Annotated in this window: 52 protein-coding genes, 1 other RNA gene and 8 pseudogenes (2 of these 61 running past the window's edge); 37 read left to right on the forward strand and 24 right to left on the reverse strand. The window is 66.5% G+C overall.

All coding sequences use genetic code 11. From position 1 onward, the window contains the following. On the forward strand, positions 1-904 hold the 3' portion of the coding sequence (locus LRS12_RS14680; protein WP_257845173.1) for a hypothetical protein. 521 nt of this gene lie to the left of the window's left edge; 904 of the gene's 1425 nt are visible here — the last part of the coding sequence; its start codon lies off the left edge, out of view; it ends in the stop codon at positions 902-904. Between the two features lie 267 nt (positions 905-1171). On the opposite strand, the pseudogene LRS12_RS20090 reads toward LRS12_RS14680, so the two are convergent. The 3 genes and pseudogenes from LRS12_RS20090 to LRS12_RS14695 all read right to left on the reverse strand — a co-directional run. Continuing rightward, positions 1172-1372 (reverse strand): annotated as a pseudogene (locus tag LRS12_RS20090) (GFA family protein); the annotation flags it as partial. Between the two features lies 1 nt (position 1373). Beyond that, positions 1374-1934 (reverse strand): lipocalin family protein, encoded by a 561-nt coding sequence (locus LRS12_RS14690; protein ID WP_257845174.1) that lies wholly within the window; start codon positions 1932-1934, stop codon positions 1374-1376. Positions 1935-2115: 181 nt separating this feature from the next. Further along, a pseudogene (locus LRS12_RS14695) lies at positions 2116-2773 on the reverse strand (alpha/beta hydrolase). A 135-nt stretch (positions 2774-2908) separates the two neighbouring features. Here LRS12_RS14695 and LRS12_RS14700 point away from each other — a divergent pair. The 8 genes and pseudogenes from LRS12_RS14700 (at position 2909) to LRS12_RS14735 (ending at position 8692) form a co-directional block, all read left to right on the forward strand. Further along, positions 2909-3932, forward strand: a pseudogene (locus tag LRS12_RS14700) (cysteine desulfurase family protein). Beyond that, positions 3929-5024: pseudogene (locus LRS12_RS14705) on the forward strand (cysteine desulfurase family protein). The pseudogenes LRS12_RS14700 and LRS12_RS14705 overlap by 4 nt, the downstream one beginning before the upstream one ends. Then, a complete protein-coding gene (locus LRS12_RS14710; RefSeq protein WP_257845175.1) occupies positions 5021-5356 on the forward strand; it encodes a 2Fe-2S iron-sulfur cluster-binding protein in 336 nt (111 codons plus the stop codon). The pseudogene LRS12_RS14705 and the gene LRS12_RS14710 overlap by 4 nt, the downstream one beginning before the upstream one ends. 2 nt (positions 5357-5358) lie before the next feature. Then, positions 5359-6210: a class A beta-lactamase gene (gene bla, locus LRS12_RS14715; protein ID WP_257845176.1), complete on the forward strand. Its 852-nt coding sequence runs from the start codon at positions 5359-5361 to the stop codon at positions 6208-6210. Positions 6211-6244: 34 nt separating this feature from the next. Beyond that, positions 6245-6343, forward strand: an RNA gene (ffs, locus tag LRS12_RS14720) — signal recognition particle sRNA small type. Positions 6344-6385: 42 nt separating this feature from the next. Further along, positions 6386-8008: a DNA polymerase III subunit gamma/tau gene (locus LRS12_RS14725; protein WP_257845177.1), complete on the forward strand. Its 1623-nt coding sequence runs from the start codon at positions 6386-6388 to the stop codon at positions 8006-8008. Then, positions 8005-8328: a YbaB/EbfC family nucleoid-associated protein gene (locus tag LRS12_RS14730; protein WP_257845178.1), complete on the forward strand. Its 324-nt coding sequence runs from the start codon at positions 8005-8007 to the stop codon at positions 8326-8328. The genes LRS12_RS14725 and LRS12_RS14730 overlap by 4 nt, the downstream gene beginning before the upstream one ends. A 79-nt stretch (positions 8329-8407) precedes the next feature. Then, entirely contained in the window at positions 8408-8692 is a 285-nt protein-coding gene (locus tag LRS12_RS14735; RefSeq protein ID WP_257845179.1) for a hypothetical protein, read from the forward strand. A 93-nt stretch (positions 8693-8785) separates the two neighbouring features. On the opposite strand, the gene mtgA is transcribed toward LRS12_RS14735, so the two are convergent. From mtgA to LRS12_RS14750, 3 genes and pseudogenes are all read right to left on the reverse strand, one after another. Beyond that, positions 8786-9595: a monofunctional biosynthetic peptidoglycan transglycosylase gene (gene mtgA / locus LRS12_RS14740; protein WP_257845180.1), complete on the reverse strand. Its 810-nt coding sequence runs from the start codon at positions 9593-9595 to the stop codon at positions 8786-8788. 17 nt (positions 9596-9612) lie between these two features. After that, positions 9613-10518 carry an RNA polymerase sigma factor RpoH gene (gene rpoH / locus LRS12_RS14745; RefSeq protein ID WP_257845181.1) on the reverse strand — a complete coding sequence of 302 codons (906 nt, stop codon included), beginning with the start codon at positions 10516-10518 and terminating at the stop codon, positions 9613-9615. An 82-nt stretch (positions 10519-10600) separates the two neighbouring features. Beyond that, positions 10601-11547, reverse strand: a pseudogene (locus tag LRS12_RS14750) (RluA family pseudouridine synthase). A 12-nt stretch (positions 11548-11559) separates the two neighbouring features. On the opposite strand from LRS12_RS14750, the gene LRS12_RS14755 reads away from it, so the two are divergent. After that, positions 11560-11940 (forward strand): M67 family metallopeptidase, encoded by a 381-nt coding sequence (locus LRS12_RS14755; RefSeq protein ID WP_257845182.1) that lies wholly within the window; start codon positions 11560-11562, stop codon positions 11938-11940. 23 nt (positions 11941-11963) lie between these two features. Here LRS12_RS14755 and LRS12_RS14760 read toward each other — a convergent pair whose 3' ends face one another. Beyond that, a complete protein-coding gene (locus tag LRS12_RS14760; protein ID WP_257845183.1) occupies positions 11964-13238 on the reverse strand; it encodes a serine hydrolase in 1275 nt (424 codons plus the stop codon). Positions 13239-13359: 121 nt separating this feature from the next. Between LRS12_RS14760 and LRS12_RS14765 the strand changes: the two genes are divergently transcribed. Genes LRS12_RS14765 through LRS12_RS14775 form a run of 3 tightly spaced genes read left to right on the forward strand, consistent with a single transcriptional unit; the run spans position 13360 to position 15549 of the window. Then, the gene (locus LRS12_RS14765; protein ID WP_257845184.1) at positions 13360-14004 is read left to right on the forward strand and encodes a histidine phosphotransferase family protein; all 645 of its coding nucleotides are present in this window, start codon (positions 13360-13362) and stop codon (positions 14002-14004) included. Continuing rightward, positions 14004-14948, forward strand: a complete 945-nt coding sequence (locus LRS12_RS14770) for a rhodanese-related sulfurtransferase (RefSeq protein ID WP_257845185.1) — start codon at positions 14004-14006, stop codon at positions 14946-14948. The genes LRS12_RS14765 and LRS12_RS14770 overlap by 1 nt, the downstream gene beginning before the upstream one ends. Continuing rightward, positions 14941-15549, forward strand: coding sequence for a glutathione S-transferase (locus LRS12_RS14775; RefSeq protein ID WP_257845523.1), 609 nt, complete (start codon positions 14941-14943; stop codon positions 15547-15549). The genes LRS12_RS14770 and LRS12_RS14775 overlap by 8 nt, the downstream gene beginning before the upstream one ends. Here the strand turns inward: LRS12_RS14775 and LRS12_RS14780 are convergent, their stop codons facing one another. The 3 genes from LRS12_RS14780 to LRS12_RS14790 form a co-directional block, all read right to left on the reverse strand. Further along, positions 15550-15927 (reverse strand): hypothetical protein, encoded by a 378-nt coding sequence (locus LRS12_RS14780; protein ID WP_257845186.1) that lies wholly within the window; start codon positions 15925-15927, stop codon positions 15550-15552. A gap of 212 nt (positions 15928-16139) precedes the next feature. Beyond that, positions 16140-17363, reverse strand: coding sequence for an RtcB family protein (locus LRS12_RS14785; RefSeq protein WP_257845187.1), 1224 nt, complete (start codon positions 17361-17363; stop codon positions 16140-16142). Between the two features lie 267 nt (positions 17364-17630). Beyond that, on the reverse strand, positions 17631-18488 hold the full coding sequence (locus LRS12_RS14790; protein WP_257845188.1) for a hypothetical protein: 858 nt from the start codon (positions 18486-18488) through the stop codon (positions 17631-17633). 258 nt (positions 18489-18746) lie between these two features. Here LRS12_RS14790 and LRS12_RS14795 point away from each other — a divergent pair, with 258 nt between their 5' ends. From LRS12_RS14795 to LRS12_RS14830, 9 genes and pseudogenes are all read left to right on the forward strand, one after another. Beyond that, positions 18747-21056 carry a chemotaxis protein CheA gene (locus tag LRS12_RS14795; protein WP_257845189.1) on the forward strand — a complete coding sequence of 770 codons (2310 nt, stop codon included), beginning with the start codon at positions 18747-18749 and terminating at the stop codon, positions 21054-21056. Next, positions 21053-21484 (forward strand): chemotaxis protein CheW, encoded by a 432-nt coding sequence (locus LRS12_RS14800; protein ID WP_257845190.1) that lies wholly within the window; start codon positions 21053-21055, stop codon positions 21482-21484. The genes LRS12_RS14795 and LRS12_RS14800 overlap by 4 nt, the downstream gene beginning before the upstream one ends. 74 nt (positions 21485-21558) lie before the next feature. Next, positions 21559-21927 (forward strand): response regulator, encoded by a 369-nt coding sequence (locus LRS12_RS14805; RefSeq protein WP_257845191.1) that lies wholly within the window; start codon positions 21559-21561, stop codon positions 21925-21927. A gap of 133 nt (positions 21928-22060) precedes the next feature. Next, positions 22061-22897: pseudogene (locus LRS12_RS14810) on the forward strand (chemotaxis protein CheB); the annotation flags it as partial. A 100-nt stretch (positions 22898-22997) separates the two neighbouring features. Next, entirely contained in the window at positions 22998-23858 is an 861-nt protein-coding gene (locus tag LRS12_RS14815; RefSeq protein WP_257845192.1) for a protein-glutamate O-methyltransferase CheR, read from the forward strand. A 54-nt stretch (positions 23859-23912) separates the two neighbouring features. Continuing rightward, positions 23913-24620: an N-acetylmuramoyl-L-alanine amidase gene (locus tag LRS12_RS14820; RefSeq protein ID WP_257845193.1), complete on the forward strand. Its 708-nt coding sequence runs from the start codon at positions 23913-23915 to the stop codon at positions 24618-24620. Between the two features lie 47 nt (positions 24621-24667). Beyond that, a pseudogene (locus tag LRS12_RS20095) lies at positions 24668-25177 on the forward strand (NAD(P)H-hydrate epimerase); the annotation flags it as partial. Positions 25178-25403: 226 nt separating this feature from the next. Next, complete coding sequence (locus tag LRS12_RS20100; protein WP_308223026.1) at positions 25404-26021, forward strand: NAD(P)H-hydrate dehydratase; 618 nt, start codon at positions 25404-25406, stop codon at positions 26019-26021. Next, entirely contained in the window at positions 26018-27214 is a 1197-nt protein-coding gene (locus LRS12_RS14830) for a class I SAM-dependent RNA methyltransferase (protein WP_257845194.1), read from the forward strand. The genes LRS12_RS20100 and LRS12_RS14830 overlap by 4 nt, the downstream gene beginning before the upstream one ends. Here the strand turns inward: LRS12_RS14830 and truA are convergent. Together truA and fmt are read right to left on the reverse strand one after the other, a co-directional pair. Continuing rightward, a complete protein-coding gene (gene truA / locus LRS12_RS14835; RefSeq protein ID WP_257845524.1) occupies positions 27211-27951 on the reverse strand; it encodes a tRNA pseudouridine(38-40) synthase TruA in 741 nt (246 codons plus the stop codon). The genes LRS12_RS14830 and truA overlap by 4 nt on opposite strands. After that, positions 27949-28856: pseudogene (gene fmt, locus LRS12_RS14840) on the reverse strand (methionyl-tRNA formyltransferase); the annotation flags it as partial. The gene truA and the pseudogene fmt, both read right to left, overlap by 3 nt. A gap of 147 nt (positions 28857-29003) precedes the next feature. Between fmt and recR the strand changes: the two are divergent. Beyond that, positions 29004-29600, forward strand: coding sequence for a recombination mediator RecR (gene recR, locus LRS12_RS14845; RefSeq protein WP_257845195.1), 597 nt, complete (start codon positions 29004-29006; stop codon positions 29598-29600). 69 nt (positions 29601-29669) lie between these two features. Then, a complete protein-coding gene (gene def, locus LRS12_RS14850; protein WP_257845196.1) occupies positions 29670-30248 on the forward strand; it encodes a peptide deformylase in 579 nt (192 codons plus the stop codon). 8 nt (positions 30249-30256) lie between these two features. On the opposite strand, the gene LRS12_RS14855 is transcribed toward def, so the two are convergent. Together LRS12_RS14855 and LRS12_RS14860 are read right to left on the reverse strand one after the other, a co-directional pair. Beyond that, positions 30257-31240 carry a nitronate monooxygenase family protein gene (locus LRS12_RS14855; RefSeq protein WP_257845197.1) on the reverse strand — a complete coding sequence of 328 codons (984 nt, stop codon included), beginning with the start codon at positions 31238-31240 and terminating at the stop codon, positions 30257-30259. An 80-nt stretch (positions 31241-31320) separates the two neighbouring features. After that, positions 31321-31845 (reverse strand): gamma carbonic anhydrase family protein, encoded by a 525-nt coding sequence (locus LRS12_RS14860; RefSeq protein WP_257845198.1) that lies wholly within the window; start codon positions 31843-31845, stop codon positions 31321-31323. A 110-nt stretch (positions 31846-31955) separates the two neighbouring features. Here LRS12_RS14860 and LRS12_RS14865 point away from each other — a divergent pair, with 110 nt between their 5' ends. Continuing rightward, complete coding sequence (locus tag LRS12_RS14865) at positions 31956-32225, forward strand: GlsB/YeaQ/YmgE family stress response membrane protein (protein WP_257845525.1); 270 nt, start codon at positions 31956-31958, stop codon at positions 32223-32225. A gap of 64 nt (positions 32226-32289) precedes the next feature. Here the strand turns inward: LRS12_RS14865 and LRS12_RS14870 are convergent, their stop codons facing one another. After that, positions 32290-32505: a hypothetical protein gene (locus LRS12_RS14870; protein ID WP_257845199.1), complete on the reverse strand. Its 216-nt coding sequence runs from the start codon at positions 32503-32505 to the stop codon at positions 32290-32292. Between the two features lie 184 nt (positions 32506-32689). Next, positions 32690-33271, reverse strand: a complete 582-nt coding sequence (locus tag LRS12_RS14875; RefSeq protein ID WP_257845200.1) for an outer membrane protein — start codon at positions 33269-33271, stop codon at positions 32690-32692. A 236-nt stretch (positions 33272-33507) separates the two neighbouring features. Here LRS12_RS14875 and LRS12_RS14880 point away from each other — a divergent pair, with 236 nt between their 5' ends. The 3 genes from LRS12_RS14880 to LRS12_RS14890 are packed head-to-tail and all read left to right on the forward strand — an operon-like array spanning position 33508 to position 35898. Next, a complete protein-coding gene (locus LRS12_RS14880; RefSeq protein WP_257845201.1) occupies positions 33508-34224 on the forward strand; it encodes a CoA transferase subunit A in 717 nt (238 codons plus the stop codon). Further along, a complete protein-coding gene (locus tag LRS12_RS14885; RefSeq protein ID WP_257845202.1) occupies positions 34221-35243 on the forward strand; it encodes an HAD family acid phosphatase in 1023 nt (340 codons plus the stop codon). Before LRS12_RS14880 ends, LRS12_RS14885 begins: the two co-directional genes overlap by 4 nt. Before the next feature lie 4 nt (positions 35244-35247). Further along, positions 35248-35898, forward strand: coding sequence for a CoA transferase subunit B (locus LRS12_RS14890; RefSeq protein WP_257845203.1), 651 nt, complete (start codon positions 35248-35250; stop codon positions 35896-35898). A gap of 174 nt (positions 35899-36072) precedes the next feature. Here the strand turns inward: LRS12_RS14890 and LRS12_RS14895 are convergent, their stop codons facing one another. Beyond that, positions 36073-36615, reverse strand: coding sequence for a hypothetical protein (locus tag LRS12_RS14895; RefSeq protein WP_257845204.1), 543 nt, complete (start codon positions 36613-36615; stop codon positions 36073-36075). A gap of 92 nt (positions 36616-36707) precedes the next feature. Between LRS12_RS14895 and LRS12_RS14900 the strand changes: the two genes are divergently transcribed. From LRS12_RS14900 to LRS12_RS14930, 7 genes are all read left to right on the forward strand, one after another. Then, positions 36708-37763, forward strand: coding sequence for a transcriptional regulator (locus tag LRS12_RS14900; protein ID WP_257845205.1), 1056 nt, complete (start codon positions 36708-36710; stop codon positions 37761-37763). Then, positions 37763-38728 (forward strand): NAD(P)-dependent oxidoreductase, encoded by a 966-nt coding sequence (locus LRS12_RS14905; RefSeq protein WP_257845207.1) that lies wholly within the window; start codon positions 37763-37765, stop codon positions 38726-38728. The genes LRS12_RS14900 and LRS12_RS14905 overlap by 1 nt, the downstream gene beginning before the upstream one ends. Positions 38729-38799: 71 nt before the next feature. Then, the gene (leuC, locus tag LRS12_RS14910) at positions 38800-40248 is read left to right on the forward strand and encodes a 3-isopropylmalate dehydratase large subunit (RefSeq protein WP_257845208.1); all 1449 of its coding nucleotides are present in this window, start codon (positions 38800-38802) and stop codon (positions 40246-40248) included. Positions 40249-40251: 3 nt separating this feature from the next. Further along, positions 40252-40380: a hypothetical protein gene (locus LRS12_RS14915; protein WP_257845209.1), complete on the forward strand. Its 129-nt coding sequence runs from the start codon at positions 40252-40254 to the stop codon at positions 40378-40380. 101 nt (positions 40381-40481) lie between these two features. Continuing rightward, the gene (gene leuD, locus LRS12_RS14920) at positions 40482-41111 is read left to right on the forward strand and encodes a 3-isopropylmalate dehydratase small subunit (protein ID WP_257845210.1); all 630 of its coding nucleotides are present in this window, start codon (positions 40482-40484) and stop codon (positions 41109-41111) included. After that, entirely contained in the window at positions 41074-42075 is a 1002-nt protein-coding gene (locus LRS12_RS14925) for an NADPH:quinone oxidoreductase family protein (protein ID WP_257845211.1), read from the forward strand. The genes leuD and LRS12_RS14925 overlap by 38 nt, the downstream gene beginning before the upstream one ends. Positions 42076-42109: 34 nt before the next feature. Further along, complete coding sequence (locus LRS12_RS14930; RefSeq protein ID WP_257845212.1) at positions 42110-43258, forward strand: aspartyl/asparaginyl beta-hydroxylase domain-containing protein; 1149 nt, start codon at positions 42110-42112, stop codon at positions 43256-43258. Positions 43259-43273: 15 nt separating this feature from the next. Here LRS12_RS14930 and LRS12_RS14935 read toward each other — a convergent pair whose 3' ends face one another. The 5 genes from LRS12_RS14935 to LRS12_RS14955 form a co-directional block, all read right to left on the reverse strand. Next, a complete protein-coding gene (locus LRS12_RS14935; RefSeq protein WP_257845213.1) occupies positions 43274-44122 on the reverse strand; it encodes a MoxR family ATPase in 849 nt (282 codons plus the stop codon). 68 nt (positions 44123-44190) lie between these two features. Further along, entirely contained in the window at positions 44191-44856 is a 666-nt protein-coding gene (locus tag LRS12_RS14940) for a hypothetical protein (RefSeq protein ID WP_257845214.1), read from the reverse strand. 190 nt (positions 44857-45046) lie between these two features. Continuing rightward, on the reverse strand, positions 45047-45886 hold the full coding sequence (locus LRS12_RS14945; RefSeq protein ID WP_257845215.1) for a penicillin-binding protein activator LpoB: 840 nt from the start codon (positions 45884-45886) through the stop codon (positions 45047-45049). 216 nt (positions 45887-46102) lie between these two features. Beyond that, entirely contained in the window at positions 46103-47068 is a 966-nt protein-coding gene (locus LRS12_RS14950; RefSeq protein WP_257845216.1) for a YncE family protein, read from the reverse strand. Between the two features lie 33 nt (positions 47069-47101). Further along, a complete protein-coding gene (locus tag LRS12_RS14955; protein WP_257845217.1) occupies positions 47102-47569 on the reverse strand; it encodes a histidine phosphatase family protein in 468 nt (155 codons plus the stop codon). Between the two features lie 65 nt (positions 47570-47634). Here LRS12_RS14955 and lepA point away from each other — a divergent pair, with 65 nt between their 5' ends. Beyond that, positions 47635-49443 carry a translation elongation factor 4 gene (lepA, locus tag LRS12_RS14960; RefSeq protein ID WP_257845219.1) on the forward strand — a complete coding sequence of 603 codons (1809 nt, stop codon included), beginning with the start codon at positions 47635-47637 and terminating at the stop codon, positions 49441-49443. A gap of 162 nt (positions 49444-49605) precedes the next feature. Here lepA and LRS12_RS14965 read toward each other — a convergent pair whose 3' ends face one another. Next, positions 49606-51102: a glucoamylase family protein gene (locus LRS12_RS14965; RefSeq protein WP_257845220.1), complete on the reverse strand. Its 1497-nt coding sequence runs from the start codon at positions 51100-51102 to the stop codon at positions 49606-49608. Positions 51103-51171: 69 nt separating this feature from the next. After that, positions 51172-54207: a TonB-dependent receptor domain-containing protein gene (locus tag LRS12_RS14970; protein WP_257845221.1), complete on the reverse strand. Its 3036-nt coding sequence runs from the start codon at positions 54205-54207 to the stop codon at positions 51172-51174. A 412-nt stretch (positions 54208-54619) separates the two neighbouring features. On the opposite strand from LRS12_RS14970, the gene LRS12_RS14975 reads away from it, so the two are divergent. Then, positions 54620-55645: the 5' portion of an EAL domain-containing protein gene (locus LRS12_RS14975; protein ID WP_257845222.1), read on the forward strand. 849 nt of this gene lie beyond the right edge of the window; 1026 of the gene's 1875 nt are visible here — the first part of the coding sequence; it begins with the start codon at positions 54620-54622; its stop codon lies off the right edge, out of view.

A 55645-nucleotide genomic window follows, 5' to 3' on the forward strand; every position in this document is an offset into this window, starting at 1 on the left:
CGCGCGCGGCGATGAGGCAGGTGCCGCCGCGCTGGTTGCCGAGATCGAGACCGCGCGCACGCTGCTCGAACTGAGCATGAACGCGCGCCTCACTCCGCTCATGCCGGCGGGATTCGACCCGCGCAAGGCAGTCGAGCGCGAGCTGGCGGATGTTCGCACCGCGATGGGGCGTCATCCGCGCCATCTTGGCCCCTATATCCAGGCGGCCCGGCTGCTGCGGGCGCTCGGAAAGCCCCGGGAAGCGCTGGACATGCTCGAATCGGCGCGGTCGGGCGGGCGGGCGCTCGCCGATCATGTCGATGCGAAGGATAAGCTGGCCTGGTGGTGGGACGCCCGGGGGCGGACGCATCTTGCGCTGGGCGAAGCCGACGCCGCGCTCGTCGCGTATCGCGAGGGCGGTCGGGTGGAGGAAGACGGCAGTCCCAATGTCAGCCAGATCATCAACCTGGCCGGGGTGCAGATGCGGATGGGGCGGCATGCCGACGCGCTCAAGACGCTGCCCGCCGAGGGCGCAGACTTTCCGGTCAGTCCGTTCGGCGCCATGCAGATGCGGCTGGTCCGCGTCTGCGCCAATGTCGGACTGGGCAACGCAGCGGCGGTCGCCATCGACCGCGCGGAGATCGAGGCCAAGAGCAAGGACGCCCCGGAGGCATTGCGCCGCCTGTACCTGTGTCTCGGCGATATGGACGCTGCGGCCCGCGCGGTGATCGCCGAACTCGACAACCCCGAGCAGCGGATCGAAACGCTGATCGACTTCAGCGATTTTGACCCCTCGCCCACGCCCACGCCGGAAACGGCATATTCCAAGGGGATCGAGGCGCTGAAGCTGCGCGAAGATGTTCAGGCTGCGCTCAAAAAGGCGGGCGGGACCCGTCGGATCGCGCTTCAGAGCGGCGACCTGTAGCGGGCTGATCCCCGTCGGGGGCCTGACGGCTGCTCGCCGCGATGGCGGCGGCCCATGCCGGGTCCTGTGCTTCGGTCGCGCCTTCATCGTGCAGGGCGGGGAGGTCGGCGAACCAGGGCATGCGCGATTCGCTGCCCATCTGCGTGCGCGGCGGGAAGGCGGTGGGGTCGTCGAGCGAGCCGATGGTGAGGTTGGTGCGCCCGCTGTCGCCGCGATAGAAAAGGGGGTGCCGCAGTCGGCGCAGAAGCCGCGATCGACATGCTCGGAACTGCGGAAGGTCGCCGGGGTGCCGCGGGTCCAGCTCAGCGCGTCGTTGGGCGCGGCGACGAGCGCGGCGAACAGGCCGCCGGTCGCCTTCTGGCACATGCGGCAATGGCAGAGGTGGGAATTGTCGAGCATCGCGGTGGCGCGGTAGCGGATTGCGCCGCACTGGCATCCGCCGGTGACCGTGACGTCGATGCGGTCCATCCTAGTCGTGCTGCGTGATGCGCAGCGCCCAGCGATCGTAGCCGAGCTCCTCGACCCGCGTCAGCAGCGCCTGGAGCAGAGCGGGGTCGGGGCGGGGGTCGCGGGCGAGCAGCCAGAGATAGCGGCCCGATGGCTCGCCGACGATCGACCAGTCGTAATCGTCGCCATGGTCGAGCACCCAATAGTCGCCGGTGTAGAGCGGGCCGAAGAACGAGACCTTGAGCTTGGCGTTGGTGTCCTCGTCCGCGACGATCGCGGTCCCTTCGCTGACGTCGCGTTCGACTTCGCCGGTGCGGATGCCGCTGTTGACGATGCTGACCTTGCCGTCCCTTTCCAGCGCATAGTCGGCGGTGACCGAGTCCATGCCCTTCTGGAAGCGATTCTCGTGCCGCGCGAGTTCGTACCAAATGCCGGCGTAGCGGGTGAGGTCGACCGGCTTGGCCGGCTGCGGCACGTTGGGGTTGATCACCGGCGGGCGGGTCGCGCGGGAGTAGAGGAACAGGCCGCCGATGGTGGCAGCGGCGACGCCGGCGGCGATCTTGATCGCGGTGGATTGCTTCATGGCGCGATCATGCTTCGGGGCGTGCGGAAAGCATAGCCAAAATCCTCCCCGGAACGGGGAGGTGGCAGCGCGCAGCGCTGACGGAGGGGGCCCTGCTCGAAGCAATTCGCTTGCCTCGGGCCCCCTCCACCACCGCCTTCGGCGGCGGTCCCCCCTCCCCGCTCCGGGGAGGATCTGAATGTCACCGGATCGGCGAATTGGGGTCGAGGCGCATGTCGAGATAATTGTCCACGCTGCGCATCAGCTGGTCCATTTCGTGTTCGAAGAAATGGTTGGCGTGCGGAATCGTGTCGTGGTGGATCGTGATGTGCTTTTGCGTGCGCAGCTTGTCGACCAGCTTCTGCACCGCGCCCGGCGTCACGACCTCATCGCCCTCACCCTGGATGATGATGCCCGAGCTGGGGCAGGGGGCGAGGAAGGTGAAGTCGTACATGTTCGCCGGCGGCGCGACCGAGATGAAGCCGCGGATTTCGGGGCGGCGCATCAGCAGCTGCATGCCGATCCATGCGCCGAAGCTGACGCCCGCGATCCAGGTGGTCGAGGCTTCGGGGTGGAAGCTCTGCACCCAGTCGAGCGCCGATGCCGCGTCGCTCAGCTCGCCGATGCCGTTGTCGAACGTGCCCTGGCTCTTGCCGACGCCGCGGAAGTTGAAGCGCAACGTCGCGAAGCCGCGGCGCTGGAAGGTCTTGTACAGTTCCTGCACGATGCGGTTGTTCATCGTGCCGCCGGCATTGGGATGCGGATGCAGGATCATCGCGACCGGTGCGCGGGGGGCGGGGGGCGGGGGCGAAACGCCCTTCGAGGCGGCCTTCGGGACCGGGGATGATGACTTCGGGCAAAATGCACCTGCTCTGTGATGGGCGCGCGGTAGCGCGGAAACGGGTGCAGGCTATATAGTCCGCACGCCCCGACAAGCAATTGGAACGATTCCCCTGACTGACCGCATCTATCTCGACCATGCCGCGACCACCCCGATGCTGCCGGAGGCGATTGCCGCGGTGGAGGAAGGGATGCGTCGCTGGGCCAATCCATCCTCGCCGCATGCCGAAGGGCGCGCGGCGCGTGCGGCGCTGGAGGATGCGCGGGCGCGGATCGCGGCGGCCTATGGCTGGGCGCATGAGGTGGTGCTGACCAGCGGAGCGAGCGAATCGCTGTATCTGGCGCTGCGCCGGTCGATGGCGGAGCGGCGGTTGATCACTGCGGTCGAGCATGATGCGGTGCTGCGCCATTCGGAGGGCGCGAAGGTGCTGCCGGTCCTGAGCGACGGGACGCTGAACCTCGATGCGCTGCGCGACGCGATCGGGCCGGGGGGTGCTGCTGTGCGTGCAGCGGACCAATAGCGAGACCGGGGTGATTCAGCCGATCGAGGCGATCGGGCAGATCGTGAAGGCGGCGGGCGGCATCCTGTTGGTCGATGCGGCGCAGATGCCGGCGCGGGCGTCGGCGGCGGTGCTGCGCCATGCCGATCTGGTCGCGGTCTCGGCGCACAAGCGCGGCGGACCGCCGGGGATCGGCGCGTTGTTCGTGCGCGACTTTGCCAAGCTGTTGCCGATGGGCGGGCAGGAAAAGGGCTATCGCGCGGGGACCGAGAATCTGCCCGGAGCGCTGGGTTTTGCCGCGGCGGTGGAGGTGCCGGAGGAGATGGACCGGCTCTACACGCTGCGCGCGCGGCTGGAGGCGGCGTTGCCGGGCGTCGAGGTGGTGGGCGCGGCGAATTCGCGCAGCCCGCTGATCGGCGCGTATCGCATGCCGGGCGTGTCGTCGGCGGCGCAGCTGATCCGGTTCGACATGGCGGGGATTTCGGTGTCGGCGGGGAGTGCCTGCGCCTCGGGAAGCCTGCGCCCGAGCCATGTGATGAGCGCGATGGGCTGGGATGAGCCGGCGCTGCGTGAGGTGGTGCGGGTGAGTTTCGGGCGCGGCACGACCGAGGCGGAGGTCGATGCCTTCGCCGCAGCTTGGTGCGACATCGCCGACGAAGCGCGGGCGCGGGCGGCATGATCTATCTCGATTATCAGGCGACCACGCCGCTGGCGCCCGAGGCGCGCGACGCGATGCTGCCCTGGCTGGGCGACGATTTCGCCAATCCGCACTCGGCGCATGCCGCGGGGCGCAAGGCCAAGGCGGCGGTCGAGGTGGCGCGCGCGGCGGTCGCGGGGCTGATGCCGGATGGCGGCACGGTGAGCTTCACCAGTGGCGCGACCGAGGCGCTGAACTGGGCGATCAAGGGCAGCAGCGGCGGGATCGTGACGATCGCCACCGAACATGCCGCCGTGCTCGACACGGTGGCGGCGGAGGGCGCGGCGCGGGCGCGAGGTGACGGTGTTGCCGGTCGGGCCAGAGGGGCTGATCGACCTCAACGCCGCGCGCGCGGCGATCGGGCCGGGTACGGGACTCGTCGCGGCGATGCTGGTCAATAACGAGATCGGGGTGATCCAGCCGGTCGAGGAGATTGCCGAACTGGCCAAGGCGGCGGGCGCGTTGATGCTGGTCGATGCGGTGCAGGGCTTCGGGCGGGTCGCGATCCCAGATGGCGTCGATCTGGTCGCGGTGTCGGCGCACAAGATCCACGGGCCGAAGGGCGTGGGGGCCTTGTGGGTGCGCGACGGCGTCGAAATTGAGCCGCTGCTGCATGGCGGCGGGCAGGAGCCGGGCGGTCGGTCGGGGACGTTGTCGCCTGCACTTTGCGCGGGGTTCGGGGCGGCGGCGGCGCTGGCCAAGCAGCGGTTCGGCGCGGATCGCGCGCATGTCGCGCAGCTGTTTCGGGCGGGGTTTCAGGCATTGGGCAGTGCGGGGTGGACGCTCAACGGGTCGAAGGATGAGCGCTATCCGGGCAATCTCAACCTGCGCTATCCGGGGCTGGACGTCGCGCGGTTGATGTCGGAGCTGCGCGACATCGCGTTTTCGGCGGGATCGGCCTGCGCCAGCGGATCGGGACGGCCGAGCCATGTGTTGAAGGCGCTGGGCCTGAGCGATGCCGAGGCGCGGTCGAGCATCCGGCTTGGGTTCGGCCGGTACACGAGTGAGGAGCAATTGTTGGACGCCATCCAGCGCATCGATGCCGCAGCGCGCGCCCAAAGGATCGCGGCATGATCCGGGTGCGGTTCCTGACCCCCGAGGGCGATCTGGCGGTCGAGGCAGAGGCCGCAGCGGGCGACCGGCTGCTCGAGATCGGCCAGGCGCGGGGCATGCCGCTGGAGGGGACGTGCGAGGGACAGATGGCCTGCTCCACCTGTCACGTCATCGTCGCGGCGGAGGATTTCGTCCGGTTGCCGCGCGCGAGCGAGGAGGAGGAGGATATGCTCGACCTTGCCGTGGGTGCAAGCCGGACCAGCCGATTGTCGTGCCAGATCGTGCTGACCCACGAGCTGGACGGGCTTACAGTCAGCCTGCCTTCAGAACATCGCGATATGCAGGGACGATGATGATGACGACTCGCCGTACCGTGATTGCGGGCGCCGCCGCGCTCGCCGCCGCTCCCGCCTTTGCGCAGAAGATCGGGCCGTTCGACCGCATCCGTGCCGAGACCGGCGGGCGGCTGGGGCTGGCTGTCTATGACAGCGGTACCGGGCGACGCTATTCGGACGGGGCCGAGGCGCGGTTCGCGATGTGCTCGACCTTCAAGGTGCCGCTGGTTGCTGCGGTGCTGGCGCGGGTGGATCGCGGCGAACTCGACTTGTCGCGTGAGATCCGTTTCGGCGAGGCCGACCTGCTCGACTATGCGCCAGTGGTGCGCGCGAACCTGGCCAAGGGGGCGCTGTCGATCGAGGTGCTGTGCGAAGCTGCGGTGGTGATGAGCGACAACAGCGCCGCGAACCTGTTGTTCGGGCAGATTTCAGGACCGCGCGGGCTGACCAAGTTCGTCCGTGACGCGGGCGATCAGCTCACCCGGTCGGACCGCGACGAGCCGTCGCTCAACAATGTCCGTAATGGCGAGGTGCGCGATACGACGACGCCCGAGGCAATGCTGTGGCTGATGAACCGGCTGCTGCTCGGCGATGTCCTGTCGCCCGCGTCGCGCGCGAAGCTGATCGGCTGGATGGAAGCATCGCCGACCGGCAAGGACCGGCTGCGCGCCGGGCTGCCCAAGAGCTGGCGGGTCGGGGACAAGACCGGGACGAGTGGCGAGGGTTATTTCAACGACATCGCGATCGCGACCCCGCCGGGGCGCAAGCCGATTCTGATCGCCTGCTACCTCGATGCGCCCGGGCTGGATTCGGCCAAGGCGAATGCGGCGCACGCGAAGGTCGGGGAGTTGATCGGGGCGCTGTTCGCCTGAGATTGCAATCCGCGTCAGCTTCCCCCATATGCGCCGCGGGAGTCGGGCGGACGATGCCGTCGCCAACCCGGTCAGATCCGGAAGGAAGCAGCCGTAACGATTTTCGTGTCGGGTCGTCCCGGCTCCCACCTTCCCCACATGACGTGACCGCCCGGAGCCGCTAGGGTCTTCCGCAATGTCCGATTCACTTCTTGGCCTCGACGAACCGCCCCAGCCGCGGGACAGCGTGTATCGCGTGCTCGCGCGCAAATACCGGCCGCAGACCTTTGCCGAGCTGATCGGCCAGGATGCGATGGTGCAGACGCTGGGGAATGCGATCAAACGCGACCGGCTGGCGCATGCATTCCTGCTGACCGGGGTGCGCGGGGTGGGCAAGACGTCGACCGCGCGGTTGATCGCCAAGGCGCTGAACTGCATCGGCCCGGACGGGCAGGGCGGGCCGACAATCGACCCGTGCGGGGTGTGCGAGCCATGCCGCGCCATCGCCGAGGGGCGGCATATCGACGTGATCGAGATGGACGCCGCCAGCCATACCGGCGTCGACGATGTGCGCGAGATCATCGACGCATCGCGCTATTCGTCGGTGTCGGCGCGGTACAAGATCTACATCATCGACGAAGTGCACATGCTGTCGAAGAACGCGTTCAACGCGTTGCTCAAGACGCTGGAAGAGCCGCCGGGGCATGTGAAGTTCCTGTTCGCGACGACCGAGGTGCAGAAGGTGCCGGTGACGGTGCTGTCGCGCTGCCAGCGGTTCGACCTGCGGCGGATTCCCGCCGAGAAGCTTGCCGCGCATTTCGGCGAGGTGGTCGAGAAGGAAGGCGCGCAGGCCGAGCCCGAGGCGCTGGCGATGATCGCGCGCGCGGCGGAAGGGTCGGCGCGCGACGGGCTGTCGATCCTGGATCAGGCGATTGCGCATGCCGGCATGGAGGGCGGGGCGGTCACGGCGGATGCGGTGCGCGACATGCTGGGCCTGTCGGATCGCAATGCGATCCGCGAGCTGTTTACCCAAGTGATCGCGGGCGACGCGGCGGGCGCGCTGGCGGCGCTGCGCGGACAATATGATCTGGGCGTCGATCCGCAGGCGGTGCTGAAATCGCTGTTGGAGACCGTGCATCGCGTGACACTGGCGAAGCTCGGCAATGACGTGATTCCGGGGCAGGCGGCGGAGGAGCGGGCGGCGCTCGCCGAATGGGCGGGGAAGCTCGGCTTTCCGGCGCTGCACCGGCTGTGGCAGCTGCTGCTCAAGGGGCATGACGAGGTGATCCGCGCCGCGCTGCCGATCGAGGCGTGCGAAATGGCGCTGTTGCGCGTGATCCATGCATCGACCCTGCCCGATCCGGGCGAGCTGGCGCGCAAGATCGCCGAGGGTGCGCCGATGGGCGGGCCTGGCCCCGCCGCAACCCCGAGCGCGCCGGCCGAGGCGCCCGCTCCGCGTACCATGGCCGAGCTGGTCGAGCGGCTGGCGGCGGCGCATGAGGTGCATCTTGCGGCGCGGGTGCGGAACCTTGTCCGCCCGATCCGGTTGGAGGAGCCGGTGATCGAGGTCAGCAGCCAGGGACTCCCCGCCGATCTCGTCCATGATTTCGAGAGCGCGTTGCGGCGCGTGCTCGGCAAGCGCTGGTCGCTGCGCGTCACCGATGCGCCTGGCCAGCCGACATTGAATGAAGAACGCGCGGCGCTCGAGGCGGCGGAGCGCGATGCCGTGCTGGCATCGCCCGTGGTCGCCGCCGCGCTCGAAGCATTTCCGGACGCCGAGCTGATCGGCTGGACCCGCGACAACAGGAGGTTTGGGTGAAAAGTATCGAAGACATCATGGCGATGGCGCAGAACGTCCAGAACGAGCTGACCAAGGCGCAGGCGAACCTCGACGGGATCGAGGTCGAGGGTGCATCGGGCGGCGGACTGGTCAAGGTCAAGGCGAGCGCCAAGGGCCGGATCATCGGCGTCGATATCGACAGATCGCTGCTCGCGCCGTCGGAAAAGCAGATGCTGGAAGACCTGGTCGCGGCCGCGCTCAACGATGCGCGAGCCAAGGCGGATGCGGCGGCGTCAGCGGAAATGTCGAAGCTTTCCAGCGGCATCCCGCTGCCGCCGGGGTTCAAGCTGCCGTTCTGAACATCCTGAACATTTCACAACGGGAACAATGATTTGGTCCACTGCGTTGGGCCGCCAATGTTCCTTTGGGAGATGAGACATGGCTGAAGAACGGATTGTCGAGCGCACCGATGGCGTGACTGCGGAACGCGTGACCGAGCGTGGCGGTGGCACGACGGTGATCGAGCGGCGCGGCGGTGGCGGCGGGTTGATCCTCGGCATCATCGCGCTGGTGATCGTCGTGGTCGGTGCCTTCTACTTCCTCAGCAACAATTCGGAGACCCGCAAGGACGCGGCGATCACCGAGGCGGCGCAGGCGGTCGGCGACACGGCGGAAAAGGCCGGCGACGCGATCGACAAGGCAGTTCCGACCGAAAAGAAATAAGACTCGTTCGCCCCCGATGTGTAGGGGTGTCCGTAGGGAGGGTGTGCCGGTGGACTGACGTTTGCCACTTCGGCGATCCGTCATGCCCTCTCCCTACCGCAAACAGGCGTCCAGCCCGTCGCGCTGGACAACGCCGATGCGGGCGGTGATCGAATTGCCGTAGCGGCGGGTGAAGCCCTTTGGCGCGACACCCGCGCGTTTCTTGGGCAGCGGCAGGACGGCGGCGATGCGTGCGGCTTCGGCGCGGGTCAAATTGCCCGCACCCTTCTTGAAATAGCGCCGCGCGCCGGCCTCGGCGCCATAGGTGCCGATCCCGGTCTCCGCGACGTTGAGATAGACTTCCATGATCCGGCGCTTGCCCCAGATCGTTTCGATCAGAACCGTGAACCACGCCTCCAGCGCCTTGCGGAAATAGCCGCCGCCCTGCCACAGAAACACGTTCTTCGCGGTCTGCTGGCTGATCGTCGATCCGCCGCGCAGCACTTTCCCGCCCTTGGCATTGCGCAGCATCGCGGCGGCCATCGAATCATAGTCGAAACCGGAATGGGTACAGAAGCTGCTGTCCTCCGCCGCGATCGCGGCGCGCGCCATGTCGGCGTCGATGCGCGACAGGGGCACCCATTTCTTGGTCACGCCATGGCCGGAAAAGACATCGCCCATCATCGTCAGGGTGAAGGGCGGGGGCACGAAGCGGTAGAGCGTGACCATCGCCACCGACGCGACGACGAAGGCGAGCGCGCCCTTGAACAGCCAGCCGATGATGCGGCGGGCGATCGGCTTGCGGGGTTTTGCGGGCTTCACGGGCTGAATGCCGATTCCGTCGAGATGATCGAGGTCGGGGAGCGGACGCGCGCCGAGCGGTTCCGGGCGCGGTGCGCCCGTTGCGTCGTTGCGATCGTCCATCCGCCCCCCGCCCGAGCTTACATCGCGGGAAGCAAGCGGCGGTCGCCCGCCAGGCGCATCATCGCCTTTTGCAGCTTTTCGAACGCGCGCACCTCGATCTGGCGGACGCGCTCGCGGCTGACGCCATAGACCTGGCTCAGCTCTTCGAGCGTCTTGGGATCGTCGGTCAGGCGGCGTTCGGTCAGGATGTGCTGCTCACGCTCATTGAGCTCGTCCATCGCCTCGACCAGCATCGAGTGGCGGACATCGGCCTCCTGCGCTTCGGCCACGACCTCGTCCTGCAGGGCGCTGTCGTCCTGCAGCCAGTCCTGCCACTGGCTCTCGCCATCCTCGCGCATCGGCACGTTGAGCGACGTGTCGCCGCCCATCGCCATGCGGCGGTTCATCGACGTGACCTCTTCCTCGGTCACGCCCAGATCGTGCGCGATCTTGGCGAGATGCTCGGGCTTGAGATCGCCGTCCTCGAACGCGTCGAGCTTCGCCTTCATCCGGCGCAGGTTGAAGAACAGCTTCTTCTGCGCGGCGGTGGTGCCCATCTTCACGAGCGACCAACTGCGCAGGATGAATTCCTGGATCGAGGCGCGGATCCACCACATCGCATAGGTGGCGAGGCGGAAGCCGCGATCGGGCTCGAACTTCTTCACGCCCTGCATCAGGCCGATATTGCCTTCGGAAATCAGTTCGCTGACCGGCAGGCCATAGCCGCGATAGCCCATCGCGATCTTCGCCACGAGGCGCAGATGCGAGGTGACCAGCTGCGCGGCCGCTTCGGGGTCGCCATGCTCCTGAAAGCGCTTCGCGAGCATATATTCCTGCTCGGGCGCGAGGATCGGGAACTTCTTGATCTCCGCGAGGTAGCGGTTGAGGCTCGCCTCACCACCGAGAGCGGGGATCGTCGCCGGGACGTTGCTTCCGCTGGCCATGGTCACTTTACTCCCTTTCTTGTGGCTTCCCCCTGTAGCGGCAGGGATGCCGGTCGACCCTCCATCCGGACGGGTCAGATACTTATACGATAAGGTTATCCATCAGTTCCTGCATGTCCGCAGGCATTTCGCTATCGAACGCCAAAGCGTGGCTATTGATAGGATGGATGAACCCCAACCGGGCCGCGTGCAAGGCCTGGCGCCGGAAACCCATGGTTTCCAATACCCCCGGTGTTCTTTTTTCGTTCTACCATAAACCGGGTCGCCAATCAACGGATGACCGATCGACGCCATGTGCACGCGCACCTGATGCGTTCGGCCGGTTTCGAGCCGGCATTCGACCAGAGCGGCCTCGTACAGCGGCTTCACCAGCGTCCAGTGAGTGACCGCGCGCTTGCCGCCCGGCTGGATGGCGATCTTCTTGCGGTTTTGCGGCGAACGCGCAAGCGGCGCGTCGACGGTTCCGCCTGACGCTTTCGGTCGGCCCGCGACGATCGCCTGGTAGCGGCGGTCGATCGAATGGTCCTTGAACTGGCGGGCGAGGCCGACATGTGCACGATCGGTCTTGGCCGCGACCATCAGGCCCGACGTGTCCTTGTCGATCCGATGCACGATGCCCGGCCGCGCGACCCCGCCGATCCCCGACAGACTGCCCTGGCAGTGATGCAGCAGCGCGTTGACGAGCGTGCCGTCGAAATTGCCCGCCGCCGGGTGGACGACGAGGCCGGCCTGCTTGTCGATCACGATCAGATGTTCGTCCTCATAGACCACGTTGAGGTCGATCGCCTGCGCCTCGTTATGCGCGGGTTCGGGTTCGGGGACGACGAGCGTGAACAGCGCCCCGCCGGGCGCCTTTTTCTTGGGATCGCGGATCAGGCCGTCGGGGCCGGTGACGTTGCCGGTGGAGATCAGCGCCTTGATCCGCTCACGCGAAAGCGTGGGGAGCGCATCCGCCAAAGCCCGGTCGAGCCGCCAGCCATCTGCCGCATCCGCGATCCGCGCTTCGAGTGTGGAAACCCCCCGGTTCATTGCGCTACGCAGATGGGCATGGGTTTGCGGATTTCAAGCTGTGTTATTGCACTAATTCAGCGCGCAGCGGCGGAGGCCGCGCCGCTGGAGGCGTGCGGGCTGTTGTTCGGGTCCGACGGGGTCGAGCGGGCGAGTGTCGCGGCCAATGTGGCGGACGACCCGGCGCGGCGGTTCGAGATCGACCCGGCGGCGCTGATCGCGGCGTTGAAGGCTGAGCGGGCGGGCGGGGAGCGCGTGATCGGATACTGGCATTCGCACCCCTCGGGCGATGCGACGCCGTCCGCTACGGACGCGGCGATGGCGGCGGCGGATGGGAAGATCTGGGTGATCGTCGCCGGCGAAGCGCTGACCGCGTGGCGCGCGGGGGGCGAGTGGGCTGCATGGGCGGTTTGAACGGGTTGAACTCACGTGAGTCTTCAATCCCCCTTCGGCCCGAGATAGTCCGCGCCGTACACCGCCTTGCGAATATCGGTGTGCAGCGTCGTGTCGAACGGGAAAGTCTGGACGAAGAACACCACCGCCATGTTGTTGGCGGGATCGACCCAGAACAATGTCGTCGCCGCGCCGTCCCAGAAGAATTCGCCGACCGCGCCGCGGTTGCGATCCGGCGTGGCGGGGCGGGCGGTGCGGACGGCGAAGTTGACGCCGAAGCCGCCGTCGATCTTGCCCATCAGCCATTCGCGTTCCTTGATCGCCGGGTCGAGCATGTCGGTCGCCATCAGCCGGATCGTCGCGGGCTTCAGGATACGCGCGCCGTCGAGCTCGCCGCCGTTCAGCAGCATCCGGGCAAAGCGCATATAATCGTCGATCGGGGCGACGATGCCCGCGCCGCCCATCGTCAGCGGGACACCGGGGAAGTTGCGCTCGCGCATCTGGGTGTCGGGCTGGCGGACGAGCCCGCCGCCCTGCTTGATATAGGTCGCGGCAAAGCGCGGGAGGCGGTCCATCGGCTGGTGCCAGGCGGCTTCGCGCATCTTGAGCGGGTCGAAGACATGCTTCTGGACATAGTCGGTGAACTTCATGCCGCTGAGGCGCTCGACCAGCAGCGCCTGAACATCGACCCCGGCGCTGTAGTGCCATTCGGTGCCGGGTTCGGACAGCAGCGGCACCTTCGCCAGACGGCGGCCGAATTCGGCCAGCGTATTCTGTGCATTGAGCGGGTCGGCGGCGACGAACGCCTTGTGCGCCTCGGTCGGGCCGGGACCATAGGCAAAGCCGGCGGTATGGCGCAGCACGTCGCGAATCGTGATCGGGCGGCTCGCGGCGCGCCACAGCGGCTTGCCATCGGGGCCGGTGCCGTCCTGCACCTGCATGTTCGCGAAGTCAGGGAGGTAGCGGGCGAGCGGATCGTCGAGCCGGAACTTGCCCTGTTCCCATAGCTGCATGAGGGCAACGCCGGTGACCGGCTTGGTCATCGAATAGATCTGGACCAAAGTATCGCGCGCGAACGGGCGGCTCGCCTCCCGGTCGGCCACCCCGCGCGTGGCGAAATGCACCTCGCGCCCGTCCTTCCACACCAGCACCGACCCGCCTACCGCGCGGCCGTCCGCGACCATCTGCGTGAGCATCGCGTCGATGCGCTTGGTGTCGAGCTTGACCGCATCGGCCGGCGCGGCGCGGGTCTGGGCGAGCGCGGGGGCCGCCGGGATCGCAAGGGTCAGTGCCGTCAACGCTGTCAGCATATGCCGCATTCAGTCTCTCCCACGTCTGTTTGCGGCGGACGCTAGCCGCGATTGGTCCAGTTGCGAAGAGGGTGTGCTTGCAGCGGCGGCGCGGGTGCGCCAAAGGGGGCGAGGAGCAATGGGAGCATCCATGAACATCTCGCCGACCGACTTTGCCAGCCTGCTCTGCTCGCGCCTGTGCCATGACCTGCTGAGCCCGGTGGGCGCGCTCAACAACGGGCTGGAATTGCTGGCGGACGAGCATGACCCGGAGATGCGCGCGCGCTGCCTGGAGCTGCTCGCGGAGAGCGCGAAGGCGAGCGCGAACAAGCTGAAGTTCTTCCGTCTGGCGTTCGGCGCGGCAGGCGGGTTCGGCGACACCGTCGACACGCGTGAGGCGCAGGCGGCGATCGACGGGCTGTTCGGCGACAACCACCGCGTGTCGATCGGCTGGATGGTCGAGGATCCGGTGCTGCCCAAGCAAGTAATCAAGGTGCTGCTCAATCTCGCGCTGATCGGCGGCGATGCGCTGGTGCGCGGCGGGCAGTTGGATATCGGTGCCGAGGCGCGCGACGACATGGTCGAGATCGTGGTGCGGGCCGAGGGGCCGCGCATCGTGCTGGACGGCGAGCTGCGCGGCGCGCTGAGTGGCGATACCGGCGATTCGCCGGTGACCCCGCGCGCGGCGGCGGCGTATCTCGTGCATCAGCTGGTGACGCAGGGCGGGGGCGAGCTGCAGGTATCGCCGCCCGACGCCGATGTGCTGCTGTTTGGGGCAGCGTTCAAGGTCAGCTGATGAGCGAAGTCCGCGTCGCGGCGCTGTATCAATTCACCCGGTTCGACGATCCGGCGGCCATTCGTGGTCCGCTGCTGGAGCTGTGCGTCGCGCAGGGGGTGAAGGGCACGTTGCTGCTGGCGCGCGAGGGAATCAACGGGACGATCGCGGGCAGCGATGCGGCGATCGACGCGGTGCTGGCGCATATCCGGGCGCTGCCCGGTTGCGCGGATATCGACGTCAAATTCTCGCACGCTGCCGTGATGCCGTTCCACCGGATGAAGGTGCGGCTGAAGCGCGAGATCGTGACGATGGGGCAGCCGGACATCGATCCGCTGGCCGGCGTCGGCCATTATGTCGCGCCGACCGAGTGGAACGACCTGATCGCCGATCCCGACACGGTGCTGATCGACACGCGCAACGATTATGAGGTCGCGATCGGCACCTTTCGCGGGGCGATCGACCCGCAGACGCGCAGCTTCAGCGAGTTTCCCGACTGGTTCCGCGCCAAGCGCGCGGAGATCGAGGCGGAGGGGCGCACGCCCAAGATCGCAATGTTCTGCACCGGCGGTATCCGCTGCGAGAAATCGACCGCGTTCGCGCTGAGCGAGGGGGTCGAGCAGGTGTTTCACCTCAAGGGCGGCATCCTCGCCTATCTCGAACAGGTGCCGCAGGACGCCAGCTTGTGGGACGGCGAGTGCTTCGTGTTCGACGAACGGGTAGCGGTGAAGCACGGGCTTGAGCTCGGCGACCATGTCCTGTGCCGGGCGTGCCGCATGCCGGTGAGCCCGGACGCGCGGGCGTCCGCGGACTATGTCGAGGGCGTAAGCTGCCCGGCCTGTGTCGGCACCCGCACGCCGGAACAGCGCGCCAGCTATGCCGAGCGGCATCGTCAGGCGCTGCTGGCGCAGGGGCGGGGCGAGGCGCATATCGGCGCGGTCTTCCCGGAGCGTGACGCTGACTGACCCGATCCTCTACAGCTTCCGCCGCTGCCCCTATGCGATCCGGGCGCGGCTGGCGCTGGCGGTGAGCGGGATCGCGGTCGAGCATCGCGAGGTGCGCTTGCGCGACAAGCCGGCGGAAATGCTGGCGGCATCGCCCAAGGGGACGGTGCCGGTGCTGGTGCTGCCCGACGGCCGCGTGATCGACGAGAGCCTAGACATCATGCACTGGGCACTGGCGCGGAACGATCCCGAGAACTGGCTGACGGGCGATGATGTTGAGCTGATCGCGGCGAATGATGGGCCGTTCAAGCATCACCTCGACCGGTACAAATATCCTGAACGGTTCGCGGCAGATGACGTGGATCACCGCGCGGCGGGGCTGGCGATTTTAGGGGATCTGGAAGCGCGGCTGGTCGAGCGGGCGTATCTGGGCGGGGAGCGGTTCGGACTGGCCGACGCGGCGATCCTCCCGTTCGTGCGGCAATTCGCCGCGGTGGACCGGGTGTGGCTCGTGGCGCAGGAGCTGCCGCGCGTGCAGGCATGGCTGGCGGCGTTTGTCGGGTCGGGGCTGTTAGAGGGAGTGATGGTGGTGCGGGAGGTTTGGGACAATGCAAAACGCTGACTAGGCCCCACCAATGTAGACAGCGTTCGACGGTGGCGGTGGCCGGAACTCCCAGCCCAACGCCGCTACGGTCGCTTTTGCGGTGTCGCGAATTTGCTCCCAAATGGGGTGCGCGATTAATGCGTCTTCGGTCCAGAAGTCGGCGTTGCTCTCGCCACTGTTCGCCAAAAGAAGATCGCCAAGTGCCTGAAGTGTCACACGGCCTTCAGCGGGCAGTTCGGCTTCGTACCCGGCAATGCCGTACAAGGCATCTTCGAGGTCGAGAGCTAGCTCGTCTGCCTTGCATACGAAATCGGGAAACAGCGCAAGTTGCACCTGCGCGGGATGCGCAAGTGCCAGAACAGCGCGCTCTAGTCTTTCCCATCGCCAGCTTTCCATGAGGCCAATCTAAGCCATCAGTTCCGGCCGGACAATTGGGTGGCGCATCCCGTCTAGCCCTCTCCCGCTTGCGGGAGAGGGTTGGGTGAGGGTCTTCTTTCTTCCTTTCCGGCTTTGGGTGACAAAGAAGAACAGGAAGAAGACCCTCCCAACCCCTCCCGCAAGCGGGAGGGGCTAAGAAGAAGGAAGGCGAGGGGCAGGGCTGGTGAAACTCACCCCTTCACATTCACCACCTGCCGCAGTCGGTGGCGGATGCGCACCAGATCCTGTTGCGCGTCCATCACCGCGCCGATGTCCTTGTAGGCGGCCGGGCTTTCGTCCAGCACGCCTTCGTCCACCCGCGCCTCGATGCCCTGCATCGCGGCCTTGTGGTCCTCCAGGCTGATCAGCTTCTTGGCCTGTCCGCGCGACATCACCCGACCGGCGCCGTGCGAGCAGGAGCAGAAGGACTCGGCGTTGCCCAGCCCCTCGACGATGAAGCTGCCCGTGCCCATCGATCCGGGGATGATCCCCAGCTCGCCCTCGCGCGCGCTCACCGCGCCCTTGCGGGTCACCCACACCTGCTCGCCGAAATGGACTTCCCGGGTCGCGTAATTGTGGTGGCAGTTGATCGCGGCCTTGTCGGTCTTGAAGCCGGGGGCGTGCTTGCGCAGCGCCTCCAGCACCCGGACCATCATCAGCTCGCGGTTGGCCATCGCGTAATCCTGCGCGAAGTGCATCGCTTCGATATAGTCATCGAACAGCTGCGACCCCTCGGTCAGGAAGGCGAGATCCTTGTCGGCGAGATGGAAGTCGAGCGTCTCCTTCACGATCGCCTCTTTGGCGGCGTTGATGAAGTAGGTCCCGATCCGGTTCCCCGTGCCGCGCGATCCCGAGTGGAGCATCACCCACACGCGTTGCTCTTCATCGAGGCATATCTCGATAAAGTGGTTCCCCCCGCCCATCGACGCGAGCTGGTCGCTGGTCTTGCCGTCCACCTTGGGATGCCTGGCGACGATCTTGCGCCAGCGGTCCTCGAACCGGTCGTACCAGGCGCGCGAAACGCTGTTCGGCGTGCTCGCCCAGCCACCCTTGGCGTGGTTGGCCGACTGGTTCGACTCCATCCCCTTGGGCACGGCCCGCTCGATCTCGGCACGCAGCGCGGCGAGATTGTCGGGCAGCTGGCTGGCGGTGAGCGAGGTGCGCACCGCCATCATCCCGCAGCCGATGTCCACGCCCACCGCAGCGGGCACGATCGCCCGCTGGGTCGCGATCACCGAACCGACCGTCGCGCCCATGCCCCAATGGACATCGGGCATCCCCGCCACATGGCGGAAGATGAACGGCAGCGAGGCGACGTTGCGCAGCTGCTGCATCGCGCCGGCCTCGAACGGACCGGCGCTGTCCCACAGCTTGAGCGGCGCGTGATGCGTCTGGTGAACGGAAAACTGGGTCATCGGTAGGTTCCTTCTAGGGGAAGGGACGCCGATTCAGGGGACCAATTGAGCGATGGTGCCGATGAAGCTGCGCCCCGGCGGGCACAGCTTGCCCGCGGGTCAGGTCGTCAGGTTGACGACGCCTCGGTTAAGGATTGCGGGCTTGCTCATGGTGCGAGGCTTTAACCGATTTGGGTGCGATCCGAAAGGGTCGAAATCTGACGCCAGGGGCGGGGGCGTCCAAGGACATGGTCGAGCGCGGTACAACCAAGGCCGCAGCGATGCCGCTCAACGCGGGAAAAGAGCGTGGCGGTGCGGCCAGCAACCAGCTCCAGTGCCTCGATATAGGCGGGGCTGGTCAGGAACTTGTCCGACCCGCGTACCCCGGTGCCGCGCCGCTCGAACAGCTCTGCATGCGCCGTATCGCTGACGATGCGATAGACGGTAGAGCGCGACACGCCGAGCATGCGGGCAAGGTCGGGCAGGGGGGATGAAGGCCCGTTCGCAATCGGCGGGCATCGTGTCGGCGCGCGCAAAGGGGGCGCTGCCCTCGGGCCGGCTGTTCAGATGAACCACGCTGGTCGTGCAGACGAAGTGGATCAGCAGCAGTTCGGCAAAGCGCAGGTCGAAATGTTTCGACGTCCCGGCCATGATGAGGAACAGGTCGAGCGCGGCGAGGATGCAACTATTGTCGCAGGTGCCCGCCCCGAGCGATCCGGGGTCGGTCGCGCCCAGCGCCTCCATCGTCGCGGCGGCGCGGCGCAGGCGGCGGCCCAGTTCCACGCACCAGATCGCGAGTTCGGCGCGCATCGGCACGGACAGCGATACGCCCCCGCTTGCGCCAATCTCCATCCAGTCGAGTTCGGCCATTTTCTGCACGTTGCGCCGGACGGTTTCGAACGGGAGGTCGAGGGAATTGGCGATCGCGTTGATCGACGGCCCGCGCGTCACCGGCAGACCGCGCATCTCGCGGTCGATCAGGTCGCGGGTGACGGAGATCAGTACCGGAACGCAGACCATGCGTGCCCGGGACAGCTCGGGAGGCAGCCTGGCCCCAAGGTCGAGCGTCGCGGCAAAGACTTCCTCCCCGACGACACGGGTGACGAGTCTGCAATTGAGACGCATTGCGTCAAGTCTGGTTGGCATCCGGTCCCCCGAAGAACCAATAGGCCGGGCCGGGCGGGACGCGAAACCTGTTGATTGCATTTTGGGTAGGGCAATTGAACGTGCGTCGATATTCCGGGATTCTACGCATTAACTTTGCACGGGATTCGAAAATTTCGTTTCGTTTCCGTTTTATACTTGGCGTGGCGTTTGCGCATTTTTGAGGGGTGGCACGGGGTGCATCCTAACCACCTGTTAACCGTCCCGATGCCATCACCGCAGGAACGTGTGGGGGCGCCCGTGGACGATCTGTTACAAGAATTCATTGCCGAGACGCGGGAAACGCTGGAGGCGCTGTCAGGTGAGATCGTCGCCTGGGAGGCACAGCCGCACGACCGCGAACGTCTCGACGCAATTTTTCGGTTCGTCCACACGGTCAAGGGAAGCTGCGGATTCCTGGATCTTCCGCGGCTCGCGCGGCTGAGTCATGCGGCTGAAGACGTGCTGGCGGATGTCCGCGCGGGCGAACGCGCTCCTGACCGGGCATTGGTCAATGCAGTGCTGGGCGTGGTCGACCGGATCGGCGAGATCGTCGAGGCGATCGACGCCGGCGCGGCACTGGACGATACCGGCGAAGATCTGCTGATCGCAGCGCTGGCCGGCGGGACTGCCGAAGTCGCGCAGCCCAGCGCTCCGGTGGCACAGCGCGCGCAGAGCCGCAGCGTGCGGCTGAACGTCGATCTGCTCGATCGGATGATGAGCGGCATGTCCGACATGGTGCTCGCGCGCAACGAGCTGTCGCGCCGCCTGCGCAGTGCCGAGGTCGATCCCCAGGTCGAGGCGGCGCTGGAGCGGATGTCGGCGACCGTCGCCGATCTGCGCGACACGGTGACGCGGACGCGGATGCAGAAGATCGACGCGCTGTTCTCCGCATTGCCCCGGATGGTGCGGGACACCGCGGCGGGGCTGGGCAAGTCGGTGCTGCTCCATGTCGAGGGCGCCGAAGTCGAGCTGGACCGCGAGATGATCGAGGTGCTGCGCGATCCGCTGGTCCATATCATCCGCAATTCGATCGACCATGGCATCGAACATCCGGTCGAGCGTCGTGCTGCCGGCAAGCGCGAGAATGGACGGCTGACCGTGTCCGCGCGGCAGTCGGGCAACCAGATCGTCGTCGAAGTGTCCGACGACGGGCGCGGCATCGATGTCGAGCGGTTGATCCGCAAGCTGGCCGATAACGGCCGCGACGAACGCGAGCTGCGGTCGCTGGGCGAACGCGCCAAGCTGGCGCTGATCTTTGAGCCGGGTCTATCGACCAAGGACGAAGTGACCGAGATTTCCGGGCGCGGCGTCGGCATGGACGTGGTCCGCGCCGCGATCGAGCAGATTGGCGGGCGGGTCGAACTGCACAACGATCCGGGCCGGGGTCTGCGCATCCTGATCCATGTCCCGCTGACCCTGTCGATCATCCCCACCATCGTGGTCGGTGCGGGTGGCCAGTCCTTTGCGATCCCGCGCCAGGCGATCGAAGAGATCGTCAGCGAGCGCAGCGACGCGATCCGCGTCGATCGCATCGGCAGCGCATGGGTGGTGACGCTGCGCGACCGTCGGCTGCCGATGATCGTGCTCGCCGACCAGTTGGGGCTGCAGCCGGTGCCTACGGGCACGCATCCGATGGTCGCGGTGGTGAGCATGGGCGAGGGCAGCTACGCGCTGCGCGTCGACGATGTGCTCGACAATGAGGAACTGGTGATCAAACCCGCGGCGCCTGCGATCATGGCTACCGGGATTTATGCCGGGCAGACACTGCCCGACAGTGGGTGTCCGATGCTGCTGCTCGATTGCGCCGGACTGGCGCGCGACGCCGGACTGCAGTTCGAGCGCGCGCGCGAGGTCGAGATCGAGGAAGAGGCCGAATTGCTCGATGACGGCGCGCTTGCCTTGGTGTTCACCGACCTTGACGGTGCGCGCCGCGCGGTGCCGCTGGAAGTCGTCGACCGGATCGAAAAGGTCGGGGCGGGGGCGATTCACCGCAGCGCGGGCCGCCTGCGCCTGACCATCGACGACCGCATCGTGCCGGTCGCGGCGGTCGAGGGTGCGGATCCCAAGCGTACCGGATCGATCCTGCGGCTGCGCGACGGGACGACCGAGATCGCCTACGCCATCGCCGAACCCGCCGATATCGTCGCGATGCCGGCCGAGATTTCACCCGCCAGCGTCCCCGGCCCGATTGCCGGCGTGGCGCTGATCGACGGCGACCCGGTCGAGATGCTCGATCCGATGTGGCTGTTCGGCGAGCATGGCGAGGAGGACGCCGACGAAGCCGCTGCACCCGTCTGTCTGCTGGGCGGTGGCGACACCGGCTGGCTGGGTACCTTTGTCCAACCGCTGCTGGAGAGTGCCGGCTATCGCGTCGTCACCGCGCTGGAACCGGGCGAGGCGGCGCAGGTCGTGCTGACGCTCGACGCCGAGCCCGAGCGCGCCGACGCAGCACCTGTTGTGCGGCTGCGCAGCCGCAAGCGCGGCGGGAATGACGGCAGCATTTATCGCTATGATCGCGAGGCGCTGCTCGGCGCGCTGGCCGATGTCGCGCGGGGAGGCGGACGATGAGCGAGCAACTCTATCTGATCGCGCATATCGCCGGGCAATCGGTGGCGATCGATGCCAACCAGGTCGAATCGGTGGTCGATATCGGCCATGTCGTCGCGGTGCCGCGCGCCGACAGCCATGTCCGCGGGCTCGCCGCGCTGCGCAGCCGGGTGGTGACGGTGATCGACACCCGCGCCGCGCTGGGCCTGGAGCCGGGCGAGAGTGTCGGTCGCGCGGTGATCACGCCTGTGGACGGCCATCATTATGCGATGCTGGTCGACGCGCTGGACGATGTCGCTCCGTTCGAACTTCAGCCGCTGGCGTCCGGCGTGCCGCTGTCCGGCATGTGGCAGCATGCGGGACGCGGGCTGATCGAGCGTGACGGCGAGCCGATCCTGACCATCGACCTGGCGGCACTGGTGCCGGGGCTGACTGCGCCGACCACGTGAGCAGGCATTAACGTCCTACTTACGTATTTCTTCCATAGTCGAGACAAGTTCCGCAGAACCGGGAAGCGTCACGTATGAAAACCTGCCTCGTCGTCGATGATTCCAAGGTGATCCGCAAGGTCGCGCGGCACATCCTCGAGACGCTGAACTTCGAAGTGCGCGAGGCCGGGGACGGTCGCGAGGCGCTTGAGGCGTGCCTGGAGGCATCGCCCGACGTGGTTCTGCTCGACTGGAACATGCCGGTGATGAGCGGAATGGATTTCCTGCGCGCGCTCAAGGACAGCGGCATCGCCGAGAAGCCGAAGGTGGTGTTCTGCACGACCGAGAACGGCATGGCCTATATCCGCGCCGCGATCGACGCGGGTGCCGACGAATATGTGATGAAGCCGTTTGACCGCGAGACGCTGGAGAGCAAGCTCCAGATCGTCGGCGTCGTCGCCTGAGGTAATCCATTCCATGTCTGGCAGCACCCTGGCGGCCGGCATCCAGCCGGATCCGCGCGACGATGTCGTTCGCATCCTGATCGTCGATGATTCAGCCGTCGCCCGTGCGGTGCTGGCCCGGATGATCGAGGGGATGCGCGGCTTTGCCGTGGTCGGGTCGGTCAGCAATGTCGCGGGCGCGCTCGCCTTTCTGGCGTCCAGCCGCGCGGACGTCATCCTGCTCGACCTGGAAATGCCCGGGGTACACGGCCTGACCGGCCTGCCCGACCTGTTGGTGGCGGGGCAGGGGGCGAAGGTGCTGGTCGTCTCATCCGCCGCCGAACGCGGTGCCGCTGCTGCCGTGCAGGCGCTGGCGCTGGGTGCCGCCGACACGCTGGTCAAGCCGGGCGTCGGCAGCTTTGCCGGCAAGTTCGCGAATACACTTGAAGAGCGGTTGACGCGCCTTACCGATCGCGGTGGCGAGCATATGGCTCCGAATGTCGCCCAGTCGATGGTGCCGCAGGAATTCGACATCGTCGCAGTCGGCGCATCGACCGGTGGCATCCATGCGCTGAGCCAGATGCTGCGCGCGATCCCGCCGAGCTTCGAGGTGCCGATCCTGGTGACCCAGCATTTGCCGGCGTCGTTCATGACCTATTTCGCCGCGCAGCTTGCGGTACTCGCCGGGCGTCCGTGCGAGGTCGCCGAGGATCATATGCGCGTTCGCCCCGGCCGGATGTTCGTTGCGCCCGGCCACGCTCATATCCGCTGCGTCCGCACCAGCGAGGGCGTCGGCATCCGCCTGAGCGACGAGCGTTCGGTCAGCGGGTGCATGCCGTCGGTCGATCCGATGCTGGAGTCGGTGGCAGAGGTCTATGGTCCGCGCGGACTGGGCGTCATGCTGTCGGGGATGGGGCGAGACGGTGCCATCGGCGCGCGCGGCCTGATCAATGCGGGGGGAGCGCTGCTGGCGCAGGATCGCGCCAGCTCAGTCGTGTGGGGCATGCCCGGTGCGATTGCGGCGAGCGCGAGCGCAGTGTTGCCCCCGACGAAATCGGGCGAATCGTCGCCAGCCACCGGCGTCCGCGCTGATGTCGGCGACTCAACCCTTTGCCTCTTCGGGCGCGATCAACGTGATCGGCGCGCTGTTGGAACAGCGCACTGGCCAGCAGATCGCGGCAAACCGCGCCTGGCGCATCGAGACCGCGCTGAAGGTCGTGCTGCGCGAACATGGGCTGGACAGCGTCGACCAGTTGATCGGTCGGCTGACCAGTTCGCGCACCGGGCCGCTGGCCGACGCGGTGGTCGATGCGCTGCTCAACAACGAAACCTCATTCTTTCGCGATGCCGGCGTCCTGGAGCTGATGGTCGAGGCTGCCGCTGCGATGGTCGCCGAGCAGCCGGGCCGCCGGTTGCGCATCTGGTCGGCGGGCTGTTCAACCGGGCAGGAGCCCTATTCGCTCGCGATGCTGTTCGAGGAGGCCTATGTCGCCCGCGGGCTTCCGATCCCCGAGATCGTTGCGACCGACGTGTCCGCCGCAACGGTCGAACGGGCGCGGTCCGGGCGTTTCTCGCAGTTCGAGATCCAGCGCGGGTTGCCGATCCGACGGATGATGACCTGGTTCGAGCAGGAGGGGCGCGAATGGGTTGTCCGCCCGGAACTGGCCCGCCGCATCCATTTCCGTCGCCACAATCTGGCGCAAGACCCCGCACCTCCGGGCAAGTTCGATCTCGTGCTCTGCCGCAACGTCCTGTTCTACTTCCCGCCGGCGATGCGCAGTCGCGCCTACCAGACGCTGCGTGGGGCGATCCGCGACGGCGGTGCCCTGTTGCTGGGGGCGGGCGAAACGGTGATCGGACAGACCGATGCATTCGTTCCGTGCAGCCTGATTCGCGGACTGTATCGCGCGGATTCTGCGCGTGAGATGCCGCTGGCCGCACGGGTCGGCTGACACCGGGGCTCAACCGGCTTGCGTTTCGGCGCGCATCGCCGCATCCCTCCGCATATGCAGGACCGGGCCGAGCTCAATATCATCGAGGCGCCTTCGCCCAATTTCAGCGACCGGCTCCTGCCGGTCAGCATGATCGTGCTGCACTATACCGGGATGCGCAGCGCCGAGGAGGCGATCGAGCGATTGCGCGATCCGGCCTTTGGCGTCTCCAGCCATTATCTGGTGGCCGAGGATGGGCAGATCGTCCGCCTGGTGCCTGAGGACAAGCGGGCCTGGCATGCCGGCGGTTCGCACTGGCGCGGCGTCACCGACGTGAATTCGGCTTCGGTGGGGATCGAGATCGTCAATCCCGGCCATGAATATGGCTATCGCCCTTATCCGGACGAACAGATCGAAGCGGTGATCCGGCTGGTCGCCGATATCAAGGATCGGTACGGCATCACGCGCGGCAATGTCGTCGGCCATTCCGACATCGCGCCGACCCGCAAGCAGGATCCCGGTGAGCTGTTCCCCTGGGGCAAGCTCGCGCGCCTGCGGCTGGCGCTGCCGCGCCCGACCAAGAATCTGATGGACCCCGGCTGGAGCGATGCGGGCTTCCTGCTCGCGCTCGAACGCTTCGGCTATGACGTGCGCGATCCGCTGGCGGCGACGGTGGCGTTCCAGCGGCGCTTTCGGCCCGAACTGATCGACGGCACGATCGATGCCGAATGCCGGATGCTGTTGCTCGCGCTGTTGCTGCCAAGACCGCAAGGCGAGGACTGATGTTTGGCAGTGTGCCCGCAGGGGCGCCGGTTCTGACCGCCGCTGCGATGCGCGTGGCGGAGGAATGCGCGATCGCCAAAGGGTCGAGCGTCACCGAATTGATGGAGCGCGCGGGGACGGGGGTCGCCGATTGGGTCCACCGACTGGCGGCGGGCAGCGAGGTGCTGATCCTGTGCGGGCCGGGCAATAATGGCGGCGATGGCTATGTCGCCGCGCGAGTGCTGGCGCAGCGGGGCGTGGCCGTGCGCGTGGTGGCGCTGGGGGAGCCGAAGACTGAGGCTGCGGGTGGGGCGCGGGCGGCCTGGAGCGGGCCGGTCGAATCGTTGTCGGGGGGCACGGCGGCTGCGCCCGTGCTGGTCGATGCGCTGTTCGGGACCGGTCTTGCGCGCGGGCTGGACCCCGCCTTGGCTGAGCTTGTGCAGCGACTGGTCGATCAGGCGCGGCTGTCGATCGCGGTCGATCTGCCGAGCGGAGTCGACACCGATGATGGCGCCGATTTCGGCCTGGCACTGCCGAACTTCGATGTGACGCTGGCGCTGGGAGCGCTCAAACCCGCGCATATGCTGCATCCGGGGGCGCAGCATAGCGGTGTGGTGCGGCTGGTCGAGATCGGGCTGGGTGTGGTCGAGGCACCGGTGCGGACGCTTGCCCGACCGGCGCTCGCAGCGCCTGGTGCACAGGCGCACAAATACAGCCGCGGGATGGTCGCGGTGGTTTCCGGCCCGATGCACGGCGCGTCGGAGCTGGCGGCGCGCGCGGCGTATCGCGCGGGGGGCTGGCTATGTGCTGCTGCTGACCGGGGGACTTCCCAGCACGCCGCACGCCATCGTCCGCCAGCGGTGGAGCGCGGAGGCACTCGACGACACACGCATCGGCGCGGTGGTGATCGGGCCGGGGCTGGGCCGCGACGACCGGGCGCGGGAAAAGCTGGATGCTGCTTTGGCGAGCGATCGACCTCTGGTGATCGATGGCGATGCACTGCATCTGCTCGACCTCGCCGCGCTCAGGGATCGCGCTGCGCCGGTGGTGCTGACGCCGCACACGGGTGAGTTCGAAGCGCTGTTCGGCGCTGGGCCGGGGAGCAAGATCGACCGCGCGCAGGATGCCGCGCGGCGGGCCAACGCGGTTGTCGTGTTCAAGGGCGCGGACACGGTCATTGCTGCGCCCGATGGCCGTGCCAATGTTGCAGCAATCGGCAGCTCTTGGCTGTCGGTCGCCGGGACCGGCGATGTGCTCGCGGGGGCGATTGCCGCGCAACTGGCGAAGGGTAGCTGGGACCTGTTCGGCGCTGTCGGTGCGGGCGTGTGGCTGCATGGCGAGGCAGCGCGCATCCTCGACCGTTGTTTCCTCGCCGACGAACTGGCGGATGCGCTCCCGCACGCCTATGAGCGTGCGCGATGAATGATGACGAGATGATCGTGCGCGTCGCCGCGCGCGGGGACGGGGTGACAGCGGACGGCCGCCATGCCGCGCTGGCGGCACCCGGGGACCGGCTGCGCACGGATGGCAGCATCGAGCGCGGGCCACGCCATGCGGAGCCGCCGTGCCGTCATTTCCCCGAATGTGGCGGGTGCCAGCTCCAGCACCTCGACGACGCGGCCTATGCCGAATTCCTGACCATGCGGATTTCGGGCGCGTTGGCACAGCATGGCCTGACCGCCGAAATTCGCGCGCCGCTGCTGTCGCCGCCGCGCACCCGGCGGCGCGCGACGCTCCACGCCGAACGGCGCGGGCGGCAGGTGCATCTGGGCTTTACCGAACAGGCGAGCCACCGGCTGATCGACATCCAGCAATGCGAGATTCTCGATCCGTGGCTGTTCGCGCTGCTCCAGCCGCTGCGCGGGCTGCTCGCGTCGCATCTGCCCGCGAGCCGCCGGGTCAATGTCCATATGGCGCTGACCGATCAGGGGCCGGACATCCTGGTCGAGGGGCTGGTGACCGACAGTTTGAAGGCGGTCGAGGCAGTGACCGGTTTCGCGATGCGCCACGCGCTCGGCCGGCTCAGCGTCGATGACGGGCTGGGGCCGGAGGCGCGCTGGGAACCCGATCCGGCAACGGTGACGTTCGGCGGGGTCGCGGTCCCGTTCCCGCCCGCCAGCTTCCTCCAGGCGACGCCCGAGGGCGAGTCGGCGTTGGTCGGCGCGGTGCGCGAGGCAGTCGGTGGAGCGAAGTCGATCGCCGACCTGTTTGCGGGCCTCGGCACTTTCACCTTCGCGATGGACCCCAAGGCCAAGGTCTATGCGGGCGAGGGCGCGCGCGACGCGATCCTGTCATTGAAGGCCGCCGCCGGGCGGGCGCAGCGCCAGGTCTTCGCCGAGCATCGCGACCTGTTCCGCCGCCCGCTGACCGCGAAGGAACTCGACCTGTTCGACGCGGTGATCCTCGATCCGCCACGCGCGGGGGCAAAGGAACAGGCGGTCGAGCTGGCGGTGAGCAAGGCACCGGTGATCGCCTATGTCTCGTGCAATCCCGCGACCTTCGCGCGCGATGCCGAAGCGCTGGTCAAGGGCGGCTATCGGCTCGACTGGGTGCAGCCGGTGGGGCAGTTCCGCTGGTCGACCCATGCGGAGCTGGCGGCGCGGTTCAGCCGCTAAGGATAATCCGCCTTCACGAAATACAGCCCGTCCGACGGCGCGTTGAGGCCGAGCCGGGCGCGGTCCTTTGCCTCCAGCGCGGCGCGCAGGTCGTCGGCGCTCCACTGCCCGCGGCCGACCATCGACAGGCACCCGACCATCGACCGCACCTGATGATGCAGGAAGGATCGCGCCGAAGCGTGGATCGCGATCTCCTCGCCCGTCCGCATCACGTCGAGCCGGTCGAGCGACTTGAGCGGGCTGGCCGACTGGCAATGGACCGATCGGAAGGTGGTGAAATCATGCGTCCCCACCAGGATCTGCGCGGCATCGTGCATCGCGTCGGCGTCGAGCGGGTGGGGGACGCGCCATTTCAGCCCCTTGTCGAAGGTCAGCGGCGCGCGGCGGGTGACGATGCGATAGACATAATGGCGCGCGATGCAGGAAAAGCGCGCATGCCAGTCGTCCGGCACCACCTCGCACGCCAGGATCGCGACCGGCACGGCGCGCAGATGCGCATTGAGCGCCTCCATCAGCCGGAACGGGGCGATGTCCTTTTCGATTTCGGTATGCGCGCGCATGCCGAGCGCATGGACCCCGGCATCGGTGCGCCCGGCGGCATGGACCAGCGCGTCCTCCCCGGTAATGCCGTGCAGCGCATCCTCGATCGCGCCCTGAACGCTGGGGCCGTGATCCTGATACTGCCAGCCCATGAAGGGGCGGCCGTCATATTCGATGGTCAGCGCAAAGCGGGTCACAGCCGGGTTCCGGGGGATCGGGAAGCCGTTGAGCAACTCGCGCGTGGTGACCACGCCGCGCCCGGCGCGCTGGACGAGGGTGGGGCGGATGGCTCCGCTGGCGCAGGCGATGGTGAGGTCTCCGTCCATTACCATACCGTCACCCTGGCTTTCGCTGAGGTGGCGGACAGTAGCAGCCAGCACGCGGATGCGCTCGCCGGCAAACTCGAACCATGCACCGGGCGGATTGAACGCGAGGATCTGCCGCAGCACCGCGTCGGCGGGCTGGTCGAAGTCCAGCCGCGTCTCGGCCTTGTCGATCTTAGAGGCGTAGGTGACGCCATCCTCGGCCTGAGCCACCGCCGGATGTCCGTCAAAATCGGCCAGCACCTCCACCATCAGCCGCGCGCCCATCTCCGCCAGTTCGGCAGTCAGCTCGCCGGCAGTCTTGCCCGCAACCGGCGTGCGCCCCTCCAGCCGCACCGGGCCGGTGTCGAGCCCGGCCTCCATCTGCATGATCCCGACGCCGGTTTCCGCATCGCCTGCCAGAATCGCCCGCTGAATCGGCGCCGCACCGCGCCAGCGGGGAGGAGCGAGGCGTGGACGTTGAGGCAGCCCAGGCGCGGGGCCTCCAGCACGCTCACCGGCAGGATCAGTCCATAGGCGGCGACCACCGCGACATCGGCGTTCAGCGCGGCGAAGGCGGCGACGGCCTCCGCGTCCTTCTTGAACGACAGCGGCGTGCGGACTTCGATCCCCAGTTCCTCCGCGCGGGCGTGGACGGGGGAGGGAGTCAGCGCCTTGCCGCGCCGCCCGCCGGGGCGTAGCGGCTGACTGTACGCCGCGACGATAATATGGCCCGCCCCGACCAGCGCATTGAGGGTCGGCACCGCGAAATCGGGGGTGCCCATGAAGATGATCCGCATGGGGTGGCCCTGTAGCGCCATTGCAGCGGGTTGCGCCAGTCACCCTCACCCTCCCTCCCTCTCCCAATGGGAGAGGGAGGGAGGCACGAAGCGCCGGAAGGGTGAGGGTGACTGGCGTTCGTGATATGTCTCGACTACATCCCGCCCATGGCATCGCCCGAGATCGAAACCCTCACCCAAGCCCTGTCGCGGCTCCCCGGCCTTGGCCCGCGATCGGCGCGGCGGGCGGTGCTGCATCTGCTCAAGAAGCGCGAGACCGCTCTCGACCCGCTGCTGCGCGCGCTTGAGGCGGTGAGCGAACGGCTCGCGACCTGTTCGATCTGCGGCAATGTCGACACGTCGGACCCGTGCGCGATCTGCGCCGATCCGCGCCGGGACACGCGGCAGCTGTGCGTGGTCGAGGAAGTGGCGGATCTGTGGGCGCTGGAACGCTCGCGCCTGTTTCCCGGCAAATTCCATGTGCTGGGCGGCAAGCTCTCGGCGCTCGACGGGGTGCGGCCCGAAGACCTCGCCATCGACAGCCTCGTCACCCGCGTCGCAGGGGGTGGAGTGGACGAGGTGGTGCTCGCGATGAACGCCACGCTGGAGGGGCAGACGACCGCGCATTACATCGCCGAGCGGCTCGAGGGCTATCCGGTCCGGCTGACCCAGCTGGCGCACGGCCTGCCGGTCGGCGGCGAGCTGGATTATCTCGACGAGGGCACGCTGGCCCAGGCGCTGCGCGCGCGGCGGCCGGTTGCCTGATCACACTGATCGGAAATCTGCGGGTCGCGCGTAATTGACCCCGCCCGGGCCAACACCTAAATTGGCGCGATGGCTATTCTCCCTATCGTCGAAGTTCCCGATCCGCGTCTCAAGACCGTCTCCACCCCCGTCGAGAAGGTCGATGACGAGTTGCGCGCGTTGATCGCCGACATGTTCGACACCATGTACGATGCGCCCGGCATCGGGCTCGCCGCGATTCAGGTCGGCGTGCCGAAGCGCGTGATCGTGATGGACTTGCAGGAGGAGGAAGACGAAGAAGGCAAGCCGATCAAGGCCCCGCGCGTCTTCATCAACCCCGAAATTCTCGACCCCGCGGACGAGATGAACACCTATACCGAGGGGTGTCTGTCGGTCCCCGACCAGTTCGCCGATGTCGACCGTCCCGCCACCTGCCGGGTCAAGTGGCTGGACGAACAGGGCGCGGCGCATGACGAGGTGTTCACCGGCCTGCTCGCGACCTGCATCCAGCATGAGATGGATCACCTCGAGGGGATCGTGTTCCTCGACCACCTCTCGCGGCTCAAGCGCCAGATGCTGATGAAAAAAGCTGGAAAAAGCACGCCGTCTGGCGGCTTGAACGTTAAGCTGGGCCAATTCTTTCGTCACCCCGGGTCAAGCCCGGGGTGACGAAATGGTCAGGCGCTCCACCCGCCGTTCGACAGCGCCGCGATCCGCGCCCGCGCCGCGCGATATTCCGCGTCCAGCCGGTCGACGAACTCCGCCACCGGCTGCACCGCGTGCACCGCGCCGATGCCCTGGCCCGAACCCCAGATGTCGCGCCACGCCTTCGCCTTCGAATTTCCGCCCGATCCGAAATTCATCTTGCTCGGATCGCTTTCGGGCAGATTGTCGGGGTCGAGCCCCGCCGCCTCGATCGAACGGCGCAGATAGTTGCCGTGCACCCCGGTGAACAGATTGGTATAGACAATATCGGACGCGCCGCTGTCGACGATGCCCTGCTTGTAGCTCGCTTCGGCATTCGCTTCCGCCGTCGCGATGAACGGCGATCCGATATAGGCGAGGTCGGCGCCCATCGCCTGTGCGGCCAGGATTGCGCCACCATTGGCGATCGATCCCGACAGGATGACCGGGCCGTCGAACCAGGCGCGCGTTTCCTGAACGAACGCGAAGGGGCTGAGCTGCCCGGCATGGCCGCCCGCGCCGGTGCAGACCAGGATCAGGCCGTCCGCGCCCTTTTCCACCGCCTTGTGCGCGAACCGGTCGTTGATGACGTCGTGCAGCGTGATGCCGCCCCAGCTGTGCACCGCCTGATTCAGCTGCTCCTGAGCGCCGAGCGAAGTGATGACGATCGGCACCTGCCACTTGCCACAGGTGGCGAGATCGGCCTCGAGCCGGTCGTTCGAGCGGTGGACGATCTGATTGACCGCGAACGGGGCGGCGGGGCGACCGGGATTGTCGCGGTTCCACGCGGCCAGTTCCTCGGTGATCTGGTGAAGCCACTCGTCGAGCTGGCTCTGCGGCCGCGCGTTGAGCGCGGGAAAGGAGCCGACGATGCCGGCCTTGCACTGGGCAATGACCAGTTCGGGACCGGAGACGATGAACAGCGGCGACCCGATCACGGGCAGCCGCAGGCGATCGAAGAGAGCGGGCAGGGCCATACCCGTTTCATAGACGAACCGAATGGGGTGTCCAGATGCTTTACGTAAACGGCAAGGGTGGGCGTACCGGAAATTCGATTCTAGCCGATTTGTCGCAGCCCCGCCCGAAACCGCCCCTGCCGCTCGGCATAATTCTGTGCCGAGAACAGCAATCCCGCGCGCGTCGTCGCGTCCACCTCTCGGATCGCGCGGGCGGGGCTGCCGACGATCAGGCTGCCGGGCGGAAATTCCTTGCCCTCGGTCACCAGCGCGCCGGCGCCGATCAGGCAATCGTCGCCGATCACCGCGCGATTTAGGATGATTGCCCCCATGCCGACCAGCACACGGTTGCCGATCGTGCAGCCGTGCAGGATGGCGTGATGGCCGATCGTGCAATCCTCGCCCACGGTCAGCGGCACGCCGGGGTCGGAGTGGAGCATCGCCCCCTCCTGAACATTGCTGCGCGCGCCGAGAATGATCGGGGTGTTGTCGGCGCGGATCACCGCACCGAACCACACGCTTGATTCCGCCGCCAGCCGCGCATCGCCGATCACATCGGCACTCGGTGCGACCCAGGCATCCGGGTCGATCTGCGGCGCGACGTCTTCAAAGGCATAGATCGGCATATGGCTCTCCCGGTCGGCGGCAAAATCGTTCCGATGCGGAACGTCCGGCGGTTTCAACCGTAGTGCCTTTAACTCGGCAATGCCGAGACGGATATGGGAGACACAAGATGATCAACCTGATCGTATTGCTGATCGTCGGTGGCGTGCTGGGCTGGCTGGCCAGCATCGTGATGCGCACCGATGCCCAGCAGGGCATTTTCCTCAACATCGTGGTCGGAATCGTGGGCGCGCTGCTCGCGGGCTTGCTGATTGCGCCGATGATCGGTGGCGGCACCATCACCCAAGGGTCGTTCAGTGCGACCTCGCTGCTGATCTCGTTCCTGGGCGCGGTCGTGCTGCTCGGGATCGTCAATCTGGTTCGCCGCGGTTCGGTCCGCTAACGGACACGTCCCTCCAACCTTCCCAAGCCCCTTGCGGGGTGGCCTATGGTCGCCCCGCGATTTTTTAAAGTGCCGGAAGGCCCGGGACCGCGACGCCAAAGGCGAGGGCGATGCCCACTGCACCGCACAAGATTGCAAGCGTCGACGACATCGAGAACAGACCCCAGCCGACGGCGGTGACCATCGCGGGGTTGGGCCGGGCGGCGCGGCGGTTCTGCTCCGCGGAAATCAGCACAAATGCCGACAAAAGCCCGTAGATGAACACCGAAAATTCAAGCATGCTATTCTGATCCCGCCCCCGGAAGCCGATCGGAGCTTATCGCCCATTGGTTAATGCTTCAACGGCTCGGGCACTGCATTTGCCGCAATGCAGCGTGAATTCGTCGCATTGCAACGTCCGCCCATCGCCATGAAAAGGGGCCGTGCAACGCATGTCGCACGACCCCTGTTCCCGACCTAGCCGATCAGAAGCGGAAGCCGACGCCGATCAGGCCCTGATGGCGGCTCACATCCTGCTCATAGTCCGAATAGCGATATTCGACCTTCACGGTGACGCCCGACGCCAGGCGATGTTCGGCACCAGCGCCGACGCGGAAGCCGTCAAGATTCTCGTGATCCGAAAAATCGGCACCCGGAGCAGCGGCACCGCCGACATAATCGACATCAACGCGCGCGTTGGTGTAGCCACCCTTCACATAGGCGAGCGAGGATCCGCCGACCTTGATGCCCGCGCGCGCGCCCGCATACAGGTCGCGACTTGCCTTGGTGCACAGCGAGTCCGAAGCGACGAGGACCGCGGTTTCGCAATAATCGGTGTTGCTCTCGGCTGCTTCCAGCTCGATGCCGACAACGGCCTTGCCCAGATCGACGTCATAGCCTGCGGTGACGCCATAGATGATGCCGGTTTCGTCCGGGCCATCGGTGTTGACCTGTTCCATGCCGGTGAAGACCGAGATGCTGGGGCCGGTGAAGCTGTCGGCGTCCTGCGCGAAAGCGGGGGTCGCACAGGTGGCAGCGGCGAGCGCCGCGATGGTGAGGATACGCATGTTACATCCCTTATTATGTTATGTTGCGCCTGCGAATGAGCAGGCGCGGCGGATGTAGGAGCGCGAATCTGAACGGCAATGATATACAGAGCGGACTGGTAACAATTTTCCGATAGTGTTGCGCTAATGTAACACACTAACACGCAACAAAGTTGAAAGTCGGTTCAGGTTCGCTTGACCACGCTTACCGCCCGCGACTATCGCGCCCCTATTGGGCTTAGGAGAGACTCGCGGCGATGAAGAAGCTGTACCCGAATGCCGAGGCGGCGCTGGAAGGGCTGTTGTACGACGGCATGACGATTTGCGCTGGTGGCTTCGGCCTTTCCGGCATTCCCGAGCGGCTGATCGACGCGATCCAGGCCGCCGGAACCCGCGATCTGACCATTGCCAGCAACAATGCAGGGATCGACAATGAGGGCCTGGGCAAGCTGCTGCGCAGCCGTCAGGTCCGCAAGATGATCTCGTCCTATGTCGGCGAGAACAAGGAGTTCGAGCGGCAATATCTGAGCGGCGAGCTGGAAGTCGAATTCTGTCCCCAGGGCACGCTGGCCGAGCGCTGCCGCGCGGGCGGGGCCGGCATCCCCGGCTTTTACACCAAGACGGGCGTTGGCACGAAGGTGGCCGAGGGCAAGGAGGTCAAGGTGTTCGACGGGCAGGAATACATCCTGGAGCGCGGCATCCGCGCCGACCTGGCGATCATCAAGGGGTGGAAGGCGGACGAGGCGGGCAACCTGATCTTCCGCAAGACCGCGCGCAACTTCAACCAGCCGATGGCGACCGCGGCCAACATCTGCGTCGCCGAGGTCGAGGAAGTGGTGCCGGTCGGCAGCCTCGACCCCGACCAGATCCACCTGCCCGGCATCTATGTGAAGCGGATGATTGTCGGCGCGCCCTACGACAAGAAGATCGAGTTCCGCACCGTCCGCCAGCGCGCGGACAGCGACGCGGCGTGAGCCGCTTGCGCGCCTTGCTGACGCTTGGCGCGGCGGGGCTGCTGTGCAGTGGATGCGTCGCGGCGGCGATTCCGGTGGTAGCCGGAGCGGCGATCGGCGGCAACGCGCTGGCCAAGCGCGAGGCAGCGTTAGAGAAGGAGCGTGAGGCGGGTGTCTCCGCACCGTCAGCCGCGCGCGACGAAGCGCCGCCGCCGCTGGCGACCCAGCAGGCGCGCGACCTCATGCGCGAGTTGGAGGGCGCGAAGGCGGTTCCGCAGGGTACGCCATTGCCGGCCGCGTTGCCGAGTCCGGGCGGGCCGCCTGTCGCGGGCGGGCTGCCGGCGCCGACCACGCGGCCCGGTCCCGCTCGATCGGGCGAGACGGCCGCGCGCAGCCTCCAGGCGTATCAGGCGCTTTGGACCTATGTGGACGGCCAGGTCGCGGCCCGGCGCGGCGGCGTGACGCCCAAGTCGGTGGTCCTTGTTCCGGGGGCAGACCTCGAAGCGCCGCGCTACGAGCCTTGCGGGTCAAAGCCGCTCGCCATCCTCTTCGACCTCGACGAGAATGACGAAGGGGGCGATCGCGATGCGCGGTGGCGGCGGTGGAGGGGAGATGGCAGCGACCAGCTGGTCGCGGTTCCCGGCGCGGTTGAGGGGATCGAGGCAGCGCGCCGCGAGGGCGTGGAGGCGATCTTCATGAGCGCGCGGGAGCAGGCGGGTGCGCCGGACGCAGCCCGTTTGCTCGACCAACTCGGCCTGGGCCCGGTTGTTCCGGGAACGACGCTGTTCCTGCGGGGTGGCGTACCGGAGATGACCGGCGATCAGGTACGGCACAGCGTCGCCAAGCGGTATTGCGTCATCGCGATCGTCGGCGACTCTTTGAGTGAGTTCAGCGACCAGTTCGACCGGCGCGATGCCATGCAACGCCCGATTGCGGCCACCGAGACGATGATCGCCCCCCTTTGGGGCGCAGGATGGTTCCTGCTGCCCAACCCGGTGCGCAGCACCGCGACCCCGACAACCGAATTGCCCAAGGAGTAGGATTATGCCCTGGACCCGCGATGAAATGGCCGCGCGCGCCGCGAAGGAACTGAAGGACGGATATTACGTCAATCTGGGCATCGGCATTCCGACCCTGGTCGCGAACCACATCCCCGAGGGGGTCGAGGTGACGTTACAGTCGGAGAACGGGATGCTCGGCATCGGCCCGTTCCCCTATGAAGGCGAGGAAGACCCCGACCTGATCAACGCGGGCAAACAGACGATCAGCGAACTCCCGCAATCCGTCTATTTCGGGTCGGAGCAGAGCTTCGCGATGATCCGCGGCGGGCATATCGACCTGACCGTGCTGGGTGCGATGGAAATCAGCGAGACCGGCGACATCGCCAACTGGATGATCCCGGGCAAGATGATCAAGGGCATGGGCGGCGCGATGGACCTGGTCGCCGGGGTCAAGAAGATCATCGTGGTGATGGAGCACAACGCCAAGGACGGCAGCCCCAAGTTCATCCCCGAATGCACGCTGCCGCTGACCGGAAAGAATGTCGTCGACATGATCATCACCGATCTGGCGGTGTTCCAGCGTCCCGACCATGACTCGCCGTTCCGCCTGATCGAGCTGGCCCCCGGCGTGACCGAGGACGACCTCGCGGCGAAGACGACGGCGCATTATGAGGTCGCATTGGCGGCGGCATAACCTCCAATTCCTTCCCCAGCTCGCTGGGGGAGGGGGACCGCCGCAAAGTGGTGGTGGAGGGGCCGCCCCGCAGAGGGCGGAATTTCGCCGAGCTGCCCACGGCCCGCTGTGCGGCCGCCCCTCCGTCGGCACTTCTTGCTGCCATCTCCTCTGCGGGGCAGGGGAGGGATGCGGCTACCCCCGCCGCGCCGCCTGTCGAAACAGCGCCGCCGAGACCAGCCAGAGTGTCCCGAAAAAGACGGTGACCCCGATCGGAAATCCCTGACCCGTCAGCCAGATATAGAGCATCACGCCCAGCTGGGCCGCCGCGGCGAGCGCCGCTGCAATCGCCATGAAGCGCGCGCGAAACCCGCCCAGCAAGCTGCCCGCTACCGCGACCAGCGGGACCAGGAAGAACAGCGCGTTGACCGGGTTGTCCTCATTCCCGACGATCCCGACCGCCAGGTTGATCCAGATCGTCAGGAACGACGCGGCGAGCGCGATGCCGACCCCTGCGCGATAGGATGACGACGGATTGGCGCGCACCGTCAGTTCGACCGCCAGCCCGACGCTGCCGAATATCAGCGCCGCGAAGACAAAGTCGCCGACCGTCCAGTTGACCTCATCGGTAAACCGCATCGCGATCGCCGGGGTCAGCATCAGCGCGGCGATCCCGCCCCATCCGATCAGCCGCCACGGGTTGCGCCACATCCCGCCACTCTTCGCTTGTTCAACCACTTGCTTGTCTCCATGAATTGCTGATGCCACTCCATCGCCCGAAACGGGGGGTGAGCGGCATGAGCAGGATCTGAGGCTTCGCTGAAATCGACATGGACCCCGTCATCTATCGTTTCGCGGGCTTCGAGCTCGACAGCGCCGAGCGCCAGCTGCGCCGCGACGGGGCGGAGGTCGCGCTCAATGCGCGCTATCTTGACGCGCTGATCCTGCTGGTGCGCGAGCGTGGGCAGTTGGTTACGAAGGACCGGTTCATGGACGCGGTGTGGCGCGGCATCCCGGTGACCGACGAGGCGCTGACCCAGTGCATCCGCACGCTGCGGCGGACGCTGGGCGACGAGGCCGGCGATCCGCGCTTCATCGCTACGGTGCCGAAATTCGGCTATCGCTTCGTCGGCACGGTCGAGGGGGAAGATGCGCCGTCGCCGCTCCCGCCAACGCCAGCGGTGCTCGACGCGGCGCTCGTGCAGTCGCTGATCTGGCGCATGGGCGCGACCGGCACCGCAGGCGCGGTCGCGGCGGGTGTCATCGGCGGGCTGGCCTATGGCGTGCTCGGCGCGACGCTGGCGGTGCCGGTGCAGAGCGGCGTGCTGTCGATCGTGCTGGTGCTGGCGTGCATCACCATCGCCGTCGCCGCGATCGGCGGCGGCGCGGTGGCGTTTGGCATCGCAGCGGGGGTGCACCGTGGCGGGACCCCGCTGGCGATTCTTGGCGGCGCGCTGGCGGGACTGGTCGTCGGGGCGGTGGCAAAGTTGCTCGGCATCGACGCATTCGCCCTGCTGCTCGGGCGTGCGCCGGCAGGGATTACGGGCGCGCCCGAGGGGCTGGCGCTGGGCGGCGCGGTGGGGCTCGCCTACTGGATCGCCGCGCGGCGTCGCGGATCGGATGCGCGCTTCGCCGGGCTGACCGGCGCGGGTTGCGGTGCACTTGCAGGGCTCGTCATCGCGCTGCTCGGCGGACGGCTGCTCGCGGGCAGCATCGACGTGCTGACCCAGACGATGGACGGAGCACGGCTCGACCTAGGCCGGATCGGCGCGTTGCTCGGCGAAAGCGGCTTCGGACTGCGCAGCCGCGTGCTGACCGGCGTGCTGGAGGGCGCGCTGTTCGGCGGACTGACCGTCGCGGGGCTGTGGCGCGGGAGCACGCGATAGTGAATGTCCTGCTCACCGGTTCGTCGGGCTGGCTCGGCCGCTTCCTCGCGCCGATGTTGCGCGCGGAGGGACATGAAGTCACCGGCCTCGACGTCGCGCCGGGAGACGATACCGATGTGATCGCGAGCGTCGCCGACCGGAGCGCGATCGACCGGGTCTTTGCCGAACGCGGGATCGAAGCGGTGATTCATGGCGGCGCGCTGCACAAGCCCGACATTGCACGCTATTCCAAACGGGCATTCGTCGACGTCAATGTGACCGGCACGCTCAACCTGCTCGAGGCAGCGGTCGCGGCGGGGCATGACCGGTTCGTGTTCACCTCGACCACATCGCTGATGATCAGCCAGTCGATCCGCGACGAGGCGGGCGACGCGGCGGTGTGGCTCGACGAGGCCAGCGGCCCGATCGAACCGCGCAACATCTATGGCGCCACCAAGTTCGCGGCGGAGCAATTGTGCCGCCTGTTCCATGCCGAGCATCGTCTGAACTGCATCGTGCTGCGCACTGGGCGCTTCTTCCCTGAGGATGACGATACGCACAGGCATCCGCCGGGCGAGAATCTCAAGGCGAATGAGCTGCTCAACCGTCGCCTGACCGTCGAGGATGCGGCGCGCGCGCATGTCGCTGCGCTGGTCAAAGCACCCGAAATCGGGTTCGGCACCTACATCGTCTCCTCTCCCACTCCATTCACGCGCGACGAAGCCGCTGCGCTGAAGCACGATGCCCGCGCCGTGATTGCGCGTCACTTTCCTGATGCCGAGGCGCTCTATGCTGCGCGCGGCTGGGCGCTGCCGCAGCAGATCGGTCGGGTCTATGACAGCGGACGCATCCAGCGCGACCTGGGTTTCGCGTTCGATACCGGGTTTGCGCAGGTACTCGACGCCTTGCGCGCTGGTGCCCCGTTGCCCTTCGCACATGACGCTGATTATGTGTCGCCGCAGGAGAGTGCCCGGCAGCGCGCATGAAGCCGCGCTTCGCCTCAGAAAATGTCGCCTGCGCTTGCCCCGGCGCAACAAAGGCGTAAGGGGGCGGCATCATGGCCAGCAAACCGCTTACGCTTTACGAGAAGATCTGGGCCGCGCACGTCGTCGAACGGCGTGAGGACGGCACCTGCCTCATCTATATCGACCGCCACCTCGTCCATGAGGTGACCAGCCCGCAGGCGTTCGAGGGGCTTCGCGCCAATGGCCGTCGCGTGCGCCGTCCCGACCTGACGCTCGCCGTGCCCGATCATAACCTCCCCACCACCGCGCGGATCGATGCGGCGGGCAACCGGCTGCCGATCGCCGACCATGAGAGCGCGCAGCAGCTCGCCGCGCTCGAGCGCAACGTCGCCGAATTCGGCATCGACTATTTCGGCGCGACTGCGCCGGAACAGGGGATCGTCCATGTCGTCGGGCCGGAACAGGGCTTTACCCTGCCGGGCACGACCCTGGTGTGCGGCGACAGTCATACCTCGGCGCATGGCGCGCTGGGCGCGCTCGCCTTCGGCATCGGGACGAGCGAGGTCGAGCATGTGCTCGCGACCCAGACCCTGCTGCTCAGCCAGTCCAAAACGATGGAAATCCGCGTCGATGGCACGCTCGGCTATGGTGTCAGTGCCAAGGACGTGATTCTGGCGATCATCGGCAAGACGGGAGCTGCGGGCGGCACCGGCTACGTCGTCGAATATACCGGCGATGTGATCCGCAGCCTGTCGATCGAGGGGCGGCTGACGGTCAGCAACATGTCGATCGAGGGCGGTGCGCGCTCCGGCCTGATCGCGCCGGACGAGACGACCTATGCCTATCTGAAGGGCCGCCCGATGGCGCCCAAGGGCGAGCATTGGGATAAAGCCTTGGCATGGTGGCGGTCGCTGCCGACCGATCCGGGCGCGATCTATGATCGCGTGGTGACGTTGCAAGGCAGCGATATTGCCCCTTCGCTGACCTGGGGAACGAGCCCCGAGGATGTCGTGCCGATCACCGGCGTCGTCCCCGATCCGGAGAGCTTCGCCGACCCGTCGAAACGCGTCGCGGCGCAGAAGTCGCTCGACTATATGGGCCTGACCCCCGGCACGCGGATGCAGGATATCGCGGTCGAGAATATCTTCATCGGCAGCTGCACCAACAGCCGGATCGAGGATCTGCGCGCCGCCGCCGCCGTGGTGAACGGACGCAAGGTCGCCGACGGCGTGCGCCAGGCGCTGATCGTCCCCGGCTCGGGCCTGGTCAAGCGCCAGGCCGAGGCCGAGGGGCTCGACCGCATCTTCACCGCCGCCGGTTTCGAGTGGCGTGAACCGGGCTGTTCGATGTGTCTCGCGATGAACCCGGACAAGGTGCCGCCGGGCGAGAGATGTGCTTCCACTTCCAACAGAAATTTCGTAGGACGGCAGGGTCCGGGAGCGCGTACCCACCTCGTCTCGCCCGCAATGGCGGCGGCGGCGGCGGTGACTGGCAGACTGACGGACGTGCGGGACCTGATGGGGGTCTCAACCGGGGGATGACCTGTGAAGCGCGTTTTGGTGGCATTGATCGCAGGCACGATCTTGAGCGGCGCGGCGGCGGTCTATGCGACCACCAACTTCACCGTCGGCGAAGCGCGGGCCAGCGCACAGGTGACTGCGCCGGTGCGCTGAGCGCGCCGGACAGGCCTTTCATTTTTCGCGGGCGGACAGCCGGGCGGCGTGGTGACGCTGGCCGCGATGTCATGCGCCCGCTAGACAGCTGGAGCTGAACCATGGACCCTGTCCGCAAGGTCGAAGGACGCGCCTACCCCTGGGGCGCCAAGAATATCGACACCGACATCATCATCCCCGCGCATTGGCTCAAGACGATCAGCCGCGAGGGGCTGGGCAAGGGCGCGTTCGAGAGCGTCCGCGCGCAGCCGGGCAACATCTTCGACGACCCCGCTTATGCCGGGTCGCCGATCCTGATCGCGGGCGACAATTTCGGATGTGGGTCGAGCCGCGAGCATGCCGCATGGGCATTGAAGGACATGGGCATCACCGCGGTGATCGCGCCGAGCTACTCCGACATCTTCTCCGGCAATGCGTTCAAGAACGGTATCGTCGCGGTGGTGCTGCCACAGGACGCGATCGACCGGCTGATCGAGGTGGCGAAGACCGATCCCGTCACCATCGATCTTGAAACGATGACCGTCACGACGCCCTATCAGGACCGCTTCGCGTTCGAGATGGACCCGTTCCGCCGCGATTGCCTGATGCAGGGGCTGGACGAGGTCGGGCTGACGCTGGCAAAGGATACCGTGATTTCGAAATTCGGATCGATGGTCGCCGCAGAGCGACCGTGGATCGGTAAGGAGAGCGGTGATGCGGGCCTTGTTGTCGAAGGAAGTGGGCGGACCTGAAACTCTAACCATGGGCGAGCTGCCGGACCCGGTGGCCAAGCCCGGTGAGGTGGTGGTCGCGGTCAAGGCGTGCGCGATCAACTATCCCGACGTCATCATCATCGAGGACAAGTACCAGTTCAAACCCCCGCGCCCCTTCGCGCCGGGCGGCGAGATTGCGGGCGTGGTCGAGGCGGTGGGCGAGGGGGTCGAAGACCTCAAGCCCGGCGACCGCGTACTGGGATCGACCGGCTGGAACGGCCTGGCGGAAAAGGTCGCGGTCGAGCGCCGCCGCCTCTACCGCCTGCCCGAGGGCAAGAGCTTCGAACAGGGCGCGTCGCTGCTGATGACCTATGGCACCAGCATCCACGCGCTGCTCGATCGCGGGCATTTAAAGGCCGGCGACACGCTGCTAGTGCTCGGCGCGGCGGGCGGGATCGGCCTGTCGGTGGTCGAGCTGGGCAAGGCGTTCGGCGCGCGCGTCGTCGCGGCGGTGTCGAGCGCGGAAAAGGCGGCGGCCGCCAAGGCGGCGGGCGCGGACGAAACCGTGATCTATGGTCGCGCACCGTTCGACAAGGATGCGTCCAAGGCGCTGGCGGAGCAGTTCAAGGCCGCGGTCGGCCCCGACGGCGCGAACGTGATCTACGACCCCGTCGGCGGCGACTATGCCGAACCTGCGCTGCGCTCAATCGCATGGGAAGGGCGCTACCTCGTCGTCGGTTTCCCCGCCGGCATCCCCAAGCTGGCGCTCAACCTGACCCTGCTCAAGAGCTGCGACGTGTGCGGCGTGTTCTGGGGGGCCTTTGCCGCGCGCGATCCCAAGGCCAACGCCGCGCATGTCGACCACCTCTTCCGCTTGTGGGAGGAAGGCAAGATCAACCCGCACGTCAGCGAGGTGTTCGCGTTCGAGGATGGCGGCAAGGCGATCGCCAAGCTCGCCGACCGTGGCGCGATCGGCAAGCTCGTGGTGCGCGTCGCCGCCTGATTGCCGCACACCGCGCGGTGCCTATAGTGGCGCGATGACGATCACGACGCAGCAGGCGGCAGCGCTCCACCAACAGGCCGCAGAGGCGCTGCGGCGCGGCGACGGACGCGGCGCGCTGGCGGCGTTGGCCCCGCTGTCCGGGCGCGCGGACGAGCCGCATCTGCTGGTGGTTCAGGCGCATGTCCTGCTCGGCGACTGGGCGTCGGCCGAGCCGGCGGTCGATCGTGTGCTGGCGATCGACCCGCGCCATGTCGGTGCGATGATCTTCAAGGCCGATTGCCGCCGCGAGCTCGGCGACAGCAAGGCGGCGACGGCCTTCTATGCGACCGCGATCCAGACGGCAGCACAGGTGCCGCAGGTTTCCCCGGCGCTCAACGCGATGCTGCACCGGGCCAAGGCGGCGCTCGACGCGATTTCGGCGGAGCATGCGGCGAGCATCTGGAGCCGCCTCGACGAGGCCGGGCTGACTGACGCGCAACGCAGCCCGCGCGTGACAGAGGCGCTGGAGATCCTGACCGGCAAGCGGCAAATCTATGTCCAGCAGCCGCAGAGCTTCTACTTCCCTGGCTTGCCCCAGAAGCAATTCTACGACCGCGCCACGTTCGACTGGGTACCCGCGATGGAAGCGCGCACCGATGCGATCCGCGACGAACTGACCGCAATCCTGGCGGACGAGGGGGCGTTTTCGCCCTATGTCGAGTCGGACCCCAACCGCCCGGCCAAGCGCAACGCGATGGTCGGCGATCCGCGCTGGGGCGCCTATTATCTGTGGCAGGGGGGCGCGCGCGTCGCCGACCATGCCGATCGTTGTCCCGCGACGATGGCCGCGCTGGAACTGGCTCCGATCCCGGAGATCGCGAAACGCTCACCGATGGCGCTGTTCTCGATGCTGAAGCCGGGCATGCACATTCCGGCGCACACCGGCTTCCTCAACACGCGCCTGATCTGTCATTTGCCACTGATCGTCCCCCCGGGCTGCCGCTTCCGCGTCGGCAACGAGACGCGGCAGTGGGAAGAGGGGCAGATGCTGATATTCGACGATTCGATCGAGCATGAGGCGTGGAATGACGGGCAGGATACCCGCGTGGTGCTGTTGTTCGAAATCTGGCGCCCGGAGATAGACGAAGCGGACCGCGCGGCGCTGACGCTGATCTTCGAACATGTCGCGGGATATGGGGAGTAGGGCCGCAGCGCCCGTTTACTTGCCCTGCTGCCGCCGCGCCATGAAGGCGAGCCGTTCGAACAGCATCACATCCTGCTCATTCTTGAGCAGCGCGCCATGGAGCGGGGGGATCGCCTTGGTCGGATCGCGGTTCTGCAGGACGTCGAGCGGCATATCCTCGTGCAGCAGCAGCTTGAGCCAGTCGAGAAGTTCGCTGGTGCTCGGCTTTTTCTTGAGGCCCGGCACTTCGCGGATGTCGTAGAAGATATCCATCGCCTTGCTCACCAGGATCTTCTGGATGCCGGGGAAATGGACGTCGATGATCGCCTGCATCGTGCCGCGATCGGGGAATTTGATGTAGTGGAAGAAGCAGCGGCGCAGGAAGGCGTCGGGCAGTTCCTTCTCGTTGTTCGACGTGATGACCACGATCGGGCGCTCGGCGGCGCGGACGGTCTCGCCGGTCTCATAGACATGGAATTCCATGCGATCGAGCTCGTGGAGCAGGTCGTTGGGGAATTCGATGTCGGCCTTGTCGATCTCGTCGATCAGCAGGACGGGGAGCTGGGGCGAGGTGAAGGCATCCCACAACTTGCCCTTGCGGATGTAATTCGAAATCTCGTGGACGCGCGGATCGCCGAGCTGGCCGTCGCGCAACCGTGCGACCGCGTCATATTCATACAGGCCCTGATGCGCCTTGGTCGTCGATTTGACGTTCCATTCGATCAGCGGCGCGCCGACCGCCTTGGCGATCTCATAGGCGAGGACGGTCTTGCCGGTACCCGGCTCGCCCTTGACCAGCAACGGACGGCGCAGCGTGACGGCGGCGTTGACTGCAACCTTGAGATCGTCGGTCGCGACATAATCCTGCGTGCCTTCGAAGCGCATTCCGGTCCCCGGTCAAATTGGAAGATCGGGTATGGACTAGCGGGGGAAGGGGCGTGCGCGCAAGCGGGTTAGTGCGCTCCGCGCGCCGAAGCGCGCGCTTCGAGCAGGTCGATCAGCCCGCGATGCTGCGCCAGCATCTGTTGCGCGCCGAACGCCATCGCGCGCTCGACCGACAGCGATCCTGCCAGAACGTCGATGACGGTCGCGGTCTCGAACGCCGGGGGCAGCTGGCATTCGGGCGGTTCGATCCCCAGCCGTTCGGCCAGCACGTCCAGCACGGTGCGGATTGCCGGCCAGTCGAGCGCGAGCGCGATCGCCGTGCCGTCGGCACAGCCGTTGCGGTCGGACTGGGCGAGCATGTCGAGCGCGTGGCGCTGCGCGGTGACGGCGGCTTCGGACGCGGCTTGACCTGGCGTGCTGGGCATCGGCCCGGCGGCGGCGACGACGCGGACGAGATAGGCGCGCTCGGCGGCAAAGGCTGATACCGCCTGCGCCAGCCATTCGGCATTGGCGGGCTGGCGCGACTGGGCGGCTGCCTGTTCGAACAGGTCGGGGTGGCGCGCGTGGAGCAGACAAATCTGGTGGGCAAGATCGCCCAGGTCTCGCAGCGGCATAATGCCGCGGGTGAGGCGCGCCAGATATGGATGTGCCGCGCTCCCATCAGCGGCGACGAGCGTGACGAGCGTGCCGGAGGCACCCCCTAATCCTGCTGTCCGTGCCGTTTCAGGTCCCATGGTCCCCCGCGAAGCAACTATGCCGGCCTATCCGGCATCCCTGGGGATTCGCTTTGCCCCACAGGTCTATACCGAAGCGCGTAAAGACGTGGTTGATTGCGCGTTAAGTGATCCTTCGGATGTCGATGGACGCGAAAAGGGGGCGGAATGGGTGATTCCGCCCCCGATCTCAACGATTTCGCGCGCGCGATCAGCGCCGAGCGGGCGGGGCCGCTGCCGCTGCATCGTCGGGCAGGCCGCCCAGTTCATAGACGAGCTTGGTATAGGCATCGAGATAGGCGAGTACGATCACCTGGCCGATATCGGTATTCTGGTAGCCGGCACCGCCCGCTGCGGCGAATCCACCCCACCAGCCCGATCCGCCACCTGCGCCAAAGCCGACATCGGTCTTGCGCGCATAGCCCTCGGTCAGCGCCTTTTCCTCGGTGGTGCGGGCATCGACCATCGAAAGGGTGACGCTGGCCTCCTTCTTCTTGACGCTGATGCCGCCCGCGATCGCGCCGACCCCGCCCAAAATGCCGCCGCGCCGACCGAGCAGTCCGCCCACCGCCGCGCCGACGCCGCCGCCGCCCGAATCCCTGTTCGACGAGACGATGTCAGGCTGAAGGAAATAGTCGGCGGTGCGGACCTGGCCCTTGCCGACATTCTGTCCCGCCTGCATCTCGCCCTGTTCCTGCAGCGCGCGCTCCATCGCGCGGCTCTGCATCGCGCGCCCGCGATTGACGATGGTGAAGCAGCCCGATTGCTGAATGAATACCTTCAGCACCGCTTCCGGGCTGCCGAGGTTCAGCTCGCGCCACCATTGGTTGTCGGGTTCGACGATCGCGACGGTGCCGAGATTCCTGGTACAGCGCGGGATGTCGCGCACGCCGCGTTCCTGCGCGCGGCGCCCCGACGACGCGCCCTTGGTCGTTCCGTCCTTGTAGGTCTTGCCGGACGAGCTGGTGGCGGTCTGCGCCGAAGCGGCGATGGGCCCCGCAGCCATCGAAGCGAGCGCCGTGGCGGCGATCAGATTGCGAACGACACGCATGGACTATTCCTCCCTAGCAGGGGCATTCTACCCCAAATGCAATGAGACGTGCTCGCCGACCCCGAACTTCGCAACTGACAGTAACTGACGCGGCTGCCCCTCTCCATCACGTCATACCGCAAGCGTTATGACGATGAACAGGCAAAAGCGGTGCGAGCGCGACGAAAGGGAACGCAATTTGCCCGATCGCCATGCTGTCGCTGGCGCGAAAGATGATCAGGGCAGCTTGGCAACCGCCAGGCCGTCGCCATTCTTGCCGACGGCGATCCGGCGCAGCACCTTGCCCGACGCGGCGTCGATCTCGGCCACCTGGTTGCGGGCGGTTTCGGCAGCGTAGAGGCGTTTGCCGTCGGCGGACCAGATCAGCGTGACCTGACCCGAGGCCGCTTCGCCCGAGATCGGGAAGCTGCGCGATACCGCATGGCTGGCCGTGTCGATCAGCGTCACGCTGCCGGTACTGATATTGCTGGTCGCGACGGTCCTGCCATCGGGGCTGGCGATGACGCGGATTGCTGCGCCTCCAACGGTGAGTTCGCCGAGCTTCTGGTGGGTGGCGGCATCGAATACGCTGACGCGCGGCGCGGTCAAGTCGCCGACAAACACCTTGCCGGCGGCGACGGCAATGCCCTCCGGCTTGCCGCCGACGACGATGTCGGCGAGTTTGCGGTTGGCCTTGAGGTCCAGCACGCTGACCGTGCCCGATCCGATATTGGCGACGAATGCCCGATCCTCGCCCAGCAGTGCGACCATGTGAGATCCCTGCTGCCCGGTCGCAATCGTGGTCAGCGTCCCGTCGGGCTCGACGATGGCGACCGATGCGCTGCCCTCGGTTGTGGCGATCAGCCGCTCGCTCTTCGGCATCCACAACAATCCGTGCGGGCGTTTGTTGGGTGACAGCTCGATCGTCGCGATCTTGCCGGGCGCGGCGAGGTCGATCACATCGATCGAGGTGCCCCCATAGGACACCACTGCAGCCTGGCTGCCATCGCCCATCACGACGATCTCGTGCGGCTGGTTACCGGTCGGAATCGCCGCGATCGGCTTGCCATCGGCCAGATCATAGATGCCCAGCGTATCTTCGCCCTTGTTGCCGACCAGCAGCACATCGCGCGCGGCGGCGGGGAGGGCGGCGGTCAGCAGGGCGAAGCTGGCGAGCAGCAACGGGGAGAGTTTAGCGCGCATCGGGTTCGAAGTCCTCCATTGCCATGCAGATTGTCAGGGCGCGACCTTCGCGTGCGCGGTCTTGCCGTCCGTGACCGTCCACACATCGCCGAAATCCTCATGGACCAGATCGCCAGGGCGGGTGCCGCCCAGTTTTTCGACGATGTCCGGGACGGTATTGCTGTGCCCGACGATCAGCACCGGGCACGCCGACGATTTGGCCCGCGCGACCGCGCCGGCCGTGTCGGCGGCGTCATAGCTCTGGATCGCGATGCTGCGCCCGGCGGCGGTCGGCGCGGCGGTCTGGCGGGTGCGCTTATATTGCGTCACCAGCACCGCGCAGAGTCGTTTGCCGCGGAACCAGCGTGCCAGCGCCTCTGCCCGCACGGTGCCCTGGGGCAGCAGGTCGGGGTCCTTCTCGCCCTTGGGCGTGTCGAAATGGCGGACCACGTAAACGGGGACATCCTTCGCCAGCGCAGGGGCGGCGAGGGTGCAGGCAAGGGCGAGGGCCAGGGTGCGCATCGCGGTACAGTGATCCTACAGACCATCTTCCGCAAGGGCGCTGCTGCTGCTAGGCGCGCGGGATCATGGCAACCGACATTTCCCGCATCCGTAACTTCTCGATCATCGCGCATATCGACCATGGCAAGTCGACTTTGGCCGATCGCCTCATCCAGCGCACCGGTGGCCTCACCGCGCGCGAGATGTCCGAGCAGGTGCTCGACAATATGGATATCGAGAAGGAACGCGGCATCACCATCAAGGCGCAGACCGTGCGCCTCGACTGGAAGGGGCCGGATGGCAAGGATTACGTCCTCAACCTGATGGACACGCCGGGGCATGTCGACTTCGCCTATGAGGTGAGCCGCTCGCTCGCCGCGTGCGAAGGCGCGCTGCTCGTCGTCGACGCGGCGCAGGGGGTCGAGGCGCAGACGCTCGCCAACGTCTATCAGTCGATCGAGCACGACCATGAAATCGTGCCGGTGATCAACAAGATCGACCTGCCCAGCGCGGAGCCCGAAAAGGTTCGGCACGAGATCGAGGAAGTGATCGGCATCGACGCATCGCAGGCGGTGCTGGCGTCGGCCAAATCGGGCATCGGCATCGAAGAGATATTGAACGCCGTGGTCGAACGCATCCCGGCGCCGAAGGGCGATCCCGATGCGCCGCTCAAGGCGATGCTGGTCGACAGCTGGTACGACCCGTATCTCGGCGTCGTCATCCTGATCCGCGTGATCGACGGCACGATCAAGAAGGGCCAGCAGATCAAGTTCATGGCCGCCGGGACGACCCATCTGGTCGACCGCGTCGGCGCGTTCCGGCCCAAGATCGAGCAGCTGCCCGACCTCGGCCCGGGCGAGATCGGCTTCATCACCGCGCAGATCAAGGAAGTGGCGCAGGCGCGCGTCGGCGACACGCTGACCGACGCCAAGCGTCCGGCCGCCGAGGCGCTTCCGGGCTTCAAGGAAGTCCAGTCGGTGGTGTTCTGCGGCCTGTTCCCGGTCGACGCCAACGACTTCGAGAAATTGCGCGAGAGCATTTCGAAGCTGCGGCTGAACGACGCGAGCTTCTCGTTCGAAATGGAGACGTCGGCGGCGCTTGGCTTCGGCTTCCGCTGCGGGTTCCTCGGCCTCTTGCACCTGGAGATCATCCAGGAACGGCTGATGCGCGAATATGACCTCGACCTCATCACCACCGCGCCGTCGGTGGTGTATCAGATCGAACTGACCCATGGCGGCGGCCATATCGAGCTGCACAACCCCGCCGACATGCCCGATCCCAACAAGATTGAGAGCATCGCCGAACCGTGGATTCAGGCGGTAATCTATGTCCCAGACGAATATCTCGGATCGATCCTGAAACTCTGTCAGGACCGCCGCGGCATCCAGAAGAACCTGACCTATGTCGGCGGGCGCGCGCAGGTGACCTACGAACTGCCGCTCAACGAAGTGGTGTTCGACTTTTACGATCGCCTGAAGTCGCTGTCGAAGGGCTATGCCAGCTTCGATTACGAGCAGATCGGCTATCGCGAGGGCGACCTCGTCAAGATGGGCATCCTGGTCAACGAGGAGCCGGTCGACGCGCTCAGCATGATCGTCCACCGCTCGACCGCCGAAGCGCGCGGCCGCGGCATGTGCGAGCGGCTCAAGGAACTGATCCCGCGCCACCTGTTCAAGATCCCGATCCAGGCGGCAATCGGCGGCAAGGTGATCGCGCGCGAAACGATCAGCGCGATGCGCAAGGACGTCACCGCCAAATGCTATGGCGGCGACGCCACCCGCAAGCGCAAGCTGCTGGACAAGCAGAAAAAGGGCAAGGCGAAGATGCGCGAGTACGGCTCGGTCAGCATCCCGCAGGAAGCCTTCATCGCCGCGCTGCGGATGGGCGAGGAGTAGAGCCTTTCTCCTCCCTGAAAGGGAGGGGCGAGGGGTGGTTTAGCGGCCAGCGAGGCTCGATGCCTCGCTGGCCGCTTTCTTGCCGGGCGGTCGTCGGTTTGAGTCTTTGCGGCGCGCAGACGCGCGCACACACCCCCGACTCTTCAGGGAGGGGAGTTGCGCCTACTTCCCCGCCGGCTTCTCCAGCCAGCCGCCCTTGAAGCCGATCCGCGTCAGGCCGCGGCGGATATGCGGGTTCTTGCGCATCGTCTTCCACACCAGCCCGCTGCGGTGGTTCTCCAGCATCGCCAGGATCGGGCCCTGATCGATGCCCAGATAGTCGTTGGCGAACCATCCATCCTTCGCGTCGACCACGCCGGTGCGGCTGCCGACATCGGTAAAGGTATAGCTGGGGTTGAAGGCGTCCTTGAAGCCATAGCGCTGGTAAAGCTTGTCGCCGTACTTGGCGCGCATCGCCATCAGCGCGGGGATCGTGACTTCGGGGGCAAATGGGATCGATCCGCCCGCCGCGGTCGGGACGATGGTGCCGTCGTCGACGACGCGATTGCTGCTGACCCCGCGCGCGGAATAGCCCTGGAACTCGCGCGCGACGCCGTTGACGCTGCGCCCGCTGCCCGCTGCGGTCGGGCCGTCCGATGCGGTCCAGCCCCAGATGTCGCCCGAATAGCCGACCCATTTGTTCGGATTGTCGATGCCATAGGCGCGGTGGCTCAGTGTCGCACGGCGGCTATTCTCGAAATAATCGATGCCCTTGCGCGCCATGAACGCGTCCTGGATGCCCCGGAAATCGACCCAGACATGACTGTACTGATGCCCGAACAGCGGCTCGAACTCGAGATGCTCCTGGCCGTAATAGGTGCCCCAATCCTTTTCGAGATTGCTGGCCCAGCCGGCATCCCACGCATCCTTGCCGACCGGATGCGTCGGCGAACCGAGCGCGAGGATATAGACCAGCATCCCCTCATTATACCCGACCCAGTCATGCGTTCCGAAATCGCCGCCATTGCCGCGCTCGGGGTACCAGCCCATCGCAATCGCCTTCTTCCCGCCGCCATTGGCCGACGGAATGGTGCTGCGCTCGCGCTGGACAAAGGTCCAGTCGACCCGGGCGTAGATCTTGTCGGCGAGATCGCGGATCGCGGCTTCGGTCGGATTGTCGCGGTCGAAATAGCTCTGCGCGAACAACACGCCGCCCAGCAACAGGGTGGTGTCGACGGTCGACAGCTCGGTCTTGCCGCGCCGCGTGCCGTCCTCATTGTTGAGGAAGTGGTAGAAGAAGCCCTTGTGGCCGCTCATGCCGCTGACGGCGGGCCCCTGCGGGGCGTTCCAGTAGAATTCCATGCACTTGCGCGTGCGTTCCGCCGCCTGAGCGCGCGTCACATAGCCGCGTTCGGCACCAATGCCGTAAGCGGTGAGAGCGTAGCCCGTCGCCGCGATGCTGGAAAAGGGGTTGGACGGCCAGCGGTCCGGCGCAAGGCAGGTGTCGACGCTCGTCGTTTCCCAGAAATAGTTGAAGGTGCGGCGCGAGAGATCCTCGACGAACGCGGCCTGACCTGCCGCGGGGGCAGGGGCGGGCGCGGTGACAGCTGCGGGCGTGGTCGAACAGGCGGCGGCCAGCGGCAGCGCGACGATCCCGAGTGCGGAACGGCGAAAGCCCATGCGGATACTCCTTACACAAAAAAGGCGCGCGGACGGGGGAATCCGTCCGCGCGCCATGGAGGGGGTTACTTAGAAATTGAACCCGGTCGACAACTTGATGGTACGCGGCGGGCCATCGATGTTGAAGTTGTTCGGATCGCGCATGCCGGTCACCGCACTGAACCCGTTATAGTTGCGATCGTTCATCACGTTGATGATGTCGACGCGCACCCAGACGCGAGTGTTGTCGTTGATGAAGCCCAGCTTGAACTCCTTGGTTGCCGACAGGTCGAGCTGGCGGAAGCCCCACTTGTCGCCATTGCCCGCTGCTTCGATTGCGACGATGTCCTTGGTTCCCGGCTGGCCGACGCCCGGGGTGGTCACGAAGCGCTTGAGCCAGACCGGCGAGGCGATCTGGAACTTGGTCGCGAACGTGATGCCGAACGGTGCATCCACGGTACCCGCCATCACGAAGCGATGGCTGCGCACGCCCGCCGACGGACGGACGGGATATTCGTCGATGCTGGAATAATCGAGCGAGAACACCTCGCCGAACTGCCGGTTTTCGGTCGCCTTGGTGTAGGTGTAGGTGGCGTCGATGCTCCACGGCGAGGCCCTGGTGTACCGCTTGATCAGCTTCGCGAACACGGTGTCGGCGTTGGTCTCAAGCCCGTTGTCCCCGATGATGATCGACCCGAACGGTGACGGCGGGAAGCCGAACGGCGAGTCCGGAGCGCCGGTCGCCGGGAAGAACAGGCCGCCCGGACGGCGGTTGCCCAGCAGGTAGACGAACCCGTCGCGGCTTTCGACATGCGAATAGCCGATTTCAGTTTCGAGCAGCCCGAAATTGCCGCGCAGACCGATGCTGTACTGATCCGAATAAGGCGTCTTCAGGTCGTTCTTGATGAAGCGCAGCTCGCGTCCTGCACCCGCCGGAAGCCCGGCGATCAGCGCCGCGCGCCCCGCTTCGGTCTGATAGGCCGGGTTGTACGGGATACAGGTTGCGCTCGGCGTACAGACGTTCACCGTATCGCCCGGGACGATGAAGTTGAACGTGCGGCCCGCGGCGGAGCCCTGAGCCAGTTCCTGCTGGATGAAGTCGAACTGCGTGCGGTCATACGACCGGCCGAAGCCGCCAAAGAGGGTGAATCGGCCCGCTTCGTCGATCTTGTAGCTGAACCCGATACGCGGCTGGAACGCGCCGGTGAACGCCTTACGCTCGCTGCCGGTCGAGATGTAGTCGTTGATGTTGTAGTTGGCACCGACCAGGTTCGGATAGTTGGCCGGGCTGACCGCTGCGACCTGTGCCGCCTGATGGACATAGTTGAGGAACGCTGGCGTTTCCTCATAATCCCAGCGCAGGCCAAGGTTCACGGTCAGGCGATCGGTCACGTCCCAGTCGTCCTGCGCATAGATGCCCAGCTGGAAATTGTCCGACGTCATCTGCGCGGTCGTGAAACCACTCGACAGCGCCTGGAAGCTCATCTGATACGGCGTGGTCGTGTTCAGCGTCGTCGCGCCCAGTGGCGTGAAGTAGCGGAATACGGGGTTGAAGCCGTTGAGCTGAAGCGAGTTGAGCGTCACCCACTTGGTCTTCACACCCACCTTGATGGTGTGCCCCTCAAGTCCGGTGTAGGTGAAGTCGTTGGAGATCTGCCAACCCTTCTGGCCCTTGTTCTGGAAGTTGGTGCCGCCACCCGTTTCCAGGATGTTGCCGTCCAGGAACTGCGCTGGGTTGGCCGGGTTCGGGATGCGGACGCGATAGACGTTGCGGTTCGCCTGCTGCGCGGGGCTCGGATTCCACTTCACGTCTTCATAGGCGACCTTGAAGTCGTTGATCCAGCTGTCGGCGGTGTGCTGCCAGCGGCCCAGCGCGCGGATTTCTTCGACGCGGGCAATCGTGCGGGTTTCATAGGCGGCGATGCCGCTGTTGAACGTCTCGCCCGATTCATCGCGATACTTGCCCGAGAATTCGAACAGGTCGCTGTCGGTCGGGGTGAAGTTGATCTTCCCGAAGTACAAATTCTCGTCGAACGTCTCGTTGTACGACCCGTAGTTCCCAGCCAGGTTCGCCGGGACGAGCGGGAGCGCGGTGCTCAGCGTCGCGGGAATGTTGACGTCGCGCGGATTGGTACGGCGCTTGCCTTCATAGGCGAGGAAGAAGTGCAGCGTGTCCTTGATGATCGGACCGCCCAGCGTGCCGCCGAACTGCAGATCCTTGGTCCGGACCTTGCCGGCCGCATTGGCGGGGAAGATCTCGATCGGACGCGCATCACGGAAGCGCTGGTCGGTGAAGTCGACGAAGCCCGATCCTTCGAACTGGTTCGTGCCCGACTTGGTCACTGCGGTGATCGCGACCGAGCTGACCTGGTCGAACTCGGCCTTATAGTTCGAGCTGATGACCCGGTATTCGCCGATCGCCGACTGCGGGAACGGGTTGCCCTGGGTCGAATCCTGCCCGGTGATGCCGTTCTTGAGGACGTAATCCTTCTGGCCGACGCCATCGATGAAGATGTTGACCGTGTTGGAATTCTGCGCACCGCCCTGAAGGCGCGACTGGTCGCTGCCGTTGGTGATGAACTGAACGCCGGGCGCGAGGTCCGCAAAAGCAAGGAAGTTGCGGTTGTTCTGCGGCAATTGTTCGATCAAGCGCTGCGTGATCGTCGTGCCGACTTCACCGCCCTGCATCGAACGAATGCGGCCACCGGTGATGATGACCTCTTCGCCGCCATCGGCGGTCGCGACTTGCGGGGTCGACAGGTCGAAATCGAACACGGCGTTCTGCGCGACCGCAAGATTGAATTCGTCGGTGCGGCGCACGCCGCTGGGGGTCGTCACCTCAAGCCGGTAGTCGCCGGGCGGAAGGGACGCGAACTGGTAGCTGCCGTCGGCGCTTGGCGTGACGGTGCGGGTGAAGCCGGTATCGACATTGACGATCGTGACCTGGCTGACACCGCCCTCGGCCGTGACCTTGCCGCGCAGCGACGAGGAGACCTGAGCCTGCGCGGGAACCGCGAGGCCGATGGCGAGTACCGCACCGGCGCTGGACCATGCGAGCGCAGCGGCAGCGGCGCGCAGGCGCGAACCGCGAATAAATCCGTTAGTTGCGGAATGTGATGACTTCACAGCATCCCCCCTGGAGGTTTGACAACGTTTACCCTGAACTGCCGTGAGCCCTGACTGGGCGACTCGGCGGCCCGCCTATTATGTTCTTGGCGCGGAAACTGTAACCGGTTTCATGCGGAGTGTATAGAAAAAGTTCTGGCAGCCACCGGGAGGGCAGGGAAGGCGCTGGAACCGGTTCCACGCGCCGTCAGAGTCTGACCGTGGTTGGCCGTGCGTTGCCGATGCACAAGGCGGGTGTGCGGAGACGCATTCAATCCCCTCCTGACCTCGAACGGGGTGCCCGGCCAGTCCGCGGCACCCCATTTTTTCCGGGCTGTCCCGGAGGCGCGCGGGAACGCGCCGTTAACCCTTTTACCTCGCCTTAACTCTGTGCGCCTACGCGGGTTACCAAGGCGAATAGAGGGGACAGGTCTTGCGCATTCTGATCGTGGACGACGAAGCGGGGATGCATGAATCCTATCGTCAGTGCTTCAAGGGCAATGGCGTAGGCGCGGCACAGGGCGCGGCGCTCGACGCGATGGCCGCCGAGCTGTTCGGCGACGACGAGGTTGATGCTGCGCCAGCGCAGGATCGCCCGGCGTTCGAGACGGTCCATTGCATGCAGGGGTTGGACGGCGTCGAAGCCGTCGCGCGCGCCAGGGAGAATGGCGAGCCCTTCCCGGTCGCGTTCATCGACATCCGCATGCCACCCGGCATCGACGGCAAGGAAACCGCCAAGCGCATCCGCGCGATCGATCCCGACATCAACATCGTGATCGTCACCGGCTATTCGGACTTCTCCCCGCTCGAAATCAGCCGCGCCGCCGGTCCCGCCGACAAGATCTTCTACATCGCCAAGCCGTTCCAGGTGGAGGAGGTCGTCCAGACCGCGACCGCATTGGGCAAGCGCTGGGAAGTCGATCAGCAGCTCGCCGCCGCGATGGCGCTGCTCGAGGAGCAGAAGGCGGAGCTCGCCGCGAACGAGAGCAAGGCCAGCCATCTCGCCAATCACGACAGCCTGACCGACGCGCCCAACCGGCTGGCCTTCATGCGTGCGCTGACCGATCATGTGCGCGGTCCTGATACCTTCGCGATGGCGATGATGGACCTCGACCGGTTCAAGCTGGTCAACGACACGTTCGGCCATCTCGCGGGCGACGAGCTGATCCGCATGGTGTGCACGACGATCGAGGGCGCGGTCCCGCCGGGCGGCTTTGTCGCACGGCTGGGCGGCGACGAATTCGCGGTGCTGATGAAGGTGGCGGGCGAGGGTGAGGCGGTCGAGGCGGTCGAGCGCCTGCTGCTGGCGTGCGCCAAGACCTTCACCGTGTTCGGCCATTCGGTGCAGGGATCGGCCTCGGCTGGCCTGGTCATCGTCGAGCCGGGTATGAAGCACGACCCGATCGACGTGATGCGCCGCGCCGACCTGTCGCTCAATGAATCGAAGAAAGCCGGCCGC

This window comes from Sphingomonas sp. J344 (assembly GCF_024700005.1).
Taxonomy (GTDB): Bacteria; Pseudomonadota; Alphaproteobacteria; order Sphingomonadales; family Sphingomonadaceae; genus Sphingomonas.

What these genes read in the sequence shown, in the direction of transcription:
- LRS12_RS14690 (WP_257845174.1), bottom strand. Translation starts at nt 1,934, where the DNA reads ATGAAGCAATCCACCGCGATCAAGATCGCCGCCGGCGTCGCCGCTGCC.
- LRS12_RS14710 (WP_257845175.1), top strand. Translation starts at nt 5,021, where the DNA reads ATGATCCGGGTGCGGTTCCTGACCCCCGAGGGCGATCTGGCGGTCGAG.
- bla (WP_257845176.1), top strand. Translation starts at nt 5,359, where the DNA reads ATGACGACTCGCCGTACCGTGATTGCGGGCGCCGCCGCGCTCGCCGCC.
- LRS12_RS14725 (WP_257845177.1), top strand. Translation starts at nt 6,386, where the DNA reads ATGTCCGATTCACTTCTTGGCCTCGACGAACCGCCCCAGCCGCGGGAC.
- LRS12_RS14735 (WP_257845179.1), top strand. Translation starts at nt 8,408, where the DNA reads ATGGCTGAAGAACGGATTGTCGAGCGCACCGATGGCGTGACTGCGGAA.
- mtgA (WP_257845180.1), bottom strand. Translation starts at nt 9,595, where the DNA reads ATGGACGATCGCAACGACGCAACGGGCGCACCGCGCCCGGAACCGCTC.
- rpoH (WP_257845181.1), bottom strand. Translation starts at nt 10,518, where the DNA reads ATGGCCAGCGGAAGCAACGTCCCGGCGACGATCCCCGCTCTCGGTGGT.
- LRS12_RS14755 (WP_257845182.1), top strand. Translation starts at nt 11,560, where the DNA reads ATGGGCATGGGTTTGCGGATTTCAAGCTGTGTTATTGCACTAATTCAG.
- LRS12_RS14760 (WP_257845183.1), bottom strand. Translation starts at nt 13,238, where the DNA reads ATGCGGCATATGCTGACAGCGTTGACGGCACTGACCCTTGCGATCCCG.
- LRS12_RS14765 (WP_257845184.1), top strand. Translation starts at nt 13,360, where the DNA reads ATGAACATCTCGCCGACCGACTTTGCCAGCCTGCTCTGCTCGCGCCTG.
- LRS12_RS14770 (WP_257845185.1), top strand. Translation starts at nt 14,004, where the DNA reads ATGAGCGAAGTCCGCGTCGCGGCGCTGTATCAATTCACCCGGTTCGAC.
- LRS12_RS14780 (WP_257845186.1), bottom strand. Translation starts at nt 15,927, where the DNA reads ATGGAAAGCTGGCGATGGGAAAGACTAGAGCGCGCTGTTCTGGCACTT.
- LRS12_RS14785 (WP_257845187.1), bottom strand. Translation starts at nt 17,363, where the DNA reads ATGACCCAGTTTTCCGTTCACCAGACGCATCACGCGCCGCTCAAGCTG.
- LRS12_RS14790 (WP_257845188.1), bottom strand. Translation starts at nt 18,488, where the DNA reads ATGCCAACCAGACTTGACGCAATGCGTCTCAATTGCAGACTCGTCACC.
- LRS12_RS14800 (WP_257845190.1), top strand. Translation starts at nt 21,053, where the DNA reads ATGAGCGAGCAACTCTATCTGATCGCGCATATCGCCGGGCAATCGGTG.
- LRS12_RS14805 (WP_257845191.1), top strand. Translation starts at nt 21,559, where the DNA reads ATGAAAACCTGCCTCGTCGTCGATGATTCCAAGGTGATCCGCAAGGTC.
- LRS12_RS14815 (WP_257845192.1), top strand. Translation starts at nt 22,998, where the DNA reads ATGTCGGCGACTCAACCCTTTGCCTCTTCGGGCGCGATCAACGTGATC.
- LRS12_RS14820 (WP_257845193.1), top strand. Translation starts at nt 23,913, where the DNA reads ATGCAGGACCGGGCCGAGCTCAATATCATCGAGGCGCCTTCGCCCAAT.
- LRS12_RS14830 (WP_257845194.1), top strand. Translation starts at nt 26,018, where the DNA reads ATGAATGATGACGAGATGATCGTGCGCGTCGCCGCGCGCGGGGACGGG.
- recR (WP_257845195.1), top strand. Translation starts at nt 29,004, where the DNA reads ATGGCATCGCCCGAGATCGAAACCCTCACCCAAGCCCTGTCGCGGCTC.
- def (WP_257845196.1), top strand. Translation starts at nt 29,670, where the DNA reads ATGGCTATTCTCCCTATCGTCGAAGTTCCCGATCCGCGTCTCAAGACC.
- LRS12_RS14855 (WP_257845197.1), bottom strand. Translation starts at nt 31,240, where the DNA reads ATGGCCCTGCCCGCTCTCTTCGATCGCCTGCGGCTGCCCGTGATCGGG.
- LRS12_RS14860 (WP_257845198.1), bottom strand. Translation starts at nt 31,845, where the DNA reads ATGCCGATCTATGCCTTTGAAGACGTCGCGCCGCAGATCGACCCGGAT.
- LRS12_RS14870 (WP_257845199.1), bottom strand. Translation starts at nt 32,505, where the DNA reads ATGCTTGAATTTTCGGTGTTCATCTACGGGCTTTTGTCGGCATTTGTG.
- LRS12_RS14875 (WP_257845200.1), bottom strand. Translation starts at nt 33,271, where the DNA reads ATGCGTATCCTCACCATCGCGGCGCTCGCCGCTGCCACCTGTGCGACC.
- LRS12_RS14880 (WP_257845201.1), top strand. Translation starts at nt 33,508, where the DNA reads ATGAAGAAGCTGTACCCGAATGCCGAGGCGGCGCTGGAAGGGCTGTTG.
- LRS12_RS14890 (WP_257845203.1), top strand. Translation starts at nt 35,248, where the DNA reads ATGCCCTGGACCCGCGATGAAATGGCCGCGCGCGCCGCGAAGGAACTG.
- LRS12_RS14900 (WP_257845205.1), top strand. Translation starts at nt 36,708, where the DNA reads ATGGACCCCGTCATCTATCGTTTCGCGGGCTTCGAGCTCGACAGCGCC.
- leuC (WP_257845208.1), top strand. Translation starts at nt 38,800, where the DNA reads ATGGCCAGCAAACCGCTTACGCTTTACGAGAAGATCTGGGCCGCGCAC.
- leuD (WP_257845210.1), top strand. Translation starts at nt 40,482, where the DNA reads ATGGACCCTGTCCGCAAGGTCGAAGGACGCGCCTACCCCTGGGGCGCC.
- LRS12_RS14925 (WP_257845211.1), top strand. Translation starts at nt 41,074, where the DNA reads ATGCGGGCCTTGTTGTCGAAGGAAGTGGGCGGACCTGAAACTCTAACC.
- LRS12_RS14930 (WP_257845212.1), top strand. Translation starts at nt 42,110, where the DNA reads ATGACGATCACGACGCAGCAGGCGGCAGCGCTCCACCAACAGGCCGCA.
- LRS12_RS14935 (WP_257845213.1), bottom strand. Translation starts at nt 44,122, where the DNA reads ATGCGCTTCGAAGGCACGCAGGATTATGTCGCGACCGACGATCTCAAG.
- LRS12_RS14940 (WP_257845214.1), bottom strand. Translation starts at nt 44,856, where the DNA reads ATGGGACCTGAAACGGCACGGACAGCAGGATTAGGGGGTGCCTCCGGC.
- LRS12_RS14945 (WP_257845215.1), bottom strand. Translation starts at nt 45,886, where the DNA reads ATGCGTGTCGTTCGCAATCTGATCGCCGCCACGGCGCTCGCTTCGATG.
- LRS12_RS14950 (WP_257845216.1), bottom strand. Translation starts at nt 47,068, where the DNA reads ATGCGCGCTAAACTCTCCCCGTTGCTGCTCGCCAGCTTCGCCCTGCTG.
- LRS12_RS14955 (WP_257845217.1), bottom strand. Translation starts at nt 47,569, where the DNA reads ATGCGCACCCTGGCCCTCGCCCTTGCCTGCACCCTCGCCGCCCCTGCG.
- lepA (WP_257845219.1), top strand. Translation starts at nt 47,635, where the DNA reads ATGGCAACCGACATTTCCCGCATCCGTAACTTCTCGATCATCGCGCAT.
- LRS12_RS14965 (WP_257845220.1), bottom strand. Translation starts at nt 51,102, where the DNA reads ATGGGCTTTCGCCGTTCCGCACTCGGGATCGTCGCGCTGCCGCTGGCC.